Genomic DNA, 51,494 nt, shown 5'->3' on the forward strand with positions numbered 1-51,494 from the left:
GGTGGAAGCGTGGCGACACGTGCAGCTGACGAATACTAATCGATCGAGGACTTAACCATAGTTTGATTGCGTTTCACAATGTCGATTTATCCGGTTTTGAGCGAATAAGCTCAATAGGTCCAGTGACGATGGCAAAGAGGCCACACCCGTTCCCATCCCGAACACGGAAGTTAAGCTCTTTTGCGCCGATGGTAGTTGGGGGTCTCCCCCTGTGAGAGTAGGACGTCGCTGGGCACACAAAGAAAAGTCGTTACCGTTTATCGGTAGCGGCTTTTTTGTGTTGTTTTTGTAAACATGCAGGACGCCTTTTCGAAAGTCCGTTGCATTCGGTATAATGAATTATGAATAAAAATGTGAGGATGTAGGAGCTATGACGCAAAGACGTCCGATTGTGGATGCATTAGTGAAATTCCAAAAAAACTGCCCGACTTCGTTTCATGTCCCCGGCCATAAAAGCGGCTTGTTGTCCGAACTGCCGCAAGAAATGAAGTCTGCTCTTTTATATGACATGACTGAGTTGGAAGGGCTTGATGATTTGCACGCTCCGAAAGCTGCGATTAAGGAAGCCGAAAATTTACTTGCACATGCATACGGCGCCGATAAAAGTTATTTTCTTGTCAACGGCTCGACAGCAGGTAATTTGGCGATGATCCACGCTGCTTGTAAAGGCGGCGACCGGGTTATTGTACAACGCAATTCCCATCAATCTGTTTTTCATGCGCTGGAACTTGCGCAAGTAAATCCTGTCTATGTAGCACCCGAATGGGACGAAACCTCTAAAAGTGCTGCAGCGGTTTCGGTTTCTTCAGTAGCTTCGGCTTTAAAGGATTATCCAGATGTAAAGGCAGTTGTGTTGACGTATCCGAATTATTACGGAATGGGATCCACGGATCTGAAAGCAATTATTGAACTTTGCCATCAACAAAATATAGCAGTGTTGGTCGATGAAGCACATGGTGCCCACTTTATAGCGGGTGCGCCGTTTCCTTTAAGTGCTTTGGCATTGGGTGCCGATGCTGTTGTCCAGTCTGCTCATAAAACGTTGCCGGCGATGACGATGGGCTCGTACCTTCATGTACAAGGAAAGTTGTTGGATAAACAGGCAATCAGAAAGTATTTACGTATTTTTCAATCGAGCAGCCCTTCGTATCCAATTATGGCTTCTCTTGATGATGCACGATCCTATGTTCAAAACTATTCCGAGACTGATAAACACGCATTTCTTGAAAAACGCCGTCACTTTGTCTCCAGTTTAAAAAATATTTCTTTGCTGGAAGTGGTTGAATCTGATGATCCGCTGAAGTTATTGCTGAGAGTGAAAGAGCATGGCGGTTTTCAATTGAAAGAGGCGTTGGAAAAGATGGGGATCTATGCAGAGCTGGCAGATCCGTTTCAAGTGCTGTTGATTTTGCCGCTGATCAAGCGGGAACATGCATATCCATATGCTGAAATCTGCAGCAACATTGAAGAAGCGGTAAACAATGTACGTCGTCAAGACCATATAAAAATGAACTTTCAGACCCGTTCTAATCCGGTCACTGTCCCAGAGTTGCTGTTTCATGAAGTAGCAGCGGCGCCACGAGAATGGGTGCCTTATACACAAGCGGCTGGGCGAATTTCAGCTGCGATGGTCACTCCTTATCCACCCGGTATACCGCTTGTCATTGCAGGGGAGAAATGGTCTCTTGATATGGTGGAGGCATTGGAGGGTTATCTGGCATCGGGAGCCGAGATTCAGGGTGAGCACCTGTTAGCGCAAAAGATGGTCATGGTGACCCGCAGAGAGTAGAATAAACGTCCCGGTGGTATACAATAGCATATAGCAAAAGCGAGAGAGTGTGGGGGTATTCATATGGAACAAGAAAAATACGCAATCATTGATATTGGCTCAAACACCATCCGTTTGGTCATTTATACGCGCGACAAAAGCGGGCGCTTTTCAGAAAGTGAAAACGTCAAGGCAGTGGCCCGTCTGCGCAATTATTTAACGGATGATAATACGCTATCCGAGGAAGGAATCGGTGTATTGATCAATACGTTAACAAGTTTCCAGGAAGTCACACGCCATCACCAACTTCGGGCAATCAAATGCGTGGCGACAGCGGCTGTCCGCCAAGCGAGAAATCAAGAAGCCATCATCCAACGGGTTTCTGATGAAACGGATTTTACGATGCGCATTTTATCGGAATATGAAGAAGCCCATTACGGCTATTTGGCAGTGGTCAATTCGATGTCATATAAAAGCGGCATTACGGTGGATATCGGCGGGGGCAGTACGGAACTGACCTTATTCAAAGACCGTGAACTTGTCCATTTTCACAGTTTTCCATTCGGTGCATTGTCATTGAAAAAGCAATTTATCGAGGGAGATACGCCGAAAAACAGTGAACTGAAGGCACTGCGGGAGTTTCTCGAAAATCACTTCCTGACACTTGACTGGATTGAGGGGACGCAATTGCCGCTGATTGGAATCGGGGGCAGTGCGCGGAACTTGGCACAGATTCATCAGGAGAAAACCGATTATCCGCTTTCCGGTGTCCATGAGTACACGATGGAAAATGAAGAAGTCGAAGAGATAAATAAATGGTTGGTATCTATGGAGTTCGACGATTTGCAGCGCGTAGAAGGGCTGTCGCGCGATCGTGCTGATATCATCATCCCAGCAGTAGTAGTGTTCCATTGCCTCATGGGCTTGATTGATGCTGAGCTGTTTGCGTTGAGCCGAAAAGGGCTCCGGGACGGTGTGTTCTACGAAGAAATGACGAAAGATTTTGAGATGCCAGTGTTTCCGAATGTCATTGAAGAAAGCTTTTACGATTTAGCGATCGATTATGACATCAATTTGACGCATGCGATCCATGTCACCAACAGTTCGCTGATGATTGCGCGGGAATTGGAAAAACAAGGGCTTCTCGACATGACAGATAGAGATTACCAATGGGTCCGGCTTGGCAGCTCGATGTACAACCTCGGTTCGTATATCGATTCTGAATCGAGCAACCAGCATACCTTTTATTTATTGGCGAACCGTACCATCGACGGCCTGTTGCATAAAGAGCGCATTATTGTCGCGTTGCTTGCCTCCTATAAAAACAAGAATTTGTTCAAACGCAATGCGGCACTCTATGAAGACTGGTTTACGGAAGAGGAACAGGACAAATTCAACATCCTCGGAGCAGTCATCAAATTCGCCTATAGCTTGAATGCGACAAAACGCGATATTGTCGCAGACATTCAATTGAAATCCCAAAAAGAGCAACTTGTTTTCTCGATCAAGTGCCGTGAAGACTGGAAGCCCGAGCAATATCAAGTAGAGAAGCAGAAAAAACATTTGGAGAAATTGTTGAAAAAAGCCATTACCGTTGATTTCCATGAATAATACTTGAGGGGGAGTCTTCCCGTGGGAAAGAAAAAAGACGAAGCGATGCAGTTGAATAATCCTTCTTATTATAATAACCGTGAGCTCAGCTGGCTGGCATTCAACGAGCGGGTGCTGCAAGAAGCGCTCGACCCGCGCAATCCGCTGCTCGAAAAGCTCAAGTTCCTGGCGATTTTCAGTTCGAACTTGGATGAGTTTTTCATGGTGCGTGTAGCAGGGCTGCAAGACCAGGTGAAAGTGGGGTTTAATAAACCCGAGAATAAAGCTGGGATGACGCCGAAGCAGCAATTGCATGAAATCGCCTTGAAAAACCATCAATTGGTCAACTTGCAGTATGAAACACTACGTAAAGCACTGTACCCCAAGCTGCAAAAAGAAAGTGTCCATTTCCTGAAAGTCCGGGAACTGAGCGACTCGCAGCTTGAGTCGATGGAGAAGTATTTCGATGAGCATATTTTTCCGGTGCTGACCCCGATGGCGATCGATGCTTACCGGCCATTTCCGATGCTGTTGAATAAAAGCATCAATTTGGCAGTGGTGTTGGAGGATAAGACGAAAGAAGCAGATTCCGAACAGCATACGCGAACGGCGATCGTCCAATTGCCGGCGATGCTGGACCGGTTTGTGCAATTGCCGGAAAACGGCGGTTTGCACAAGTTGTTGTTGCTGGAAGACGTTATCGGCTTTTTTATCGGCAAGCTGTTTCACGGTTATGAAATCAAGTCGACGACCGCGTTCCGCATTACCCGCAATGCGGATATGACGATTCACGAAGAGGGTGCACGCGATCTGCTCAAGGAAATCGAGGAAGAGCTGAGGAAGCGCAAATGGGGGGCGGCGGTACGCCTGGAAGTACAGAAGGACGGCTTGGACCCCGGCATCCTGGATTATTTGATGGATGAACTGGAAGTGCACCCGAAAGATGTCTATGAAATTGACGGGTTTTTGGATTTGACGGTGTTTTTCAGTTTTTATAAAAAGATGGCGCCGTTATGGGAGCATCTGATTTATGAAGGAAAGGTCTCGCAATTGCCGGCCGGAATGGAAAACGGCAAAGCGATTTTTGCCAGAGTAGCTGAAGAAGATGTCTTTTTGCACCACCCTTACGAGTCGTTTGAGCCGGTTGTCGAGTTTATTTCAGAAGCCGCCGATGACCCGGATGTGTTGGCGATCAAGCAGACATTGTACCGTGTCAGCGGGGATTCACCGGTCATCAACGCGCTCAAAAGGGCGGCAGAAAATGGCAAGCAGGTAACGGTGCTGGTCGAATTGAAGGCGCGTTTTGACGAAGAAAACAATGTGCACTGGGCAAAGGAATTGGAAAAAGCAGGCTGCCACGTCATTTACGGCATGACTCATTTGAAAACACATAGCAAAATCACGCTGGTCGTCCGGAAAAGGCAAGGACGCATCGAGCGCTTTGTCCATCTCGGGACCGGCAATTACAATGATCAGACGGCAAAGATCTATACCGATATGAGTTTGTTTACGTCCCAAAAGGAAATTGGCATCGATGCGACGAATTTTTTCAACTATTTGAGCGGCTATACCGAACGGCCGGAGTTTCATTATTTATCGGTTGCGCCGTTTTCAATACGCGAAGACATCCTCCATTTGATCGATTCGGAAATCCGCTATGAAAAGAAATATGGCAATGGCCGGATCGTCGCGAAAATGAACTCCTTGACCGATAAAATCATCATCATGAAGCTTTACGAAGCATCGCGTGCCGGTGTCAAGATCGATCTGATCGTCCGTGGCATCTGTTGTTTGCGCCCGGGGATTCCGGGGATAAGCGACAATATCCGCGTACGCAGCATTGTCGGGCGATTGCTCGAACATAGCCGGGTCTACTCTTTCCATCAAAACGGCAAACAGAAAATCTATTTGTCTTCTGCGGATATGATGACGCGAAACTTGAACAACCGCATTGAAATCCTGTTTCCGTTACTCGACAAACGGATTAAAGCACAAGTCTGGGACATCCTCGACTTGGGTTTGAGAGACAATGTCAAAGCTCGCGAGCAGGACGAAGACGGCAATTACGGCTATATCCGGCGGCTGGAAGGCCAAGCCGTCATCGATAGCCAGATGGAATTGTATGAGCGCGCTTACCAAGTGGCGGAAGACGAGGAATAAGCGTCTTTGGACACCTGTAAAAAAGCTGCTGCTTACGGTATAGTGGAAAGAGTTTCAGTAAAAAGATCAGGAAAACAGGTGAGGATATGAGTTATTTTATAACGCTTGAAGGCGGCGAAGGATCCGGCAAGACGACAGTACTTGCGAAGTTGGCAGAACGATTGACGGCTAATGGGTTTGAAGTGGTGACCACGCGCGAGCCGGGCGGCATTGAAATTGCGGAGAAAATTCGCGAAGTCATACTGGACCGAGCGCATACGGCAATGGATGCGCGCACGGAAGCGCTGCTTTATGCAGCGGCGCGGCGACAGCATTTGGTGGAGCGGGTTCTGCCGGCGTTACAGCAAGGCAAAATCGTCTTGTGCGACCGCTTTGTCGATAGCAGCCTTGCGTATCAGGGACATGCACGAGGGCTTGGTATGGAAGATGTGCTATCTATCAATGAATTTGCCATTGAAGGCCATATGCCCGATTTGACTTTGTATTTTGATGTCAATCCGAAAACGGGCCTTGCGCGTATCGACCTTGACCAAGGGCGGGAATTCAATCGACTGGACGAAGAGTCTCTGGCATTTCATTATAAAGTGCGGGAAGGCTACTTGTTATTGCTTGGCCGCTACACAGAACGGATGCAGCTGATCAACGCAGAAAATGAACTGGATGAAGTAGCCGGAGATGCAATTGATGCACTAGAGCGCTTTTTGGCTGAAAAACAATAAGATGAATGCAAGCAGCCCTGCTGGTTCAGGGCTGTTTTTTTATGCGATGGAACAAATTTGCTTGTGTGCATATTGTCATGAATTTTTCGCATCGCTATAGGAAAGTTATGACGAGACGTTCTCTGTTCGTGTTATACTAATAGACAAGAAGCAAACAAAAAAGGAGTGAGTGCTGATGAAACTCGTCGTTGCAGTAGTACAGGATCAAGACAGTAACCGTTTATCCAATGCGTTGACGAAAAATGATTTTCGGGCTACCAAACTTGCCAGCACGGGAGGGTTTTTGCGCTCAGGGAATACCACCTTTTTGATCGGTGTCGATGATAGCCGTGTCCCGAAATTGATGGATTTGATCCGCGACAACTGCCGCGCACGCGAGCAGATGGTGGCGCCGGTTTCCCCGATGGGCGGAAATGCGGATTCGTATATACCGTATCCGGTCGAAGTGGAAGTGGGTGGCGCGACGATTTTCGTCTTGCCGATCGAACAATTCCAGCAATTTTAAACAACCAGCACTCGTCAATCGGCAGCTATTGTTTCGTCCGCACTACCCGTGATCCATCTGGAACACGGGATTTTTTGCAAAGTTTGAAGGTGGAATTATGCACAAAGCGATAGAAGAATTACAGGCCATGCAACCCGTCGTAATCAAACGGATGCAAGGGGCTTATGCGAAAGACCGATTGGCCCATGCCTATTTACTCGAAGGGCCATCGGGGTCTGGGAAAAAAGAATTGACGCATTTCTTTGTCAAATTATTATTATGCGAAGCACCGAACGACAATGTTCCATGTGAAACATGCCGCAGCTGCAAACTGTATGACAGTGGCAATCACCCGAATATTTTATTTATAGAACCGGACGGCCAGAACATCAAAATCGACCAGATCCGCGAGTTGATTTACACGATGAATAAAACCGCGCTCAATAGCGGACGCAAAATCTACGTGATTGAGCAGGCAGACCGGATGAATAATTCTTCTGCCAACGCTTTGCTGAAGTTTTTGGAAGAACCGGAAGCGAATGTCACGGCGATTTTGTTGACGGAACGCTTGAATGCCATCGTCAGCACCATCCGTTCGCGCTGTCAGCTGCTGTCATTCCAGCCGCTGTCACGGCCGAAGCTGATGGAGCGTCTGATGGCAGATGGCATGACGGGTTCGATGGCGGCGACGGTCAGCATGCTGACGCAAAGCGAGCAGGAAGCCAAGCGAATGAGTGAAGAAGAGCAGTTTGCCGAAGAACGTAAACTGGTGCTGAAGCTGGTGGAGACGGTCGGCAGCAATGTGCATGAGGCATTACTTTTGATCCAATCTGACTGGCTGCCCTTGTTCAAAGAGAAAGAAGATGCCGAAAGAGGGCTCGACATGTTATTATTTGCATATCGGGACATCGCGACAGTGAAAGCGGGTCTTGAAACTGCACGCACATATCCGGACATGGAAGAAACTTGGAAGCAGATGGCGCTTCAACGTTCGTTCGATGTATTGTCTAGGCAGCTGCAGGCAGTGCTACAAGCCAAACAGCAATTGCCGCGCAATATGAACCGGACACTGTTGATGGAGCAATTAATGCTGAATCTGCAGGAGGGGTAAACAATTGTATAAAGTAATAGGAGTCCGCTTCAAGAAAGCGGGTAAAATATATTATTTCGATCCAGGCGAAGCTGTGATCGAAAAAGACGATTATGTCATTGTGGAAACAGCGCGCGGCGTAGAGTATGGAAAAGTGGTCGTGCCTGTAAAAGAAGTTGGCGAGAACGATGTTGTTCTGCCGCTTAAGCAAGTGGTAAGGGTCGCAACCGAACGCGACCGCCTGCAAGTGGAAGAAAACCGTTCGGAAGCGGAACGCGCCTTTGAAGTCGGAACAGAAAAAATTGAATCGCACCGCCTTGATATGAAGCTTGTTGAAGTGGAATATACATTTGACCGCAATAAAGTCATTTTCTATTTCACAGCTGAAGGCCGCGTCGATTTTCGCAATTTGGTGAAAGATTTGGCGTCGATTTTCCGCACGCGCATTGAATTGCGCCAAATTGGAGTACGCGATGAGGCGAAAATGCTCGGCGGCATCGGGCCATGTGGACGTATGCTTTGCTGTTCCACGTTCCTCGGTGATTTCGAACCGGTGTCGATCAAGATGGCAAAAGACCAGAACCTGTCATTGAATCCGTCGAAAATCTCAGGGTTATGCGGCCGCTTGATGTGCTGCCTGAAATACGAGAACGACGAATACGAACAAGCGAAAAAAGAAATGCCGGACGTTGGCGCACGCGTCGAGACACCAGATGGCAATGGCCGCGTCGTCAGTTTGAACTTGCTCGAACGGGTATTGAAAATCCGCCTGTCAGAACAAGAGCAGACGCTGGAATATACATTGGATGAAATTATGAACCAGGGAACGAGAGCGTGAGGTGGTTTCAGTGAAGGATAAGAATTTTTTGGATACGGTCATGGATTTCGAACAGCAATTGGAATCGATGCAGGAACAGTTCCGCGACTTGAAAGTGGTCGTGGCGCGGACGATGGAAGAACATCACGCGCTGCAATTGGAAAATCACCATTTGCGTGCGCGCCTCGATGAACTGAACGCAAAAGTGCCGGAGCCTGAAAAAGTCGATCCGGTCAAATTGAAAAAAGCCGTCATGGACATCGGCGAAGGCTACGACAACTTGGCACGCCTGTATCACGAAGGCTACCACGTCTGCAACGTCCATTTCGGCAGCTCCCGAAAAGGCGACGACTGCCTGTTTTGTTTATCGTTCCTGAACAAGCAGAATTAATGAAGAAAAGCGGAAGCAGCCGAATGGAAGCTAAGCTAAGTGCGCGACGTCCTGTCGCCCTCCGACAGGCATAAGACAAGTTCCCGAAGCGGCGCTTTTTGCCGCACAGGGAAATGGGCTTATGTCCCGAGGAGCTAGGCGTTCGAGCTAGATAACAAGAAAAGCCGAAACGGCCGTTCTGGCTCGACAGGGTGAACGGCTTATGACCCGAAAGCCAGGCCGTTGAGGCTAGACATAAAGAAAAGCGGGAGCGCCGATAAAGCGTCATAGGCGTTCCCATAAATTAAAACCAACAGGCTTCCGACACTCCGTGTGGCGGCAGCCTTTTATTATGGCAGGAGTGAACGAGATGTTAACAGATGATGAACGGTTGGATTATTTATTGGCGGAGAATTTGCGCATTATTCAAAGTCCGTCGGTATTTTCATTTTCTTTGGATGCGGTGCTGTTGGCGCGCTTTGCAAATGTGCCGAAAAAGCGCGGAAAAATCGTGGATTTGTGTACCGGCAACGGGGCGATTCCACTGTTTTTGAGCGCCCGTACCGAATCACAAATCATCGGCGTCGAACTGCAGCCGCGGCTGGCGGGAATGGCGCGGCGCAGCGTGGAATTTAATGAGCTCGACTCGCAGATCGACATTGTCGAAGGGGATGTGAAAGACATCCCGACGCAACTCGGTTACGAGAAATTCGATGCGGTGACATGCAACCCGCCATATTTTCAGGCTCATGTTCGGAGCGACAAAAACTTGAGTGAGCATATGGCGATTGCACGCCATGAGCTGCATTTGACTTTGGATGAAGCGGTTCGTTCGGCGAGCCAATTATTGAAGCAAGGCGGCAAAGCGGCGTTTGTCCATCGTGCGGGCCGCTTGATCGATATCATGGCAGCAATGCGAGCCAATCGCTTAGAGCCGAAACGCATTCGGCTTGTTTATCCGAAAGCCGGCAAAGACGCGAATACCTTATTGATCGAAGCCATTAAAGATGGCAAGCCCGACTTGAAGGTGTTGCCGCCGCTCGTGGTCTACGGAAACGATGGCGAATATACCGAAGAAGTGCGAGGCTTGTTGTATGGAAGCGAACAGTGAGCATTATTTCTACGTACTCGAATGTGGGGACGGTTCGTATTATGCGGGCTATACGAATGATTTGCTGAAGCGCTTGGCCAAGCATGAAAGCGGGAAAGGTGCCAAGTATACGCGTTCGCGCGGCCCGCTAGAATTGCTCTATTCTGAGCAGTTTGGCACCAAGCCTGAAGCGATGAGGGCTGAATATGCCTTTAAGCAATTGAGCAAGGCGGACAAAATCGCCTATATCCGGAACAGAAAGGCGGAACGAACATGAAATCACAAAAAAGCTTCAGCGGCGAACAGCCGACGCTTTATTTGGTCGCGACGCCGATCGGCAATTTAGAAGACATCACAGTCCGTGCGTTGCGGTTGTTAAAAGAAGTGGACGTCATTGCGGCGGAAGATACACGCAATACACGAAAGCTATGCAATTATTTTTCCATTGAGACGCGCCTGGTCAGCTATCATGAGCATAACCAGGAAAGCGGCGGCGAGAAGATTTTGGGTTATTTGGCAGAGGGCAAATCGGTGGCGCTGGTTAGCGATGCCGGCATGCCGTGCATTTCCGATCCTGGGGAAGACATTGTCAAAAAAGCGGTGGGAGCCGGGTATCCGGTCGTGCCGATTCCAGGTGCAAATGCAGCCCTTAGCGCATTGATTGCATCCGGCATTACGCCGCAGCCATTCTTGTTTTACGGATTTCTATCGCGCAATAAGAAAGCGCGCCTTACTGAGCTCGTAACATTGAGCCAAAAACAAGAAACGCTGCTATTTTACGAGGCACCGCACCGCTTGAAAGACAGTTTGAAAAGCTTGATGTCGGTGTTTGGCGGAGCGCGGCGGGTGGTGTTGGCGAGGGAAATTACGAAGAAGTTTGAAGAGTTTCTGCGCGGTACGCTAGAAGAGGCGGTCGCTTGGGCGGAGTCGAACGATATCCGGGGCGAGTTTTGCCTAGTGGTAGAAGGCAATTTGGAGCCAGATGAGCTAGAAGTGGATGAATGGTGGAAAGAACTGACATACGAAGAGCACGTAAATCGTTTGATGAGTGAAAAGAAATTGTCATCAAAAGAGGCGATCAAAGAAGTGTCGATCGTGCGCGGCATTCCGAAGCGGGAAGTTTACCAAGCCTTCCATCAGGAGTAAAGCAAGCCAAAAAAGACAAAAAAAAGCCGGTGTGCATAAGCACTCCGGTTTTATTATTTCTTCAAATTGCCTTGGATTTCTTTTACCAGCAACTCGGCGCCTTCAGGGCTGAGGATCAATTTCCCGCCAACCAATTGCATGTTTTCATCCGAAACTTCTCCAGTTACGGCACATGTCATATTAGGCATATACTTTTTCAAGATAATTTTGTCGTCGTCGACGTAAATCTCCAATGCGTCTTTCTCTGCAATTCCAAGCGTACGACGCAATTCAATCGGAATAACTACGCGGCCCAATTCGTCTACTTTACGCACAATACCAGTTGATTTCATAATCATTAACCCCTTTCAATGTTAGCGGTAGAATTCGTCAAAATTCGACATTTACCACTTCTTGTCATAAATCATACCAAGTAATGTCAATTAGGTCAATAAAAAACTATGGATTTCATAATAAATTTTGGGTTTTCGAGGAAAATATCCATTTTTTCGTTGTTTTTTTGCCATCTAATTTCCGGTGCTTCTATTTTTGGGAGTATTCCCCAACTCTTGTTCGGTGGAGCGGATCTCCGGAAGGAAATATTGTACAAAATTCACGACTTCGTTAAAATGAAGTATATACAAAATGAACTGGAGGAATTTTTCGTGACTGCCAACAACAAGACATTTTACCTGACTACGCCGATTTATTACCCGAGCGGAAAATTCCATATTGGGACAGCTTACACGACCGTCGCTTCCGATGCGATGGCGCGCTACAAACGCCTGCGCGGCTTCGATGTCCGTTTTTTGACGGGCATGGATGAACACGGCCAAAAGATTGAAGAAAAAGCCCGCGAGGCCAGCCAAGAACCACAAGCTTATGTAGACGACATGGCAGAAGCAGCGAAAAAAGTCTGGGAAGTCATGGACATCAGCTATGATGACTTTATCCGCACAACGGAAGTCCGCCATAAACAGGGCGTCGAAAAGATTTTCCAGACATTCCTCGACAATGGAGATATTTACAAAGGCGAGTACGAGGGCTGGTATTGCACGCCGTGCGAGTCGTTTTATACAGAAGCTCAGCTTGAAGACGGCAATTGCCCGGATTGCGGACGCCCAGTCCATAAAGTGAAGGAAGAATCGTATTTCTTCAATATGAAAAAATATGCGGACCGCCTGCTTGATTATTACGACAAGCATGTCGAATTTATCGAGCCGGAATCGCGCAAAAATGAAATGGTCAATAACTTTATCAAGCCGGGCCTCGAGGACTTGTCCGTGTCCCGCACGTCCTTCGACTGGGGCATTCCGGTTCCTGGAGATCCGAAGCATGTCATCTATGTATGGGTCGATGCTTTGTCGAACTATATCACTTCACTCGGATACGGTTCGGATGACGAGTCCGATTTCAATAAATATTGGCCGGCGGATGTGCATGTTGTCGGCAAAGACATCGTGCGCTTCCATACTATCTATTGGCCAATCTTCCTCATGGCACTGGATCTGCCATTGCCGAAAAAAGTATTCGCACATGGTTTCATCATGATGAAGGATGGCAAGATGTCCAAATCGAAAGGCAATGTCGTCTATCCAGAAATGCTCGTGGAGCGTTACGGGCTGGATGCAGCGCGTTATTTCCTATTGCGCGAGCTGCCATTCGGTTCAGACGGCGTGTTCTCGCCGGAATCCTTTGTCGAACGGACGAACTATGATTTGGCGAACGACCTCGGGAATTTATTGAACCGCACCGTCTCGATGATCAATAAATACTTTGATGGCGCAGTGCCGCAAGTCGACGGCTTCAAGACCGATTTCGATGAAACTTTGCAGACGATCGCGAAAAAAACCGTCGCCGTTTACGAAGAGCATATGGAAAAGATGCAGTTCAGTCTTGTGTTGAGCGAAGTATGGGCATTGATTTCCCGCACAAACAAATACATCGACGAAACGCAGCCATGGGTGTTGGCAAAAGATGAAAGCGACCGGACGCAACTTGCTTCGGTCATGGCACATCTAGCCGAGAGCTTGCGCATGACAGCCGTTATGCTGCAGCCGTTCTTGCCGAATGCACCGAAACAAATCATTGAACAGCTCGGTTTAACCCCTGAGTTTTTGGAATGGCACACACTTGAATCATTCGGTGCGATTCCTGCCGGTACGTCGGTCGCAGCAAAAGGCACACCGATTTTCCCGCGCCTTGAAGTCGAGCCGGAAGTGGCGTATATCCGCGAACAAATGCGTGGCCCCGTCGCTCCCGAAGCGGAAGTTCAAGCACCAAGCGTCCCGGAAAAGCCGGACGTCCCGGAAATCACCATCGACCAATTCATGCAAGTGGACTTGCGCGTGGCAACGGTGACGGCGTGTGAGCCGGTAAAGAAAACGGATAAACTGTTGAAGCTTCAAGTCGATATGGGCTATGAAGAGCGCCAAGTCGTCTCCGGCATTGCAGAACATTATAAGCCGGAAGAACTCATCGGGCGAAAAGTCATCATCGTCGCCAACTTGAAGCCGGTGAAATTGCGCGGCGAATTGTCACAAGGGATGATTCTTGCCGGACAGCAGGATGGTTACTTGACCATCGCCTCTGTGGACCAGAAATTACCGAACGGCACGAAAGTTAAGTAAATGTTCACGTGACAGCCTACTCAGTCGAGTAGGCTGTTTTTTTGCATTCAAGGACTTATAGACTAGCGAAAGTGCCTTTCTAAGTGAAATGTCTTTGAATCATCATGTTTTGTAATCCAAATGTAATATTGCTGTGAAGAAAGAAATGACAGCAACCCTTACAATGGAATCTATGTGAAGGAGACTGATGAAGATGTATATCGATACCCATGTTCATTTAAACGCCGATCAATACGACGAGGATTTGCAAGACGTCATCGATCGCGCATTAAAAAGCAAGGTGGAGAAAATGGTCGTCATCGGTTTTGACCGGAAAACGATCACCCGTGCCATTGATTTGGCCGAACGCTACGATTTCATTTATGCGGTCGTCGGCTGGCATCCTGTTGATGCAGTCGATTGCACGACCGAAGATCTCGAGTGGATCGAACAACTGGCTGCCCACAAGAAAGTGGTCGGCATCGGTGAAACAGGTCTTGATTATTACTGGGACAAATCGCCGAAAGACATTCAACAAGACATATTCCGCAAACAAATACAGCTCGCCAAACGCGTCAACTTGCCAATCATCATCCATAACCGGGAAGCGACAGAAGATGTGCTAAACATTCTCCGCGAAGAAGATGCACAGCAAGTGGGCGGCGTCATGCATTGCTTCGGCGGCAGCGTCGAGACAGCACGCGAGAGCATCGATATGAATTTCATGATTTCACTTGGCGGCCCGGTGACGTTCAAAAATGCCAAAAAGCCGAAACAAGTGGCGGCTGAGATTCCGTTGGAGCATTTGATGATCGAGACGGATGCGCCGTATCTTGCGCCGCATCCTTACCGCGGCAAACGCAACGAACCGTCCTACGTACCGCTTGTAGCAGAAGAGATTGCCCGCTTAAAAGAGCTGCCTGTCGAAGCGGTGGCAGAGGCAACAACGAAAAACGCAGAGCGCTTTTATAAGTTTTCATAAATGCAGCTTAATTGAAAATACTAGCCATTGACGTAAATGATTCAGAAACATGTAGCTGTACAAGGAGGAGTTATTTTTGACGAAGCAAGCCAATACCACAAATTCCACTAAAACATTCACAGGCAAATCGGTGGCCGTCAGCATTGCGACGGTCTTGTTATTTGCAGCAGTTCTCGCGTTCGCGATCTTTGAAGGAACGAAAAACACGGTGACCATCACTGCAAACGGCGAAACAGAAGAAATCCGCACGCACGCTAAAACCGTCGCAGATGTTCTTGAAGAGCAAGCGATCGAAGTCGGACAAGATGACTTTTTGAGCCATTCAACTGATACGGCGATTGAAGAAGACGTTGCCATCGAATGGGATGAAGCAGAACAATACACAGTCACAGTTGACGGCGAAGCCCGTTCGGCTTGGACGACTGAAAACACGGTTTCGGCTATTTTGGATAAAGCGGAAGTAGAAGTGACGAAGCATGACAAAGTAAGCCCGGCACTTGATGAGACGGTCGACGAGACAACGGTCATCGATGTTGAAAAAGCATACGAAGTAACGATTGTTGATGGCGGAAAAGACAAGAAAGTCTGGTCCACTTCGACTACGGTCGCTGACTTTTTAAAACAGCACAAAGTAGAGGTAGGCAAACTCGATCGCGTGGAAAAGGACATGGATGAACTCGTTCTGCCAAACACGAAAGTCGAAGTCGTGCGCGTAAAAAAAGTCACCGATGTAGTGGAAGACGCTGTGAAATACGCGGTGGAAACGAAGAAAGACGCTTCTCTTTTGAAGGGCAGCGAAAAGCTCGTTCAAAAAGGACAGAACGGATTGGTTAAGAAAACCTACGAAGTTGTGACTGAAAACGGCAAAGAAGTAAAACGCGAATTGACGAAAGAAAAAGTCGTCAAAGAACCGAAAAAACAAATCACTGCTGTCGGAACGAAAACAGTGGTAGCGAGCGTATCACGCGGTGCGGCGAAAAAAGAAACAGCAGCGCCTGTTAAGCAAGCAACTAGTGAAAAAGCGAAAACAGCAGCAGCACCAGCGAAACAGGCTGTTGTGAAGACAGCTTCCAAGCCTGCCGAAAAAGCTCCAGCACAAGCAGCAGCAAAAGCGCCAGAGAAAACGCAAGCTGCTCCGCAGCCAGCGAAAAAAGAAGCGCCTTCTGAACCGACAGGCGGCAAAGAGTTCTACGTATCCGCAACAGCATATACGGCTAGTTGCACAGGTTGCTCCGGCATCACAGCGACTGGTATCAACTTGAAAGCCAATCCTGGACTGAAAGTGATCGCAGTAGACCCGAGCGTCATCCCACTTGGTTCTAAAGTTTGGGTGGAAGGCTACGGAAACGCAATCGCTGGCGATACAGGCGGCGCCATCAAAGGCAATAAAATCGATTTGTTCATGGCGAACCGTGCCGATGCGATTGCATTCGGGCGCCAGCAAGTAAAAATCAAAGTATTAAACTAAGCGTTATTATAATAGAAGAAAAAGCTTTCCCTTCATATTGGGGAAAGCTTTTTACATGTTTGCCGCAAGCGCGGTAAGATGGATAGTATGCGCAGAAACGAGGGAACTGAAGATGAACATGAATATAAAAGAAGTGATCGTGGTCGAAGGGAAAGACGACACCGTCGCCATCAAGCGGGCGGTTGGGGCAGACACCATCGAGACGAATGGTTCAGCGATTTCAAAAGACACACTGCGCCGTATCTTGCATGCACAAGAAAAGCGCGGCGTCATCGTCTTTACCGATCCCGATTATCCGGGCCGGAGAATTCGTGCTATTATTGAAGAGCATGTGCCGCATGCCAAGCACGCCTTTTTGCCGAAAGAAAAAACGATCGCTAAAAACGGCAAAGGCGTCGGTATCGAGCATGCCAGCGATGCTGACATCCGCGCGGCATTAACGGCCGTCTATACACCGCTAACGGAAGTACGAGCGGTGGAGATCACATTAGAGGACTTGATCGACGCCAAGCTGATCGCTCACCCATCCGCGAAAGCCCGCAGAACCGTACTCGGTGAAACGCTCAATATCGGCTATACGAACGGTAAGCAGCTACACAAGCGTTTGCATATGTTCGGCATTACCAAGCAGCAATTTATCCAAGCGGTGCAAGCGTTAACCCAGGAGGACAGAAGAATATGACCAAAGATATAGCAACACCGATTCGTACACAAGAAATCATGGCAAGACATGGCTTGACCTTCAAGAAAAGCCTAGGCCAAAACTTTTTAATCGACCCGAACATTTTGCGTAAAATCGTTTCCCAGGCAGGTTTGACGAAACAATCAGCAGCTATTGAAATCGGCCCTGGCATCGGGGCATTGACCGAGCATTTGGCGCGTGACGCGGGCAAAGTATTGGCGTTTGAAATCGACCAGCGGCTCCTGCCGGTGCTTGAAGATACCTTGTCACCTTATGACAACGTCAAAGTGATTCATTCCGATATTTTAAAAGCGGATGTTGAACGTGCGATCCGTGAAGAATTGGCGGGTTTCGACGATATTATGGTCGTCGCCAACTTACCATACTATGTAACGACGCCAATCATTTTGAAATTATTGCTCGAAAAGCTGCCGATTCGCGGTTTGGTCGTCATGCTGCAAAAAGAAGTGGCTGAGCGTATCACGGCCAAACCTGGAACAAAAGCATACGGTTCTTTGTCGATTGCTATACAGTATTATACTCAAGCCGAGTTCGCCATGACGGTGCCGAAAGCTGTGTTCATGCCGCAGCCGAACGTCGATTCTGCAGTCATCCGCATGATCAAGCGGACAGAACCGATCGTCAACGTCATCGACGAAGACTTTTTCTTCACCGTGACACGCGGTTCGTTTGTCCAGCGGCGCAAAACCATTTTGAACAATCTGCAAAGCGCATTGCCGGATGGAAAAGCCAAAAAAGAGCTCATTCTCGAAGCGTTGGAACAAGCTGGCATCGACCCAGCGCGGCGCGGCGAAACGCTCAGTATCAAGGAATTCGGCTTGTTGGCTGATAAATTATATCCTCATTTCAAACGCGAACCAAAACTGTAACAGTTTTGGCACAGTTTGATTCGGAAGTAGAATATTTCGAATAAAAAAATGTTGCAATTGTTGTGAAGCGCTGTTAAAATTTAAAATTTGATTGACTCCAAGGGTGTTTTATGCTAGACTTTAGACTATAGTGAGGTGTAGACAAAATGCCCAAAACTTTGGCGGAGATTAAAAAGTCATTAGACCTGCATTTAGGGAAAAGGTTGCTGTTAAAAGCAAACGGAGGTCGCAAGAAGACGGTCGAACGTGCCGGAATTCTGCGTGAAACCTATCACTCCGTGTTCGTGATTGAACTAGATCAAGATGAACATGCATTTGAACGCGTTTCGTACAGCTACGCGGACATCTTAACTGAAGCAGTGGAAATCACTGTCTATGAAGGAACAGAAGACGCATTAGTCGTTAAATAATTGAACTTTTTTATACTTATTGTATAGCCCGCTTTCGGTGAATATGCCGCAAGCGGGTTTTTTCTGCCGTTCACGTTCTTCCGAAAGCTTGCGACTGTGTTAAAATAGTTTTCATTAGAACAGAAAAGGAGGCAGTGGAATGCTCTATGTAAAAGCACCTGCCAAAATCAATTTGACGCTTGATGTGCTGTATAAGCGTCCGGACAATTACCACGAAATCGAAATGATCATGACCACCGTCGACTTGGCGGACCGGATTGGCTTGCAAGGAACAGCAAAAGGCATACATATCCAGTCGGCGGACCGATTTGTTCCGAACGACTCGCGCAATTTAGCGTACCAGGCAGCACAATTGATCAAAGATACATTCAACATCAGCACTGGCGTCATCATTTCGCTTGATAAACAAATTCCGGTCGCCGCTGGACTTGCCGGCGGCAGCAGTGATGCAGCAGCGACATTGAAAGGGCTCAACCAGTTATGGCAATTGAATTTATCGCTCGATGAATTGGCGGAACTGGGCGCCAAAATCGGCTCCGACGTGTCGTTTTGCGTTTACGGAGGAACGGCGCTTGCTACAGGGCGCGGGGAGGTTATCAAAGAATTGCCGGCTCCACCGCATTGTTGGGTGATCCTCGCGAAGCCGTCGATCGGTGTTTCTACAGCCGACGTCTATGGAGCGTTCGACCCGGAAAAAGCAGCTCATCCCAACACACAAGCGATGATCGATGCTTTGCATGCAGGAGACTACGATGCCATGTGTACAAATCTCGGAAATGCCTTGGAAAGCGTGACGATGAACATGCACCCCGATGTCGGGCAGATTAAAGAACATATGATTAAATTCGGCGCTGACGCCGTTCTGATGAGCGGCAGCGGCCCGACCGTCTTCGGTTTAGTCAACCAGGAAGCGCGCATTCCGCGCATCTACAATGGCCTGCGCGGCTTTTGTTCAGAAGTTTATGCTGTGCGTTTGCTTGGCGACCGGGAGCCTCTTGCCTAAAGACGTATATTTATGGTAAGTTTTCATTATAATATTCGTGTTTAGGAGAGGGTAGTAGTGAAATGGAAGCGCAGTGAACGCTTGGTCGACATGACGCATTATTTATTGGAGCATCCGCATCAATTGATTCCATTGACATATTTTTCAGATCTGTACCAATCGGCAAAGTCTTCAATCAGCGAGGACCTTGGGATTGTCAAAGAAACCTTCGAAGAAAAAGGGATAGGGTTGCTGAAGACAGTGCCTGGGGCTTCGGGTGGTGTGAAATACGTGCCTAAACTTCGGGATGCAGAAGTGCGCCAAGTCATGGAAGAATTGATTGCCGAGCTGAGCCAGTCTGACCGGCTCTTGCCTGGAGGGTATTTGTATATGACCGATGTGCTCGGCAATCCGCAAATGATGAACCGTGTCGGCAAAGTGTTCGCCAGTGCGTTTGCGGGGGAAAAAATTGATGCTATCATGACGGTGGCGACGAAGGGCATTCCGATTGCCCACGCGATTGCGCGTCATTTGAATGTGCCGGTGGTCATCGTCCGGCGCGACAGCAAAGTGACGGAGGGCTCGACTGTCAGCATCAATTACGTGTCGGGCTCCACACGGCGGATCCAGACGATGGTGTTGTCGAAACGCAGCATGAAGAGCGGCCAGCGCGTCCTCATCACCGACGACTTTATGAAAGTCGGCGGCACGATGAACGGCATGAAAAATTTGTTGGAAGAATTCGATTGTACGCTTGCTGGCGTAGCCGTGCTCGTTGAATCAGAGCATCAGGATGAAATGCTCGTCGAAAAATATTTATCGCTCGTCAAACTGGCGCAAGTCAGCGAAAAAGACCGGACCATCGCATTGAAGGCCGGAAACTATTTTGAAGAGGGAGGAAACTAATATGAAATACGTAGCGACAGACAAAGCAGCTGCGGCGATCGGGCCGTACTCACAAGGTGTTATTTCCGGGGAAATGTTTTATAGTTCCGGACAGATTCCACTGAAACCGGACGGAGAGCTCGCACAAGGCGGCATTGCCGAACAAACGCATCAAGTGTTCGCCAATTTGCAGGCAGTCTTAGAAGAAGCAGGATCGTCTTTGGCACAGGTCATTAAAACAACGGTGTTTATCAAAGATATGAATGATTTCGCCGAACTCAATTCCATCTATGCTTCTTATTTCGGCGATCACAAACCGGCCCGCTCGACAGTCGAAGTGGCGCGCCTGCCAAAAGATGTGAAAGTAGAAATTGAAGTCATTGCAAAAGTATCATAATTAAACCACCTTTTTAGGTGGTTTTTGTTTATTTTCCATATATTAAGTAAATTTTCTAATAAATTATGTAATTTTTGAAGGAATTTAGTCCTCACTCCCGAATACAAGATAACAGGGCCAAAAATTTACAGCTGGAGAAGGGGAGATTTAAGAATGGAAGTAACTGATGTAAGGTTGCGTCGCGTCCAGACCGATGGACGTATGCGTGCGATCGCCTCAATCACACTTGATAATGAATTTGTTGTTCACGACATCCGCGTCATCGATGGCAATGACGGGCTATTTGTCGCAATGCCGAGTAAACGGACGCCGGACGGAGAATTCCGTGATATTGCGCATCCAATCAATTCCGGTACGCGCAATAAATTGCAAGAAGCCGTGCTTATTGCTTACGGACAAAGTGAAGAGCAGGCTATTCTCGAAAATGCCGGCATCTGATCAGCCTGAAGAACCTTCCAATTAATAGAAGGTTCTTTTTTTATGGCGATCTATATATAGAGCTGCAGCTTTTTTTACGTGCGGCTAGCACAAGATGTAAAAAAGCGCTGAATAGCGCTCGTTTCGGGCTTTGTCATGGGATTGTCATGCTCTGAAACCTTGAAAAACAAGGGTTTTTCAGCTATAGTCAATAAGGAAACAAGAAAGTGGCATTTTTTTGTCTTGCACAAATAATACCTTTCCTAGATAACTAAAAAAATGAGTAGAAATGGAGGGATTCGACCGATGGACCATACATATGCGGTAATTCTCGCGGCCGGACAAGGAACGCGGATGAAATCGAAACTATACAAGGTGCTGCACCCCGTATGCGGCATGCCGATGGTAGAACACGTCACAGGAAACATCCAGCAGCTTGGAGTGGAAAAAATCGTGACGATTGTCGGCCACGGAGCAGAAAAAGTGAAAGACCAGCTCGGCAACATGAGTGAATATGCACTCCAGGAAGAACAGCTCGGTACAGCCCATGCCGTGCAGCAAGCGGCACCACTGATCGAAGGCAAGGCGGGGACGACATTGGTCGTCTGCGGCGACACGCCATTGATTCGCGCGGAAACCATGCAAGCGCTGATTGACCATCACAAGGAAACTGGCGCAAAAGCAACGATTTTGACAGCGATTGCAGAAGAGCCGACCGGTTATGGCCGCATTATCCGCAGTACCGCGGGAAGCGTAGAGAAGATTGTCGAACAAAAAGACGCGTCGGCAGCAGAACAGCAAGTTAAAGAAATCAACACGGGAACCTATTGCTTTGATAACGAAGCCTTATTTGAAGCCTTGAAAAATGTCTCTAACGATAATGTCCAAGGCGAATATTATTTGCCGGATGTCATTGAGATTTTACAAAAACAAGGTGAAATCGTCGCGGCGCATGCCACTGACAGCTTCGAGGAAACGCTCGGCGTCAATGACCGCGTGGCACTCAGCCAAGCGGAAACTTTCTTGCGCCGCCGCATCGCTGAACAGCATATGCGCGCTGGCGTATCGATCATCGACCCGGCGACAGCGTATATTAGCGCACAGGCGAAAATCGGGGCCGATACCATCATCCACCCGAATGTCACCATCGAAGGCGAGACGGTTATCGGGGAAGACTGCGTCATCACGTCGAATACGCGCATTGTCGCTAGCATGATCGGCGACCGCACGGAAATCCGCAGCTCCGAAGTATACGACAGCACAATCGGCAACGATACGGCTGTCGGGCCATTCGCTCATATCCGCCCGCAATCCGCGCTAGGCAATGAAGTGAAGATCGGCAATTTCGTGGAAGTGAAAAAAGCCGAGCTCGGTACAGGCAGTAAAGTGTCTCATTTAAGCTATATCGGGGATGCTGTAGTCGGAAGCGGCGTCAATATCGGCTGTGGCACGATCACGGTGAACTACGACGGCAAAAACAAGCACCTCACGACAATTGAAGACGATTCATTCATCGGCTGCAATTCCAACTTGATCGCACCGGTGACCATCGGCAAAGGTTCTTATGTAGCAGCAGGTTCGACCATCTCGAAAGATGTTCCTGATGACGCATTGGCAATTGCCAGAGCGCGCCAAGAAAATAAAGAAGGCTACGCAAGTAAACTAAACCGCAAATAATAGGAGGGTTCCCCCCAATGGGCATTCAAAATACTAACTCGAAGTTGAAAATCTTCTCGCTAAATTCGAACAAAGAACTAGCGGCGGAAATTGCAGAACAAATCGGCATGCCGCTTGGCAAAAGTTCGGTTACGCATTTCAGCGATGGCGAAATCCAGATTAATATCGAAGAAAGCATTCGCGGCTGCGACGTCTTCATCGTTCAGTCGACTTCACAGCCAGTCAACGAAAACTTGATGGAACTATTGATCATGATCGATGCGGTGAAACGTGCATCTGCGCGCACTGTCAACGTTGTTATGCCTTACTACGGCTACGCTCGCCAAGACCGCAAAGCGCGTTCACGTGAACCGATCACAGCGAAACTCGTGGCGAACTTGCTTGAGACAGCAGGCGCAACGCGTGTCATCGTCTTGGATCTTCATGCACCGCAAATTCAAGGATTCTTTGATATTTTGATTGACCATTTGGTAGCTGTCCCACTCCTATCCGATCACTTCCTGAACGATGCCAATATCGACCTTGAGAATGCCATCATTGTATCGCCGGACCACGGCGGCGTAACGCGTGCACGCAAAATGGCGGATCGCTTGAAAGCGCCGATCGCCATCATCGACAAACGCCGCCCGCGCCCGAACGTCGCGGAAGTGATGAATATTGTCGGGAACGTCGAAGGCAAAACAGCCATCATCATCGATGACATCATCGATACAGCTGGAACCATTTCCATCGCGGCCAGCGCATTGATCGAAAGCGGCGCAAAAGAAGTGTATGCATGCTGTACACACCCTGTCTTGTCCGGCCCTGCCGTTCAGCGCATCAACGACTCTGTCATCAAGGAATTGATTGTGACGAACTCGATTGCACTGGCAGATGAGAAGAAAATCAGCAAGATCAAGCAATTGACTGTCGCACCGCTATTGGCGGAAACGATCATCCGTGTCCACGAACAGAAATCCGTTAGCACACTGTTTGATTGATTTTCAGCTTCGAATCTCGAGCCTTGTAGGTTTAGTAACATTGTAAACAGGGTAGTTATAGTTTATGCTTACTAATACAACTGGAGGTTGAAATAATATGGTCAAAATGACAGCAACGAAACGTGAAACAGGGAAAGCACAATCCGCACTTACGGAATTGCGCGGAAAAGGGCATGTACCAGGTGTCGTTTACGGCTACAAAACAGAAACAACTCCGATTGCCGTATCGGAAATCGATTTGATCAAAACTTTGCGTGAATCAGGACGCAACGGTGTGATCAGCTTGGAAATCGGCGGCAAAAGCACAAACGTCGTATTGAGTGATTACCAAATGGATTCACTAAAAGGCAGTTTCAAACACGTCGATTTCTTGGCGATCAATATGTCTGAAGAAATCGAAGTTGACGCTACGGTTCACTTGATCGGCGATTCAGCAGGGGAAAAAGAAGGCGGCGTTGTAACGCAGCCGAACCGCGAAGTGCACATCCGTGTTAAACCAAGCGATATTCCGGATTCTGTTGACATCGATGTCAGCGAACTTGCTATCGGCGACTCTGTGTCAGTCAGCGACATCCGTGATAAATTCAGTTTCGAAATCTTAAATGATGACGATTTCCTGCTTGTTTCTGTAACGGCACCACGTACAGAAGCAGAATTGGAAGAGCTTGAAACAGTTGAAGAAGGCGCTGAGCCTGAAGTTATCGGCGGCGAAGAAGACGCTTCTGAAGACGCTGAAACAAAAGAATAATTTTATGCATTGCCCAAAACAGGGACTGTCCAATGGCAGTCCCTGTTTTTTTATACGGGCGTGGATTATGGTAAAATAGGAGTTAATGAAGAGGCAAGGCGGAAAAAAGGAGTTTGCTATGAAAATGATCATTGGCCTGGGAAACCCGGGCAAGACATACGAAAAAACACGCCATAATATCGGTTTTCAAGTGATTGACCGGTTGGCGAATGAGTGGAATGCACCTTTGACGCAATCCAAATTCAAAGGCATGTACGGGGTGGTTCACCGGCCGGAAGGCAAAGTGATGCTCGTCAAGCCGCTAACATATATGAATTTATCCGGTGAATGCATCGGACCGCTCATGGATTACTATAATGTCGACATCGAAGACATCGTCGTCATTTATGACGACCTCGATTTGCCGACAGGGCAGCTGCGTCTGCGCCAAAAAGGCAGTGCCGGAGGGCATAACGGCATTAAGTCGCTCATCCAGCATCTCGGCACACAGCAATTCAACCGCATGCGGATCGGCATCAGCCGGCCGCCCGTTGGCATGAAAGTACCGGATTATGTACTCGCCCGTTTCGGTGAACAAGAACAGCCGTTGATGGCAGATGCTGTGTCAAAAAGCGCAGAAGCCTGCAATTACTGGTTATCCAAGCCGTTCGTCGAAGTCATGAACGAATACAACAGAGCATAATCGCTTTGGCGCTTACGAGCGTCCAAGGCTTTTTCCCGTTTCCCATCGTTTTGAAAAGGGTAAGGTAGCCATCAAACGGCATTATTTTTAGACAGGAAGGAGGAATCTTCATGAAGCACATTTTGCAGACATTTTTAGGGGATTCCCATACACAACGATTTATCAACGACCTCGAAAGCGGCCAGGATCATCAGCTGATTTCGGGGCTTTCCGGCAGCGCGCGGCCGATTTTCTATCAAACAGTGTTTGAGGCTCAAGGCAAGCCCTTGCTCGTGGTCACACCGAACTTGTTGCACGCCCAGCGCGTCTATGACGATCTGGTGAGGCTGCTCGGTGAATCGCTCGTGCGCTTGTATCCGGCAGAAGAGACGATTGCCGCGGATGTGGCCTTTTCCGGACCGGAACTTCGCGCACACCGCATCGATACGCTAGATCATATGAAATCAAATGGAAAAGGCATCTATGTGACGCCGGTTACTGGATTGCGCAAACTATTGCCATCTCCTGAACAATGGGACGGTGCGACATTGCGCGTGGACAGCGGAGATGAAATCGATACGGAACAATGGCTGTTGAAGCTGGTGTCGATGGGCTATTCCCGCACCACGATGGTCACTTCACCGGGCGAGTTCGCATTACGCGGTGGAATTTTGGATGTTTATCCACTTCATTTTGAGCATCCGGTACGCATTGAATTATTCGACATGGAAGTCGATTCGATCCGCCTATTTTCTGCAGAAGACCAGCGCTCGCTTGAAAAAATCGACTCGCTGTGCATTTTGCCGGCTGTTGAATTGGTGCTCACGGCCGGCCAGAAGCGCTTGCTCGCAGACCGTATCGAAGAGCGGCTTGCGGTTAGCTTAAAAAAACTTAAGAGTGACGAAACGAAAGAGCTAATGCTTCAGCATATCCAACACGATATCGATACATTGCGCAGCGGCGATGAACCGGAACAACTCGCCAAATACGCGGCACTTGCCGATTCGCAATCCGCTTTTCTCGGGGATTACTTCCCTGATGACGGGCTGGTGTTTTTCGATGAGCTTGGGCGCATCCAGGAAATGACCGAAACGCTCGAGCGCGAGGAAGCCGAATGGATTGTCTCGCTTCTTGAAGAAGGCAAGTTTCTGCATGATGTGCCGCTTGCGTATCCATTCCGCGATGTGCTGTCGAAACTCCAGCAACCGGCCAATTTCCTGTCACTGTTTACACGGACATTCCCTCTGGTCAATATTAAAAAGTCGATTGCCTATTCCTGTAAACCGATGCAATCGTTCCATGGCCAGATGAATTTGCTGCAAGCCGAAATGGAACGGTGGACGCTCGGGAAATTCCGCGTGTTTATCGTCGCAAGCGGTGAAGAACGCCTGCAAAAAGTCCGTTCGGTGCTGGCTGATTACGATATGGAAGCGGAAATCATCACGGCGGACACCGAGCTGCAAGACGGCAAAGTGTATCTTGTCGACGGCGAATTATCCGGCGGCTTCGAGATGCCGTTGCAGCGTATGGCGCTCATTACGGATGCGGAATTGTTCAAAAAGCAGCCGAAGAAAAAAACACGGGCACAAAAACTGACCAATGCCGAGCGCATCAAAAGCTACTCGGAAATCAAGCCGGGCGATTACATTGTCCATATCCACCATGGGATTGGGCGTTTTGTCGGCATTGAAACACTGGAAAACAACGGCGTCCATAAAGATTATTTGCACATCGTCTATAAAGGCGACGATAAATTATTCGTGCCGGTCGACAAGATCGACCTCGTCCAGAAATACATCGCGTCAGAAGAAAAAGAGCCGAAGCTCCATAAAATGGGCGGTGCGGAATGGAAGAAAACCCGTACGAAAGTATCTGCCGCCGTCCAGGATATTGCGGATGACTTGATCAAGCTGTACGCCGAGCGGGAAGCACTTGAAGGCTTTGCATTTAGCGAAGAGCAGGACATGCAGCGCCAGTTCGAAGCGGAGTTCCCTTATGAAGAAACGCCCGATCAACTGCGTTCCATCACTGAAGTGAAAAAAGACATGGAAAACAAACGCCCGATGGACCGCTTGATTTGTGGCGATGTCGGCTACGGCAAAACCGAAGTCGCCATTCGCGCTGCCTTCAAAGCGGTGCTCGACGGCAAACAAGTGGCATTCCTTGTGCCTACGACGATCCTTGCCCAGCAGCATTACGAGACGATGAGCGAACGCTTTAAAGATTACCCGCTCGAAGTCGGCTTGATGAGCCGCTTCCGTTCGAAAAAGCAGCAGACTGAAACCGTCAAAGGCTTGAAGAACGGCTCTGTCGATATCGTCATCGGAACGCACCGCATCTTGTCGAAAGATGTGCTGTATAAAGATCTCGGCTTGCTGATCATCGATGAGGAACAGCGTTTCGGGGTGACCCATAAAGAAAAGATCAAACAACTTAAAGCGACAGTCGACGTGTTGACACTGACAGCGACACCAATTCCGCGTACTTTACACATGTCGATGATTGGCGTGCGCGATTTGTCCGTCATCGAAACGCCGCCAGCCAACCGCTTCCCGGTACAAAGCTACGTCATGGAACATAACGGTGGGCTTGTGCGCGAAGCAATCGAACGCGAAATGGCACGCGGCGGCCAAGTATTTTATTTATACAATCGGGTGAGCGACATGACCCGCAAAGTGGACGAAATCCAACAGCTCGTCCCCGAAGCGCGCGTCGGCTATGCGCACGGGCAAATGTCCGAAACCGAACTCGAATCGATCATCCTCGGGTTCCTCGACGGCGAATATGACGTCTTGGTGACGACAACGATCATCGAAACCGGCATTGATATCCCGAACGTCAATACATTGATCGTCTATGATGCCGACCGCATGGGCTTGTCGCAGCTGTATCAATTGCGCGGCCGCGTCGGTCGCTCGAGCCGCGTCGCATATGCTTACTTCATGTATCAGCGCGATAAAGTACTGACCGACGTCGCAGAAAAACGCTTGATGGCGATCAAGGAATTCACCGAACTCGGCTCGGGCTTTAAAATCGCCATGCGCGATTTGTCGATTCGCGGGGCGGGCAATCTGCTCGGTTCCCAGCAGCACGGCTTTATCGATTCGGTCGGCTTTGATTTATATTCGCAAATGCTTGAAGAAGCGATTGAAGAGCGCCGCACCGGCATGAAAAAAGAAGTGGTACCGGAAGTGGAGATTGTGCTGACGGAAGATGCTTATATTCCGGATAGCTATATTAGCGACGGTTACCAGAAGATCCAAATGTACAAACGCGTTAAAAACATGGAAACGGTCGAAGAAATGGTCGACTTGCAGGATGAATTGATCGATCGCTTCGGCGATTTGCCGATGGAAGCTGAGCAATTGCTGCGCATCGCCCGCATGAAAGTATGGGCGCGCGAAACCGGCGTTGAATCGATCAAGCAACAAGGGCACCGCGTCAGTATTAAACTGAGCGAAGCGGGCACGCAGTCGATCGATGGCGGCAAAGTAGTCGATGCATCAGGCGCATACGGGCGTGCTGTCGGCTTCACGATGGCTGGCCAGGCGCTAGTGTTGACGATCGATGGCAAAAAGACCGGCAAGCATCACCCGTTCGATGTGCTCGAAGGCATGATGGAAATCTTGTCGAACTCGCTTCGGGAAGAGGCATCTGTCGGGTGATGGTGGGCGTGATGAAGCAATGACGACGCAACACTCGATGAATAGTTTTCTAAAAGGAGCGGCCCTGCTGACGCTAGCTGGCTTTTTCGTCAAGTTGCTCAGTGCCATTTACCGCGTGCCGTTTCAAAATTTGGTCGGCGACGAAGGTTTTTATATTTACCAGCAAGTGTATCCGTTCGTGGCGATTTTCGGCATTTGGACGTCCTATGGATTTGCCGTGGCGGTATCCAAAATGTTGGCTGAACAACCGCACGGCGAACATGCGGGCATTGTACGCACGGCGTCTTGGCTTATCGCGGGCATTGCCATTGCCGCTTTTGCCACGCTTTATGCAGGCGCCGGCTTTTTTGCAAATCGGATGGGCGACCCCGAACTCTCAAGCCTGCTCAGGGCAGGGGCATTTGCAGTCGTCTTCATGGCGCCTCTCGCCATCATGAAAGGGCGCTTGCAGGCAGATGGCCAAATGGCCCCGGTCGCCAGTGCCCAAATCACCGAACAGGCGGTGCGCGTAGGGGTCATTCTGGTCGGCAGCTACGCAGTAGTCAGCTCAGGTTTATCGCTTTACGCAGCCGGCCAGGTGGCAATCGCCGCAGCAGGCGCCGGCGCATTTGCCGCAATGCTTTTATTGATCCGCTCCTACCGAAAACAAGGCACACTTGCAATAGGCGTAAAGTTTAAAGGAACTGCGAGAAAACTGTTTATGACGAGCCTCGGCGTCAGCATGAGCTCCTTGTTATTGGTGTTGTTTCAGCTGGTCGACTCGTTTACAGTCTACCGATTGCTCGCCGATCAACTGGGTGATATGCAGGCAATGATCGAAAAAGGGGTTTATGACCGCGCGCAGCCGCTCGTACAATTTGGTATCTTGCTCGCGACGTCCTTGACACTGTCGCTTGTGCCGCTCATTGCGCGTGCAAACCGTCAAAAAGCCGGGCGCTCTCCGGAACTGTACGCGAGCTTGGCATTCCGTGTGTCGTTCCTGTTCGCCTGCGCAGCTGCAGCGGGATTGACCTTAGTGATGCCGCATGTCAACGAAACCTTGTTCAAAACAGCGGACGGCTCATTGGCACTCATCATTTTCAGTTGGCAAATCATTTCGATGTCAATTGTCTTGGTGTTGACGGCCATTCTTTACGGTTTTGGGAAAATCCGTGTGCCGGCGCTTTTGTTAGTGTCGGGGCTTGTGCTCAAGCTGATCGGCAATTTACTGCTTGTGCCAATCTACGGCATCATCGGCGCGGCAATTGCCGGCAATATCGGCTTAGGGTTTATCGCACTCGTGCTTGTCTGGTATTTCAAGCGAGTGTGGCCGCTGCGTTTTGCGCCTCTCCGTTTTTACGGATGGCTCACGGTGGCCATCAGCGCGATGAGCCTCACGGTGCTCGGCTATGAAGCATTCATCATGCCGCTCGTTGCCGGTTGGCCGGAGCGTCTTGGCGCTGTGTTCATTACATTGACGGCCGTCCCGCTCGGCGGGGCTGTCTTTTTATTGGCGGCTGCGAAATCAAGGCTCATCACGGAAAAGGAATGGTATATCATTCCATTCGGCCGCCGCCTGGCCGCGTTGCAATTGGCGGTCAATCCACGAAAGAAAAGGAGCTAGACGATGCATACTATTCACATACTCGGCTTAGGAGCCGGGGATCTGTTGCAATTGCCGCTCGGCGTTTACCGTACATTGAAAGGGGCAGACCCGCTTTATTTGCGGACAGCCGACCATCCTGTGGTGGGAGAGCTTGAAACAGAAGGCTTACGTTACGAGAGTTTTGACGCTGTTTATGAAAAACACGACGATTTTGCGCCAGTGTATCGGGAAATCGCCGAAACGCTCATCGCACACGCTGAGAACGGGCCGATTTATTACGCCGTTCCGGGACATCCGCTGGTGGCGGAACAGACGGTGCAATTTTTGATCGAAGCAGAAAAACAAGGGCGCTGCGAACTGTCGATTTCCGGTGGTCAAAGTTTTCTGGATGCGATATTCGGTGCTTTGCGCATCGACCCGATTGAAGGATTCCAACTGGTCGACGGCACAGGCATCGACAGCGACCGTTTGAATATGACCGAGCATTTGTTGATCGCGCAAGTATACGACCAGTTCAGTGCATCGGAAGTGAAGCTGTCGCTGATGGAGAAATACCCGGACGATTATCCGGTGACCATCGTCACAGCAGCGGGGGCATCTTCTGAGCGCCTGCGCACGATGCCGCTCCATGAACTCGACCGCGCAGCGGAAATCGATAATTTGACGACCGTGTACGTGCCGCCTTCCTCAGATCAAGGCGAGCGCTTGAAAGAATGGCAGACATTCCGCGACATCATCGCGAAACTGCGCAGTCCGGAAGGCTGTCCGTGGGACCGCGAGCAGACGCATGAATCGCTGCGCCCTTATTTACTGGAAGAAGCGCATGAACTCTTGCAGGCGATCGAAGAAGAAGATGACGAAGCCATCGCTGAAGAACTGGGCGATGTGTTGCTGCAAGTGTTTTTACATGCGCAAATCGGCCAGGACAGCGGCTATTTCCAGCTCGAAGATATTTTGCAAGCCATCAGCGATAAAATGATCCGCCGCCATCCGCATGTGTTCGGCGACGTGGACGTATCATCTGCTGAAGACGTCGTCAGCAATTGGCAGCAAATCAAGCAGCAGGAAAAACCGCCGGGCACATCACTCTTGGATGGCCAGGACCGCCATAGCTCGTCTTTGCTGACCTCTTATAATTACCAGAAGAAAGCGGCAAAAGTCGGCTTTACATGGAAAGACGCGGACGGTGCCTGGGCGAAGTTCGAAGAGGAATTGCAGGAGTTCAAGGTCGAAGTGGCGAAAGGTTCCAAAGCCCAGCAGCTCGATGAATTTGGCGATCTGTTGTTCACGCTCGTCAACATCGCGCGCTTTTACGGCTTGTCGCCGGAGCAGGCGATGGTCCAGGCGAACCGCAAATTCCGCACGCGCTTTGCCCACGTTGAACAACGTGCTGCAGAAGGCGGCCGCACGTTTGCAGATTATACATTAGACCAGCTCGATAGCTTCTGGAACGAAGCGAAAGCTGGACACGGAGAGGACGAAGACGATGAGACTCGATAAATTCTTGAAAGTATCCCGTTTGATCAAGCGCCGCACATTGGCGAAACAAGTTGCCGACCAAGGGCGTATCCTAGTGAACGGCAATAAAGCAAAAGCGAGCAGCGTCGTCAAAGAAGGCGATGAATTGCAGATCCGCTTTGGCCAGAAAGTGGTCACTGCACGCATCGACCAATTGCGCGAAAACGTCCGCAAAGAACAAACCGCGGAAATGTACACGATCATCAATGAAGAAAAGCTCGATAAAGTGGACCCGAGCTTTGTGGACGACGAATCATAAGAATGAATAAGAGCCCAGCCGGTTAACGGTTGGGCTCTTATTTTGTTGGTGAGAAATTTTGAGGGAAGCAACATTTGGCGTGAAATAGTGAAGAAGGCGATTGGGACAGGCTTGCCGAGGGGGGTGGGCGTCGGCCTCTTTCACTCCATCTCTAAGTTTAGAGGAGGATTTAATTGCATCATCCTCTCGATTATTTCAACCAATCAATTCGCTCAATTATCTCGGCACGCGCCCCCCCAATTAAGCGACATATCCAAAGGCGGATGAACCATACAGAACTGGTACCATCTCACTCGACCGCATCAAAGAAATCTCAAAGCCCCTCGCGCATACGGGTGAGCCGAAGCAATAAGACAGCGGGTTTCTGGCTTATTGCGAGAGGCCGACCCAAAGCGAGGCGGCGCATAGCTAAGCGATAAAAAAACAAGGCTTTCCGATACTTCACACCAAAACTCCAGCGCACTTCAAATTCAGAGACCAAAAAAGAGCCTTGCCATTTGCAGGCAAGGCTCTTCATCCGTATTAATAAGTTCAATCTCCCATCAAAGTCACGAGCACCGCTTTTTGAGCGTGCAGGCGATTTTCGGCTTCCTGGAAAATGACCGAATGCGGTCCTTCCAAAATATCGGTCGTCACTTCTTCCTCGCGGTGCGCAGGGAGACAATGCATAAAGATGTAATCAGGTTTCGCATGCTGCACCAGTTCCGCATTCACTTGGAATCCTGCAAAATCGTTCAAGCGTTTGATGGCTTCCGCTTCCTGGCCCATGCTCGCCCAAACATCTGTGTAGATGGCGTCGCTTCCTGTTACGGCTTCAGCGGGATCATTAGTGATCGTTACAAGCGCGCCGGTTTCTGTGGCGATGGCTTGTGCGAGTTCGACCATTTCCGCTTTCGGCTCATAGCCTTTTGGAGCGGCGATCGCGATGTCGAGCCCGACTTTCGCAGCGCCGACCATCAAGGAGTTGGCCATATTATTGCCGTCGCCGATATACGCCAGCTTACGGCCCTTGAGTTCGCCGAAATGTTCGATGAGCGTCATCAGGTCAGCGAGCACTTGGCACGGGTGGTAATCGTCCGTTAAGCCGTTGATGACAGGAATGGAACTGAACTCCGCTAGTTCTTCGACAGCGGACTGGTGGAACGTGCGGATCATCAATCCATCCAAATAACCCGACAACACGCGTGCCGTATCGGCGATGGTTTCGCCGCGGCCCAGCTGTGTGTCTTGTGAACTTAAGAACATCGCGTGGCCGCCGAGCTGCAGCATGCCCGCTTCAAACGATACGCGTGTACGGGTCGAGGATTTCTCGAAGATCATGCCGAGCACTTTGCCTTTCAACAGCGGCAAATATTTATTTTCCGGTTTTTTCAGTTCAATCGCCAAATGGAGCAGGTCGAGAATCTCCTCGGTGCTATAGTCTTTCAAAGACAGGAAATCTTCCTGGGCAACGGTCGGGGCAAGCGGCATTATGGTAGTCATTGGGCAAGCACTCCTTTCAAGCGTTCAGATTGTATTTGTAAGCTCATGGCAAAGGCAGCGGCCGTTTCAGGGCGTGACCAGGCGTGGAGGCGGTGGATCGCCGCTTGTGCCATGCGCTTGGCATCGGGCGTTTCTGAGAAGTCGATGTAGGCGACGGCTGTTGTCGAGACGAGCCACTCGTCAAAAGAAAGCTGATCGTCCGTCAAAATGGAAAATCCTTGCGCCTGCCAAGCAGCGAGCTCGCCTGAATGGGCACTTTCTTTGGAAGCAAACAGCGTGGCGCCTGTTGTAAACTGGGCGAGTTGGACAGACGAGCCGGTCAATGCTTTTTCGAGCGCTTCTTCGAACACGGCTGCTGTACCGATGACTTCGCCTGTCGACATCATTTCGGGCGACAGGATTGGAGACAATCCCGGCAATTTAATATGGGAGAACACCGGGGCTTTGACAGTGAAATCCGTCTGTCCGTTATACATCTCTTCAATGCCGAGTTCTGCATACGGCACACCGAGTAACAGAGCGGTGGCATGCTGAACGAGCGGAACGTTCGTCACTTTCGAGCTGATCGGCGCTGTGCGCGATGCACGCGGATTGATTTCCATGACGAATAATTGCTCGCCTTCGTAGACGAATTGGATATTGAACAAGCCGGTGTAATCCAGTTGTCTCGCGATGTGTTTGGCGGTGTCCACCAATTTTTGCTGTTGGGAAGCTGTCAGCGTTGCAGGCGGCGTGCTGGCGATGCTGTCGCCCGAATGGACCCCGGTGCCTTCGATGTGCTCGAAGATTGCCGACACCCAGACATTATCGCCGTCCGTTAAAATATCGGCTTCCGCTTCTTTGCCGATAACGAAATGATCCACCAAGAGCGGAAACGCAGGTTCGACGCTTGAGAGCCATTCGTTGAGTTCTGCTGCATCGTGGAGCACGATCATGCCGCGTCCGCCGATCACATAAGAAGGGCGAAGTAAGACTGGGAAGCCAAGTATTTCCGCTGCCGGCAGCACTTCTTCTGGCGCATTCGCCGTCGTCCCGGGAATGGTCGGCAAGCCGATCGACTCGAGAAACGCATAAAAGCGGTCGCGGTCTTCCATTTGATCGAGCAAATCCACGGACGAACCGAGCACCGTGATGCCGGCTTCTTCCAAGGCTTTCGCCATATTGAGCGAAGTCTGGCCGCCGAATTGCAAAATGACTTGATGGATGCCTTCAAATTCCAGTACGTTCAGTACGTCTTCTGCGGTGATGGGCTCGAAATACAATGCATCGGCCACTTCGTAATCCGTGCTGACGGTTTCCGGGTTGTTATTGATCATGATGGCTTCATAGCCGAGCTTTTGGGCGGCCATGACGCTGTGTACGCAGCAATAATCAAATTCGATGCCTTGCCCGATGCGAATCGGGCCGGATCCGACTACGGCTACTTTTTTTGTGCCTGTTGAGCGGTCAACATCCGGTGCTGTGCCCCATGTCGAATAGAAATAATTCGTATGCGAGCGGAATTCTGCAGCACACGTGTCGATCATCCGATAAGAAGGGGTGATGTTATAGCTTCTGCGCTGTCCCCAAATTTCAGCGCGCGGTACATGCCAAATGTCGGCTAGCTGCTGATCGCTGAAGCCGAGTTTCTTTGCCTGCAGCAAACGGCTTGGCGTGACGTCGTTCCAACTTATTTTTCCGAGGTCTTGCCATTCCATTACGATATTCGATAAAGCATATAAGAAATAAGGCGTAATGCCGGTTATGGCATGCAATTCCTCGATAGTTTTCCCGCGGATGAGCAATTCGAACAAGACAAACAAACGGCGGTCATCGGGATTCATCGCGAGTTCCTGCAAATCGCTTGTTGAAAGAGAGGCGACGCTCGGAAGCCGGAAGCCGTCCGTTGGCAGCTCGAGTGAGCGAATCGCTTTTTGCATGGCCGCTTCCATGCGCCGTTCGATTGCCATCACTTCGCCGGTCGCTTTCATTTGAGTGCCGAGCAAACGGTTCGCCCCTTGGAATTGATCGAACGGCCAGCGCGGAATTTTCAAAGCGACATAATCGAGTGCCGGTTCAAAGCTGGCATAAGTTGTGCCGGTCACCGGGTTCTTCAATTCATCAAGCGTGTAGCCAATGGCCAGCTTGGCCGCGATTTTCGCGATCGGGTAACCGGTCGCTTTGGAGGCGAGCGCGGATGAGCGGCTGACACGCGGATTAACTTCAATCAAGTAATAGTCGGAGGTTTCCGGATGGAGAGCGAACTGCACGTTGCAAGCGCCGATGATGCCAAGTGCTTCGATGATGTTGATGCAAGAGGAACGCAGCATGTGGAAATCCGGATCGTTCAAAGTTTGGCTCGGAGCGACAACGATGGAATCGCCGGTATGGACGCCGACCGGATCTAGGTTCTCCATATTGCATATCGTAATGCATGTGCCCGAAGCGTCGCGCATCACTTCGTATTCAATTTCTTTGTATCCAGCGATGCTTGTCTCAACCAGGCATTGCGTAATCGGGCTCGCCGACAAACCTTGTGCGACCAAGCTTCTATAAGCCGCTTCGTCGGCCGCGATGCCTCCGCCGAAACCGCCTAAGGTATAAGCTGGACGGACGATGACGGGGTAGCCGATGCGTTGTGAAAAAGCAAGCGCTCCGTCGATCGACTGGATGATGTCGGAATCCGGAACCGGTTCGCCGAGCTTGTTCATAAGCGAACGGAACTGGTCGCGGTCTTCGGCTTTTTTAATTGCAGTCATGTCAGTACCGAGCAGCTGGACGCCGTATTGCTCGAGTATGCCGGCATCTGCGAGTGCCATCGCCAAATTCAAGCCAGTCTGGCCGCCGACAGTCGCAAGCAAGCCGTCGGGGCGTTCTTTTTGGATGATTTTAGTGGCAGCTTCGAGCGTCATCGGTTCGAAATATACTTTATCCGATACGCTTTCGTCGGTCATGATCGTCGCCGGGTTGTTATTGATGAGCACCACTTCGATGCCTTCTTCTTTCAGCGCGAGGCATGCTTGGGTGCCGGAATAATCGAACTCAGCGGCTTGGCCGATGACGATGGCGCCGGAGCCGATAACGAGTACTTTTTCGATGGATTCTAATTTAGGCATGCATTTTCACCTTCTTCATATCATTTACAGTTTCTAGGAACTGATGGAACAATGCGACATGATCCGCAGGTCCTGGAGCGGCTTCCGGATGGAACTGAACCGTCGTAATCGGCAAGTGCGGATGATTCAAGCCTTCGATGCTGCCGTCGTTGACGTTTTCATATAGTACATCGAATGGAGTATCTAATAAGCTATCCGCCTCCACGACATAGCTATGGTTTTGGGAGCTCATGCTGACACGTCCCGTCTTTTTGTTTTTCACCGGATGATTAGCGCCGCGGTGGCCGTATGCGAGCTTCGTTGTTTTCGCGCCGAAAGCGGCAGCAATCACTTGATGGCCCAGGCAAATGCCGAATGACGGATAGCGTTCAGCCCAAGTGCGGTAAACCGGCAATCGGCTGTTTAATGCTTGCGGGTCTCCTGGTCCATTCGAAAACAGCAATCCGTCGACTTCGAGAGACTCGGGAAGTTCGGCCGGTGCGTTATAAGGGATGACGCTCACCGTGCAGCCCAGCGCGAGCAGTTCTTTTAAAATGGAAGATTTGTAATGGAAATCAACCAAACCGATATGCAGTGGGCCGTCGCCGAGCTGCTTGCTTTCTGCATTTTCACCAGCTGGGAAAAAATCGGTTTTCAGCGCTTTCCACGGTTGCTCGGTCAATTCCGCATGGAGCAGCTGTGCTGGCATGGTTCCGGTTTCCCGTACGGTTTGGATAACCGAGCGTGTATCGATGCCGCTTAGGAGAGGAACGCCTTGCGATTCGGCGAACTGTGCCAACGATGTTGCGTGTTTCGGAAGCGGCCCGTCGTATAATTCAGCCACGATGATGCCGTTTACTTGGATTTTTTCGGATTGTGCATAAAGCGTCTCGATGCCGTACTGGCCGATTAATGGATAAGAGAAAACAATGACTTGTCCTTTATAAGAAGGATCGGTGATGACTTCCTCATAGCCGGTCATGCCGGTGAAAAAAACAACTTCGCCTTGCATAGAAGCGGGTATGCCGTGCCAGTGCCCATTATATGATTCGCCATTCGCCAAAATTAGTTTTCCTGTCATTCTCCACACTCCTTATTTTGAATATATATGCATGTTCATTAATTTTTATAACAAGCGATGTGTCCTGTATTATAAAGTTGCATAAAAATTAAGTCAATAGTATTTTTATTAATCATCGGGTAATCAGGATAAATTCCGGTAAAGTACCGAAAAAAGAGAAAGGGCTTACAGAAAATCTTTTTATAGTGAATGTTTTTCATGTATAATAATGACAAAATCAATTAGGAAGGGGCGCGAGCGAATGAAGAGAGAAAAAAAGCAGGAGCAGCGGGGAGTAACACCGCTCCAAAATGACTTTACAAGAGCAGCCGAAATTGAAGGCGCGCGAAAAAAAGCGCATCATACCCGTCTTTACCGGAGACTTGCTGTGTTTGGACTGGTAGTGCTGCTGACGAGCATTTGGCTCGGCTCCACCATTTACGCACAATCCCAGACGATAGCAGGCAAAGAGCAGCAGTACGAAGAAAAACTTGTGCAGTTGGAAGAAGTGGAAAAGCAGCAGGCTAAACTTGAAGAGCAGATTCGTCTTTTGAACGATGATGATTATCTATCGAAGCTCGCACGCAAAGATTACTTCCTGTCAGATGATGGCGAGATCATTTTTACCTTGCCGAATGAAGATGAAAAATCTACAGAGGATGGCGAGGAATAAGAGTCGTCAGTTGACACCCTTTCATTCATCGCTATAATTGAGGGTGGGTATAGTCCCGCAATCTGTCAATTTGGCCCGAACGTGGAGTCATCTTAAATTTTAAGGAGGAGCATTTTTTTTATGTCGATTGAAGTAGGCAGCAAGTTAGAAGGAAAAGTCACAGGTATTACAAACTTTGGAGCGTTCGTACAGCTTCCAACTGGTGCAACAGGCCTCGTGCATATTAGTGAAGTCGCCGACAACTACGTGAAAGATATCAACGATCACTTGAAAGTTGGCGAAATGGTAGAAGTGAAAGTGATGAATGTAGAAGCAGACGGGAAAATCGGTTTGTCGATCCGCAAAGCGAAGCCGCAACCGGAAGGCGCACCTAGCCGTCCGAGCCGTCCGCGTCCGAACAATCGTTCTTTTGACCGCGCCCCTAAGGAAACCTTCGAAACGAAGATGGCAAAATTCCTGAAAGACAGTGAGGATAACCTGTCGACGTTAAAACGTGCCACAGAATCTAAGCGTGGCGGTCGTGGAGCAAAAAGAGGCTAACTTGCTAGCTGTTTTAATAGCATAGAGAAACTGCTTCAATGTAGTTGAAAACTAAACATGGAACGCTTCTCCCTCATCGGGAGGGCGTTTTTTTATCGACTTAAAAAGCATCATCCGGTAGGAAAAGGCGGTGCGTTTGTCTAAGTAACACATACTATGCATATGCAGAAAGGTGTGAAAAAGATGGAACAACAGCAAATCCTCCAAGCGTTCAAAGAGTACGAAATTTATATGGAGTCGCTCGTGAAAACTTTGTCCGAGTCCGATGATGCACATAAACCGATTGCAGACGGCAAGTGGTCGATTGCGCAGATGGTCAAGCATTTGGCGGAATGGGACCGGTTTATCCGCAGTGAGCGCTTGCCCCACATGAATGCAGGTGCTCATCTCGACGGGTTACCGGACGTCGATGCGTTCAACCGACAAGCAATCGACAAAGCAAATACATTGAGCTTTCCTGATATTATCAGCGAGGCTATTGAGGAGCGCCGAATATTAGGGCGGGAACTCGCGGCGTTTTCGCAGGAACAATGGCATGCTGTTTTTTACGTCAGCCAAAAACCGATGACACTGGGGCAGTATTTTGCCGGAATCATCCAACACGATGCGCATCATTTCAAACAGATCGATGATTTTTTGACATAAAAAAACAGCGCACTCCATGATGGAGTGCGCTGTAAATAAGATGGCGGCAGAGGGGATCGAACCCCCGACCTCACGGGTATGAACCGTACGCTCTAGCCAGCTGAGCTACGCCGCCTTGTTCAAGCGAACAGTTAATAGCATACTACCAGCCAGCGCGTGTGTCAATTGGCTTTTTGTATTTTTGTTAATTTATTTTTCAATAGACGGGCAATCGACAGAACAGGGGGACAAGGCGTGAAACACTATGAACAGGCGATGCTCGCATATTTCGCTGAGCATGAGCTATTCGAAAACGGGGACCGCTTGGTTATCGGTGTATCAGGCGGTATTGATTCAATGGTGCTGCTGCATTTTTTGGCAAGCAGGCGCCAACAACTCGGCGTCACCATCATTGCCGTACATATCGACCATATGCTAAGAGGCGAACAGTCGGCGCAAGATCGGAAGTTCGTCGAACAGCAGTGCAGGTTGTGGAACGTTCCGTATGAAAGTTTCGCGGTTCCCGTGCCGGCGATTTTAAAACAGCAAGGCGGCAACACCCAGCAGGTTTGCCGAACAGAGCGATACCGCTTGTTTGAGCGGGTGATGATAGAGACAGACTCGACCATTGTCGTCACGGCGCATCACGCAGACGACCAGCTCGAGACGATTTTGATGGCCGGCATTCGCGGCAGTCTGAAAAACGGGTCTTTCGGCATGCGCATCAAACGGCCTTTTGGCGGCGGCTCGCTCGTACGCCCACAGCTTGCCGTCACCAAAGCGGAAATAACTCATTATGCCCAGTTGCATCAAGTGCCGCACCGGGAGGATCCAAGTAACTCAAGCGCAACATACACACGCAACCGCATCCGCCAAACGATTGTGCCAGCAATAGTAGAGGAAAACCCTCGCGCTGCGTTACACTTTGCCCAACTCGCGGAACATGTGAATGAAGACGAGGCTTTCCTTCAAGAGCTTGCCGAGAAAGCGCTTCGGAATCTAATGGCTGCATCGGAGGAATGGGTGATTTCTGCCGAAAGTTTCAGAAACCATGCCGTTGCTTTACAAAAAAGGATGGTTCTACTACTATTAAACTATCTGTATAATGAGAAGCAAGTGTTGATAACGAGCCAATTGGCGGAACAAGTGCGCGAGCTGCTACAAAGTTCCTCGGGCACTGTTTTTTTACATTTGCCGAACAATTATATGATGAGACGCCAATATGACCGGGTTTTCTTCGAACAAGCCCCGCAGCAGCAGGAATACGCGCAGTCGGATATCGGCCTTTCATGGTCGCCGCCTGTAAAAGGATTCCGCTATTGTGTTGCGGCTATCGGTGAAGAACCGGAAGCGGCAGAAGCCGCCTTGTGGTATTTCCAGTCTGCAGAGACGAATTTTTATCTGCGCGGGCGAAAGCCTGGCGACCGGATCCAATTGGCTGGCATGAGCCAGGCGAAAAAACTGGCGCGGCTGATGATCGATGAAAAGGTTCCTGTCCAAGAGCGGCAAAACTGGCCCATCATTGTCGCCGGAGAAAATCGAGTATTACTAGTGCCCGGTTTGCGCACCGCTGCGTGTTTGAGCCGAACAAAACGCCCAGGGGACAACCGAGTGCTAGTTGAACAATGCATAGACTATGCAAAATGAGGAAGAAACTAGGAGGCCCACCATGCTACAAAAGGACATTAAAGAAGTATTGATCAGTGAAGAACAGCTACAATTGAAAGCACGTGAACTTGGAGAAACTTTGACACGCGACTATGAAGGAAAATACCCATTGGCAATCGGCGTATTAAAAGGTGCCATGCCATTTATGGGAGACCTCATGAAACGTTTCGACGGCTATGTGGAAATGGACTTTATGGACGTCTCAAGCTACGGAAACGCAACAGTGTCTTCCGGTGAAGTCAAGATCGTCAAAGACTTGAACGCAAGCGTCGAAGGGCGCGACTTGCTGATCATCGAAGATATCATCGACAGCGGGCTGACGCTTAGCTATTTGGTGGACTTGTTCAAATACCGCAAAGCGAATTCCATTAAAATCGTCACATTGCTCGACAAGCCGACTGGGCGCAAAGTGGATTTGAAAGCGGATTACATCGGCTTTGAAGTGCCGGATGCATTTGTTGTCGGATATGGCCTAGACTACGCGGAAAAATACCGCAACCTTCCATATATTGGTATTCTAAAACCCGCTGTTTACAACGGTGAAGAGGAATAGTCAAGAAACGTTCAAAGAGCCGATGATTTAACTATGCCGTAAAGGCTTTTCATTGTATGCATTTTTGTCCCTGTGTTAGTATTTAGTATAGTTTTGGGAAACTTTGTGAGGAGGCGCGGGATGAATCGAATATTCCGATACACCATATTTTATCTACTGATATTCCTAGTCATCATCGGTATTCTAGGGACTTTCAATAATAGCAACCAACCGACGCAAGAAATTAACTACAACCAATTCTTGGAAGCACTGAATGCTGGTGAGATTTCGGAAGTGACTATACAGCCGGATGCGCAAGTGTATGAAGTGACCGGCCGGATGGCGGATTACGAAGAAGGCGAATCGTTCGTGACCAACATTCCGATTGAGAATGAAGCATTGGTGACACAGATTGATGAAGTCGCGACAGCGCAAGATGGTGTAACCGTTGAGTTTTTGAAAGCTCCGCAAACGAGCGGCTGGGTTCAATTCTTTACAGGCATCATTCCATTCATCATTATCTTCATCTTGTTCTTCTTCTTGCTTAACCAATCACAAGGCGGCGGTGGCGGCCGAGTGATGAACTTCGGTAAGAGTAAAGCAAAACTGTACGATGATCAGAAACAGAAAGTTCGCTTCGACGACGTAGCAGGAGCGGACGAAGAGAAACAGGAACTTGTTGAAGTTGTTGATTTCTTGAAAGATCCACGTCGCTTCGGCGAAATCGGCGCACGCATTCCGAAGGGTATCTTGCTCGTAGGTCCTCCAGGTACTGGTAAAACCTTGCTTGCCCGTGCGGTAGCCGGTGAAGCCGGTACACCGTTCTTCTCTATCAGTGGTTCGGATTTCGTTGAAATGTTCGTCGGTGTCGGTGCTTCGCGTGTTCGTGATTTGTTCGAGAATGCGAAGAAAAACGCACCATGTATTATCTTCATCGATGAAATCGATGCAGTTGGACGTCAGCGAGGCGCTGGTTTAGGCGGCGGGCATGATGAGCGCGAACAAACGCTCAACCAATTGCTCGTTGAAATGGATGGCTTCGGTGCGAACGAAGGCATTATCATCATCGCTGCTACCAACCGTCCGGATATCCTGGATCCGGCACTTCTGCGTCCTGGCCGTTTTGACCGCCAGATTACAGTCGGCCGCCCGGATGTTAAAGGACGTGAAGAAGTGTTGAAAGTCCATGCGCGCAACAAGCCGCTTGACGACACTGTCGACATGAAGGCGATCGCACAGCGGACGCCTGGCTTCTCCGGTGCAGACCTTGAGAACTTATTGAATGAAGCAGCTCTTGTAGCCGCTCGCCGCAATAAAAAGAAAATCGACATGTCCGATATCGACGAAGCGACCGACCGCGTCATTGCCGGCCCAGCGAAGAAGAATCGCGTCATTTCGAAAAAAGAACGCAATATCGTCGCATACCACGAGTCCGGGCATACCGTTATCGGCCTCGTTCTGGATGATGCAGATATCGTCCACAAAGTAACCATCGTGCCACGCGGACAAGCTGGCGGTTATGCCGTCATGCTGCCGAGGGAAGACCGTTACTTTATGACGAAACCGGAATTGCTCGATAAGATTTCTGGTTTGCTCGGCGGCCGCGTTGCAGAGGATATCGTCTTCGGCGAAGTATCCACCGGGGCACACAATGACTTCCAACGTGCAACGGCAATCGCCCGCAGCATGGTTACCGAATACGGAATGAGCGATAAGATCGGCCCAATCCAATTCGGCCAATCCCAAGGCGGCAATGTCTTCCTTGGTCGCGATTTCAATTCGGACCAAAACTATTCCGATGCGATCGCATTCGAGATCGATCAGGAAATCCAGCGCATCATCAAAGAGCAATACGTGCGGACGAAAGAGATTCTCACAGAAAAACGTGAGCTTCTTGAACTACTCGCCAACACATTGCTCGAAGTGGAAACACTGGATGCTGCTCAAATCCAGCACCTGAAAGAACACGGCACATTGCCGGAACGTTCGTATGAAGCCCTAAACGGCGATTACGGAAATGATGCAGCAAGCGAAACGGATTCAGATGCCGTCAACCCGGATGTTACGGGCGCGCCAAATGATCCATCAGCAGGCGATTTGCCGCAAGAAGGCTCATCAACTGATTCGCAAGGACCAATCCGAGAAGATCGCAAATAATCAAAAGCCGGTGCCGAGCCCTGTAAAGGGGCTTGGCACCGGCTTTTTGGTTTCGTGAAATTATGGTATGATGTGTTGGAAATTCAGCACGTAAATGGGGAGAAACTATGATCTTAGTAATGGACACCGGCAACACCAATATCGTCCTTGGGATATATGACGAAGACGAGCTTTTACACCACTGGCGAATGGAAACCGACCGCCACAAAACCGAAGATGAATACGCGATGCAGATCAAAGCGTTTTTGAATCATGTCGGCCTCGATTTTGAGGCAATCGATGGGATCATCATGTCGTCAGTCGTCCCGCCGATTATGTTCGCATTAGAGCGCATGGCTCAAAAATATTTTCATACGAAAGCATTGATTGTCGGGCCGGGGATCAAAACTGGTCTCAATATCAAATACGAAAATCCGCGTGAAGTCGGTGCGGATCGCATCGTCAATGCGGTCGCTGCCATTCAACAATACGGGGGGCCTTTGATCATCGTTGATTTCGGCACCGCCAATACGTTTTGTTATATCGATGAGCACAATCATTACCAGGGTGGCGCGATTGCTCCGGGCATTCAAAGTTCGACCGAAGCACTTTATACGCGCGCATCGAAATTGCCGCGCATCGAGATCGCGCGCCCGGATTCAGTCGTCGGGAAAAACACCATTTCAGCGATGCAGGCAGGGATCGTCTATGGCTATGTCGGCCAAGCGGAAGGCATCATCGCGCGAATGAAAAAGTTGAGCAAAAAGCCCCCGAAGGTCATTGCAACAGGCGGCCTTGCACCACTTATTGCAGACGAGTCGGACCTGATCGACCTGGTGGATCCGTTTTTAACATTGAAAGGCCTGCACTTCATATATAAACGCAATCAAGCGTAAGGAAAGGGAGAACTTTATGGCAGACTATTTAGTACGCGGCCTCGGCTTTGACGGCCATGTCCGTGCATTTGCAGTGAATACAACAGAAACAGTCGGCGAAGCACAGCGCCGCCACCAAACATGGCCTGCTGCAACTGCAGCACTCGGTCGTTTAATGACAGGGGGTGTCATGTTCGGCGCAATGCTAAAAGGGGACGACCGCGTCACATTGAAAATTGAAGCAGGTGGCCCAATCGGCCATCTGCTTGTCGATAGCGATGCCAAAGGCAATGTGCGCGGCTATGTCTCAAACCCGCAAACCCATGTCGACAGCAAAGGCGGCAAACTCGATGTCAAAGGCGTCGTCGGCACCGACGGCATGCTATCGGTCGTCAAAGACCTCGGCATGCGCGATTACTTCACCGGCCAGTCGCCGATCGTCTCCGGGGAAATCGCGGAAGATTTGACCTATTATTTTGTTGTCTCTGAACAAGTGCCGTCGTCAGTCGGCCTTGGCGTGCTCGTCGATACCGACAATTCGGTCCTCGCCGCGGGAGGCTTTATCATCCAGCTGATGCCGGATACGGACGATGAGACCATCACTGCCATCGAAAAACGCTTAGCTAAAATAGAACCTGTCTCTTCCATGATCAAGCGCGGGCTTTCCCCGGAAGAAATTCTGGAAGAAGTGCTTGGACAGGGAAATGTCCAAATTCTCGGAAAAACACCTGTGCAATTCAGCTGTGATTGCTCTAAAGAGAAGTTCGCTGAAGGGCTCATCGGCTTAGGTGCCGCAGAAATCCGTGAAATGATCGAAACGGATGGTCAAGCAGAAGCGGAATGCCATTTCTGCCACGAACAGTACCACTACAACAAAGAAGAATTGGAAGCGTTGCTCAATGAAATCGAATCGAATTAATACCGCACCTCCGGCAAAAAAGCGCCATTTGAAAACGAAACCGGTCCTTTTGGTAATCGGCATCTTGCTACTGGCCAATTTATTTTGGTTTATCGCCTGGCTCATCCCGAACGGCAGCAGTGCAGCGAATGAAGAAGTCGCAGCAGTCGACGGCGAAGAAATCACCCGCGCCGAATGGATGGCGGCGATGGAAGAACAGCACGGCCGCGGCGCCTTGCTTGAGTTAGTCAATGAAAAAGTCATGGCCGCAGCAGCAGCCGATTATGATATTGAGGTATCCGATAAGGAAATCGACCTCGAACTTGCGATGATACGGACTGCACAAGACGGAACAGAAGAGCTGCTCTACGCCAGCGACACGGAGCGCCAGCGCGAAAAAGTGAAAGCGCAATTGATCTTAGAGAAAGTATTGACGAAAGATGTTCTGATCGAAGAACAGGCTATCAAAGATTTCTACGAAGACAACCGTGCGATTTATGAAGTCAAAGATTCCTACCGGACGAGCATGATTGTCCTCAATTCCAAAGCAGAAGCGGAAGAAGCAATAAAAGAACTTGATAACGGTTCGAGCTTTGAAGCGCTCGCGCGTGAACGTTCGATTGATAACGCTACTGGCAACCTTGGTGGAGACATTGGTTTTGTGTCGCCGAATCAACCGTCAATTGACCAGCAAATTACAGCAGCGGTAGCGGATATCGATCCCGGTACTTGGTCGCAGCCGCTTGCGCTCGATGATGGGCGCACAGCCATTATCATGGTCAAAGAAAAAATCGAAGGTCGAACATTCAGCTACGACGAAGTAAAAGAACATATCAGCCGCGAACTGGCACTTGAACAATTGCCTCAATCCGTATCTCCTGAAGCATTTTGGCAGGAATTCAATGCTGAATGGTTCTACGGTGAATAAAGGGCGCATACATACGCCCTTTTCCTAAGGATTGACAGTTCCTAAGACAGTTGATAGGATAAAAGAAATAATGTCGACAAAAATACTAGGGATTAGGAGTGGTAAGCATGGCACGAGTAGGAAATTCGATTACTGATTTGATTGGGCATACACCAATTGTGAAATTAAACCGGTTGACAGGTCCTGAGGATGCAGAAGTGTACGTGAAATTGGAATACTACAACCCAGGCTCTAGCGTTAAAGACCGGATCGCATTGGCGATGATTGAAGCAGCTGAAAAATCCGGTGACTTGAAATCCGGTGATACTTTGATCGAGCCGACAAGCGGCAACACGGGAATCGGCCTCGCCATGATTGCTGCAGCAAAAGGCTACCGTTCTGTTTTGGTTATGCCGGAAACAATGAGCATGGAACGTCGCAACCTTTTGCGCGCATACGGAGCAGAATTAGTGTTGACGCCAGGTCCGGACGGAATGAACGGGCCGAACGGCGCCATCAAGACAGCCGAAAAACTCGCAGCTGAAAACTCCTGGTTCATGCCGCAGCAATTCAACAATCCGGCAAACCCAGAAGTGCATCGTTTAACGACTGGCCCTGAAATCGTGGAAGCGATGGATCAATTGGATGGATTTATTTCCGGCATTGGGACAGGCGGCACCATTACAGGCGCTGGGCAAGTGTTGAAAGAACATTTTCCGAACATCCATATTGTAGCTGTCGAGCCGACCGATTCCCCGGTCTTGTCCGGAGGTAAACCTGGTCCCCATAAAATTCAGGGCATCGGCGCTGGATTTGTTCCGGCCGTATTGAACACAGAAATCTACGATGAAATCATGCAAGTAAGCAACGAGCAATCCTACGAGTTCGCCCGCAGAACTGCCCGCGAAGAAGGCATTCTCGGTGGCGTTTCATCAGGGGCTGCTATCTATGCAGCGCTCCAACTCGCAAAGCGTCTCGGAAAAGGCAAGAAAGTATTAGCGATCTTGCCGTCGAACGGCGAGCGCTATTTGAGCACTCCGCTATATCAATTCGATGAAAATTAATAAATGACAAAAGAGCCTGCTGATTCAGCGGGCTCTTTTATTGTGGCAAAAAGGCATGCATTCACGATAAGATGAAAGTAGTTTGAAGACTTTTATTTCCTAGGAAATAACCAATTTCTTTATTTCATAGATGGACGGTGAATTTGGATGAACCTAAACTTAAACGAAAAAACACACGTGATGGGAATTCTTAACGTCACGCCGGATTCCTTTTCCGACGGCGGACAATTCGATAATGTCGAAAAAGCAGTCTCTCGCGCCAAGCAAATGATCGGAGACGGTGCGGCAATTATCGATGTTGGCGGTGAATCGACGCGCCCAGGACACACGCAAATTTCAGATGAAGAGGAAATCGCGCGAGTCGTTCCAGTTATTAAGGCGCTCAAAGAGCAGACGCATGCACTCATTTCCATCGATACCTACAAATCGGCCGTCGCCAAAGCAGCTGTCGAGGCGGGCGCAGACATTATCAACGACATCTGGGGCGCGAAATACGACCCTGAAATCGCTAAAGTCGCAGCTGATAAGCAAGTGCCGATCATCCTTATGCACAACCGGTCAAAAGCTGTTTACGATGATTTTTGGTCGGACGTCCGGGAAGATTTAACGGAAAGCATCCTTATCGCACGAAATGCAGGGGTGCCGAACGATCATATTTGGCTGGATCCTGGCATCGGATTCGCCAAAACGCTCGCGCAAAACGTTGAAATGATGCAACATCTCGATCAACTTGTAGCGATGGGTTATCCGGTGCTGCTCGGCACTTCGCGCAAATCGTTTATTGGAAAACTGCTCGATGTACCGGTTGATGAGCGTCTGGAAGGCTCTCTCTCGACCGTCGCATTTGGTGTAATGAGAGGCTGTCAACTTGTCCGTGTACATGACGTAAAAGAAACGGTACGCACAGTTAAGATGATGGATTTCTTGACTGGAATGACCGAGGTGGAGGGAAATTGATGGATTATATTCATTTGAATGAAATGGAGTTTTACGGTTACCATGGTGTATTTCCGGAGGAAACAAAGCTCGGTCAACGCTACAGGGCTACGGTGACATTGGCGGTCGACTTGAAGCGCGCCGGAGAAACTGATGAACTAGAGTATACAGTCCATTACGGTGAAGCATACGAAACGTGTCGTGAGATTATTGAAGGGACACCAAAAAAACTGGTAGAGGCCGTGGCTGAGACTGTAGCAGCCGAACTCTTGAGCCGGTTTCCGCTTGTCCAAGGCGTGCGCGTTCAGTTGATTAAACCCGATCCGCCGATCCCGGGCCATTACAAATCAGTTGCCATCGATATCACGCGGGGGAATTTCTAATGAACATCGCTTATTTGTCACTCGGTTCGAATTTAGGAGACCGTAAAGCGCAACTTCAAGAAGCGGTTCGGTTGCTTCAAGCACACACAGGAATTTCTAATGTGAAAATATCTTCCATCTATGAGACGGCTCCTGTTGGCTTCATTGAGCAGTCCGCTTTTTTGAACCTAGCCGTTCGTTTGGAGACAGAGCTTTCTGCGCTCGACTTGTTGGATGTCTGTCAGGAGATTGAACAGGCGTTGCACCGAGAGCGTCTTGTCCATTGGGGCCCGCGTACGGTAGACCTTGACATTTTGCTATATAATCACGACAATATGAAAACGGAGAGGCTGGTTATCCCACACCCTCATATGCAGGAGCGGGCTTTTGTTCTCGTTCCGCTCCGAGAGCTCATACCTAAGCTGATTCTTCCGGCGGATGTGGAAGCACAAGAGTTAAGGTTATGGAAAACCTATAGTGACACAAATGCTTTTATATATGATCACGAGTGATCACAGAAACTTTAAAAGCTGAAAAGGAATTTAGAACAGCCTGAAAACAAGTGGTAAAAGAGAACCTGTTTCAAGAAAAGCTGACGATACCTTAAGCAGTGTAAGTGAGATGAAAAGCTGCCGCCGAACATTGGCAGCTTTTTCTTATGTAGCGGCATGAGAAATTGTGTACAATGGATAAATACACGAAAGCACGTGGTTTTAACATAAAAGGAGTGTAGGACATGTCAGAAGAATTGAATGACCAATTATTGGTGCGGCGCCAGAAAATGCAAACTTTCCGTGATCACGGACTCGATCCGTTCGGCAAGCGTTTCGAACGCACGCATCTTTCGAAAGAGATCGTGGAACAATACGATCAGTTCTCTAAAGAAGAGCTAGAAGAAAAATCGGTTGAAGTGATTATCGCAGGGCGTATCATGACAAAGCGCGGTAAAGGGAAAGCTGGTTTTGCACACTTACAAGACTTAAAAGGCCAACTTCAAATCTATGTCCGCAAAGATGCAATCGGCGAAGAATCATACGAATTCTTTAATACAGCAGATCTCGGCGATATTATCGGGGTTCGCGGGACTGTATTCAAAACAAATGTCGGCGAACTTTCTGTTAAAGCCCAAGAAGTGGAGTACTTAACGAAAGCCCTTCGCCCGCTGCCAGAAAAATTCCACGGCCTAAAAGATGTTGAACAGCGTTACCGCCAGCGTTATCTCGATTTAATTGTAAGTGAAGAAAGTAAAGAGACGTTTATCCTTCGCAGCCGTATCATTCAATCGATGCGCCGTTACCTGGATAACGAAGGCTTCTTGGAAGTTGAAACGCCAATGCTTCATTCAATAGCGGGTGGAGCGACAGCGCGCCCGTTTGTAACTCACCATAATGCGTTGGATATGGAATTGTATATCCGTATCGCCATCGAGCTTCACTTGAAGCGTCTTATTGTCGGTGGGTTGGAAAAAGTCTACGAGATTGGCCGTGTTTTCCGCAACGAAGGAATCTCAACACGCCATAACCCAGAGTTCACGATGTTGGAGCTCTATGAAGCATACGCTGACTATAATGACATAATGGAACTGACGGAAAACTTGATCGCTCATACAGCACAAGAGGTTCTTGGTAACACCACTGTCCGATATGGCGAAGAAGAAATCAACCTGGCTCCAGGTTGGACGCGTCTACATATGGCAGACGCTGTTAAAGAGTACACAGGTGTGGACTTCTGGAAACAAATGTCGAAAGAAGAAGCTCAAGCGCTTGCTAATGAGCACGGCATCGAAATTAAACCGACGATGGAAGTTGGGCACATCCTAAATGAATTCTTCGAACAAAAAGTCGAGGAGCAGTTAGTGCAACCAACATTTATCTATGGACATCCAGTCGAAATTTCTCCTTTGGCTAAGAAAAATCCTGAAGATGAGCGTTTCACGGACCGCTTCGAATTATTCATTGTACGTAGAGAACATGCGAATGCTTTTACTGAATTAAACGATCCAATTGACCAGCGCGAACGTTTCGAAGCTCAATTAGTAGAGAAAGAAGAAGGAAACGATGAAGCGCATGAAATGGATGATGATTTTATCGAAGCACTTGAATATGGTCTACCGCCGACAGGAGGCTTGGGCATCGGAATCGATCGCCTAGTCATGTTGCTGACTAATTCTGCCTCGATCCGAGATGTATTATTGTTCCCGCAGATGCGTCCAAAAGAATAGTAAAAAAATAAAGCCAAATAAGCCGAATAGCTTGTTTGGTTTTATTTTTAAAATACTCTTGCGCTAAAGTTGAATAGGTGGTAAGATACTTCTTGTCGCGTTTTTAGAAAATGCGTGGTACAAAAAAGCGAGAAAATAACTATTGACTCTTAAAGGAGAGTTTGATAGTATATAAAAGTCGCTGTCATATAAGCGCCTATGAACCTTGAAAACTGAACAGCAAAACGTCAACAATACAGCCGCGAGTGATCGCGGCGAACTTACTGATCAGCGCAAGCAGATCAAAGCGAATCGCGCGTCTACGGACGGCGATACGCCAGCAACGATTGAGCAATCAACACTACTCTATAATGGAGAGTTTGATCCTGGCTCAGGACGAACGCTGGCGGCGTGCCTAATACATGCAAGTCGAGC

At 49.2% G+C, this 51,494-nt stretch carries 47 protein-coding genes, 1 tRNA gene and 2 rRNA genes; 45 read left to right on the forward strand and 5 right to left on the reverse strand.

What is annotated here, in order from left to right; genetic code table 11:
• Nucleotides 1-118: 118 nt before the first annotated feature.
• From rrf to rsmI, 12 genes are all read left to right on the forward strand, one after another.
• Nucleotides 119-234, forward strand: a 5S ribosomal RNA gene (rrf, locus tag ACFO5U_RS13145).
• A 157-nt stretch (nucleotides 235-391) separates the two neighbouring features.
• Nucleotides 392-1,789 (forward strand): aminotransferase class I/II-fold pyridoxal phosphate-dependent enzyme, encoded by a 1,398-nt coding sequence (locus ACFO5U_RS13150; protein WP_377279572.1) that lies wholly within the window; start codon nucleotides 392-394, stop codon nucleotides 1,787-1,789.
• 63 nt (nucleotides 1,790-1,852) lie between these two features.
• Entirely contained in the window at nucleotides 1,853-3,379 is a 1,527-nt protein-coding gene (ppx, locus tag ACFO5U_RS13155) for an exopolyphosphatase (RefSeq protein WP_377279573.1), read from the forward strand.
• Nucleotides 3,380-3,400: 21 nt separating this feature from the next.
• Entirely contained in the window at nucleotides 3,401-5,518 is a 2,118-nt protein-coding gene (locus ACFO5U_RS13160; protein ID WP_377279574.1) for an RNA degradosome polyphosphate kinase, read from the forward strand.
• A gap of 86 nt (nucleotides 5,519-5,604) precedes the next feature.
• The gene (tmk, locus tag ACFO5U_RS13165) at nucleotides 5,605-6,237 is read left to right on the forward strand and encodes a dTMP kinase (protein WP_377279575.1); all 633 of its coding nucleotides are present in this window, start codon (nucleotides 5,605-5,607) and stop codon (nucleotides 6,235-6,237) included.
• A 175-nt stretch (nucleotides 6,238-6,412) separates the two neighbouring features.
• A complete protein-coding gene (locus ACFO5U_RS13170; RefSeq protein ID WP_058382245.1) occupies nucleotides 6,413-6,742 on the forward strand; it encodes a cyclic-di-AMP receptor in 330 nt (109 codons plus the stop codon).
• A gap of 97 nt (nucleotides 6,743-6,839) precedes the next feature.
• Complete coding sequence (gene holB, locus ACFO5U_RS13175) at nucleotides 6,840-7,832, forward strand: DNA polymerase III subunit delta' (RefSeq protein ID WP_377279576.1); 993 nt, start codon at nucleotides 6,840-6,842, stop codon at nucleotides 7,830-7,832.
• Nucleotides 7,833-7,836: 4 nt separating this feature from the next.
• Nucleotides 7,837-8,649, forward strand: coding sequence for a PSP1 domain-containing protein (locus ACFO5U_RS13180; RefSeq protein WP_215108718.1), 813 nt, complete (start codon nucleotides 7,837-7,839; stop codon nucleotides 8,647-8,649).
• 10 nt (nucleotides 8,650-8,659) lie between these two features.
• Complete coding sequence (gene yabA / locus ACFO5U_RS13185) at nucleotides 8,660-9,019, forward strand: DNA replication initiation control protein YabA (RefSeq protein ID WP_215108720.1); 360 nt, start codon at nucleotides 8,660-8,662, stop codon at nucleotides 9,017-9,019.
• 349 nt (nucleotides 9,020-9,368) lie between these two features.
• Entirely contained in the window at nucleotides 9,369-10,109 is a 741-nt protein-coding gene (locus tag ACFO5U_RS13190; RefSeq protein WP_377279577.1) for a tRNA1(Val) (adenine(37)-N6)-methyltransferase, read from the forward strand.
• A complete protein-coding gene (locus ACFO5U_RS13195) occupies nucleotides 10,093-10,365 on the forward strand; it encodes a GIY-YIG nuclease family protein (protein WP_377279578.1) in 273 nt (90 codons plus the stop codon). The genes ACFO5U_RS13190 and ACFO5U_RS13195 overlap by 17 nt, the downstream gene beginning before the upstream one ends.
• Nucleotides 10,362-11,234, forward strand: coding sequence for a 16S rRNA (cytidine(1402)-2'-O)-methyltransferase (gene rsmI, locus ACFO5U_RS13200; protein ID WP_377279579.1), 873 nt, complete (start codon nucleotides 10,362-10,364; stop codon nucleotides 11,232-11,234). Before ACFO5U_RS13195 ends, rsmI begins: the two co-directional genes overlap by 4 nt.
• Before the next feature lie 53 nt (nucleotides 11,235-11,287).
• Here the strand turns inward: rsmI and ACFO5U_RS13205 are convergent, their stop codons facing one another.
• Entirely contained in the window at nucleotides 11,288-11,566 is a 279-nt protein-coding gene (locus ACFO5U_RS13205; RefSeq protein WP_377279580.1) for an AbrB/MazE/SpoVT family DNA-binding domain-containing protein, read from the reverse strand.
• A gap of 276 nt (nucleotides 11,567-11,842) precedes the next feature.
• Between ACFO5U_RS13205 and metG the strand changes: the two genes are divergently transcribed.
• The 18 genes from metG to ACFO5U_RS13295 all read left to right on the forward strand — a co-directional run bounded on the left by metG (nucleotide 11,843) and on the right by ACFO5U_RS13295 (nucleotide 32,028).
• A complete protein-coding gene (metG, locus tag ACFO5U_RS13210; RefSeq protein ID WP_377279581.1) occupies nucleotides 11,843-13,843 on the forward strand; it encodes a methionine--tRNA ligase in 2,001 nt (666 codons plus the stop codon).
• Between the two features lie 193 nt (nucleotides 13,844-14,036).
• On the forward strand, nucleotides 14,037-14,804 hold the full coding sequence (locus ACFO5U_RS13215; protein ID WP_377279582.1) for a TatD family hydrolase: 768 nt from the start codon (nucleotides 14,037-14,039) through the stop codon (nucleotides 14,802-14,804).
• Nucleotides 14,805-14,880: 76 nt separating this feature from the next.
• Entirely contained in the window at nucleotides 14,881-16,272 is a 1,392-nt protein-coding gene (locus ACFO5U_RS13220) for a ubiquitin-like domain-containing protein (RefSeq protein ID WP_377279583.1), read from the forward strand.
• Between the two features lie 118 nt (nucleotides 16,273-16,390).
• Complete coding sequence (rnmV, locus tag ACFO5U_RS13225) at nucleotides 16,391-16,954, forward strand: ribonuclease M5 (protein WP_377279613.1); 564 nt, start codon at nucleotides 16,391-16,393, stop codon at nucleotides 16,952-16,954.
• Nucleotides 16,951-17,844 carry a 16S rRNA (adenine(1518)-N(6)/adenine(1519)-N(6))-dimethyltransferase RsmA gene (rsmA, locus tag ACFO5U_RS13230; RefSeq protein WP_377279584.1) on the forward strand — a complete coding sequence of 298 codons (894 nt, stop codon included), beginning with the start codon at nucleotides 16,951-16,953 and terminating at the stop codon, nucleotides 17,842-17,844. The genes rnmV and rsmA overlap by 4 nt, the downstream gene beginning before the upstream one ends.
• A gap of 146 nt (nucleotides 17,845-17,990) precedes the next feature.
• The gene (gene veg, locus ACFO5U_RS13235) at nucleotides 17,991-18,254 is read left to right on the forward strand and encodes a biofilm formation stimulator Veg (RefSeq protein ID WP_215108734.1); all 264 of its coding nucleotides are present in this window, start codon (nucleotides 17,991-17,993) and stop codon (nucleotides 18,252-18,254) included.
• A 139-nt stretch (nucleotides 18,255-18,393) separates the two neighbouring features.
• Entirely contained in the window at nucleotides 18,394-19,257 is an 864-nt protein-coding gene (ispE, locus tag ACFO5U_RS13240; protein WP_377279585.1) for a 4-(cytidine 5'-diphospho)-2-C-methyl-D-erythritol kinase, read from the forward strand.
• A gap of 57 nt (nucleotides 19,258-19,314) precedes the next feature.
• Nucleotides 19,315-20,142: a pur operon repressor gene (gene purR, locus ACFO5U_RS13245; RefSeq protein ID WP_377279586.1), complete on the forward strand. Its 828-nt coding sequence runs from the start codon at nucleotides 19,315-19,317 to the stop codon at nucleotides 20,140-20,142.
• A 1-nt stretch (nucleotide 20,143) separates the two neighbouring features.
• A complete protein-coding gene (locus ACFO5U_RS13250; RefSeq protein ID WP_377279587.1) occupies nucleotides 20,144-20,518 on the forward strand; it encodes a RidA family protein in 375 nt (124 codons plus the stop codon).
• A gap of 153 nt (nucleotides 20,519-20,671) precedes the next feature.
• Nucleotides 20,672-20,956, forward strand: coding sequence for a septation regulator SpoVG (gene spoVG, locus ACFO5U_RS13255; protein ID WP_377279588.1), 285 nt, complete (start codon nucleotides 20,672-20,674; stop codon nucleotides 20,954-20,956).
• 285 nt (nucleotides 20,957-21,241) lie between these two features.
• Entirely contained in the window at nucleotides 21,242-22,612 is a 1,371-nt protein-coding gene (gene glmU, locus ACFO5U_RS13260; RefSeq protein ID WP_377279589.1) for a bifunctional UDP-N-acetylglucosamine diphosphorylase/glucosamine-1-phosphate N-acetyltransferase GlmU, read from the forward strand.
• A gap of 17 nt (nucleotides 22,613-22,629) precedes the next feature.
• Nucleotides 22,630-23,592: a ribose-phosphate diphosphokinase gene (locus ACFO5U_RS13265; protein WP_377279590.1), complete on the forward strand. Its 963-nt coding sequence runs from the start codon at nucleotides 22,630-22,632 to the stop codon at nucleotides 23,590-23,592.
• 97 nt (nucleotides 23,593-23,689) lie between these two features.
• Nucleotides 23,690-24,340: a 50S ribosomal protein L25/general stress protein Ctc gene (locus ACFO5U_RS13270; RefSeq protein ID WP_377279591.1), complete on the forward strand. Its 651-nt coding sequence runs from the start codon at nucleotides 23,690-23,692 to the stop codon at nucleotides 24,338-24,340.
• 118 nt (nucleotides 24,341-24,458) lie between these two features.
• Nucleotides 24,459-25,022 carry an aminoacyl-tRNA hydrolase gene (gene pth, locus ACFO5U_RS13275; protein WP_377279592.1) on the forward strand — a complete coding sequence of 188 codons (564 nt, stop codon included), beginning with the start codon at nucleotides 24,459-24,461 and terminating at the stop codon, nucleotides 25,020-25,022.
• Between the two features lie 110 nt (nucleotides 25,023-25,132).
• Complete coding sequence (gene mfd, locus ACFO5U_RS13280) at nucleotides 25,133-28,666, forward strand: transcription-repair coupling factor (protein WP_377279593.1); 3,534 nt, start codon at nucleotides 25,133-25,135, stop codon at nucleotides 28,664-28,666.
• 19 nt (nucleotides 28,667-28,685) lie between these two features.
• Nucleotides 28,686-30,269 (forward strand): putative polysaccharide biosynthesis protein, encoded by a 1,584-nt coding sequence (locus ACFO5U_RS13285; RefSeq protein WP_377279594.1) that lies wholly within the window; start codon nucleotides 28,686-28,688, stop codon nucleotides 30,267-30,269.
• Nucleotides 30,270-30,272: 3 nt separating this feature from the next.
• On the forward strand, nucleotides 30,273-31,751 hold the full coding sequence (gene yabN / locus ACFO5U_RS13290) for a bifunctional methyltransferase/pyrophosphohydrolase YabN (RefSeq protein WP_377279595.1): 1,479 nt from the start codon (nucleotides 30,273-30,275) through the stop codon (nucleotides 31,749-31,751).
• Nucleotides 31,738-32,028 (forward strand): RNA-binding S4 domain-containing protein, encoded by a 291-nt coding sequence (locus ACFO5U_RS13295; protein WP_377279596.1) that lies wholly within the window; start codon nucleotides 31,738-31,740, stop codon nucleotides 32,026-32,028. The genes yabN and ACFO5U_RS13295 overlap by 14 nt, the downstream gene beginning before the upstream one ends.
• A 531-nt stretch (nucleotides 32,029-32,559) precedes the next feature.
• On the opposite strand, the gene argF is transcribed toward ACFO5U_RS13295, so the two are convergent.
• From argF to ACFO5U_RS13310, 3 genes are read right to left on the reverse strand one after another with little or no spacing between them, the layout of a single operon-like run.
• Nucleotides 32,560-33,510: an ornithine carbamoyltransferase gene (gene argF / locus ACFO5U_RS13300; protein WP_377279597.1), complete on the reverse strand. Its 951-nt coding sequence runs from the start codon at nucleotides 33,508-33,510 to the stop codon at nucleotides 32,560-32,562.
• Complete coding sequence (locus ACFO5U_RS13305; protein WP_377279598.1) at nucleotides 33,507-36,605, reverse strand: carbamoyl phosphate synthase large subunit; 3,099 nt, start codon at nucleotides 36,603-36,605, stop codon at nucleotides 33,507-33,509. Before ACFO5U_RS13305 ends, argF begins: the two co-directional genes overlap by 4 nt.
• Nucleotides 36,598-37,665, reverse strand: a complete 1,068-nt coding sequence (locus tag ACFO5U_RS13310; protein ID WP_377279599.1) for a carbamoyl phosphate synthase small subunit — start codon at nucleotides 37,663-37,665, stop codon at nucleotides 36,598-36,600. The genes ACFO5U_RS13305 and ACFO5U_RS13310 overlap by 8 nt, the downstream gene beginning before the upstream one ends.
• A gap of 241 nt (nucleotides 37,666-37,906) precedes the next feature.
• Here ACFO5U_RS13310 and ACFO5U_RS13315 point away from each other — a divergent pair, with 241 nt between their 5' ends.
• From ACFO5U_RS13315 to ACFO5U_RS13325, 3 genes are all read left to right on the forward strand, one after another.
• On the forward strand, nucleotides 37,907-38,317 hold the full coding sequence (locus tag ACFO5U_RS13315; RefSeq protein ID WP_377279600.1) for an FtsB family cell division protein: 411 nt from the start codon (nucleotides 37,907-37,909) through the stop codon (nucleotides 38,315-38,317).
• A 120-nt stretch (nucleotides 38,318-38,437) separates the two neighbouring features.
• Nucleotides 38,438-38,857, forward strand: coding sequence for a S1 domain-containing RNA-binding protein (locus ACFO5U_RS13320; RefSeq protein WP_274842754.1), 420 nt, complete (start codon nucleotides 38,438-38,440; stop codon nucleotides 38,855-38,857).
• A gap of 183 nt (nucleotides 38,858-39,040) precedes the next feature.
• On the forward strand, nucleotides 39,041-39,502 hold the full coding sequence (locus ACFO5U_RS13325) for a DinB family protein (RefSeq protein WP_377279601.1): 462 nt from the start codon (nucleotides 39,041-39,043) through the stop codon (nucleotides 39,500-39,502).
• A gap of 41 nt (nucleotides 39,503-39,543) precedes the next feature.
• Here ACFO5U_RS13325 and ACFO5U_RS13330 read toward each other — a convergent pair.
• Nucleotides 39,544-39,617 (reverse strand) — tRNA-Met (locus tag ACFO5U_RS13330).
• Nucleotides 39,618-39,736: 119 nt separating this feature from the next.
• Between ACFO5U_RS13330 and tilS the strand changes: the two genes are divergently transcribed.
• From tilS to ACFO5U_RS13390, 12 genes are all read left to right on the forward strand, one after another.
• A complete protein-coding gene (gene tilS / locus ACFO5U_RS13335) occupies nucleotides 39,737-41,128 on the forward strand; it encodes a tRNA lysidine(34) synthetase TilS (RefSeq protein WP_377279602.1) in 1,392 nt (463 codons plus the stop codon).
• Nucleotides 41,129-41,150: 22 nt separating this feature from the next.
• On the forward strand, nucleotides 41,151-41,702 hold the full coding sequence (hpt, locus tag ACFO5U_RS13340; protein WP_377279603.1) for a hypoxanthine phosphoribosyltransferase: 552 nt from the start codon (nucleotides 41,151-41,153) through the stop codon (nucleotides 41,700-41,702).
• A 120-nt stretch (nucleotides 41,703-41,822) separates the two neighbouring features.
• Nucleotides 41,823-43,838 carry an ATP-dependent zinc metalloprotease FtsH gene (gene ftsH, locus ACFO5U_RS13345; protein WP_377279604.1) on the forward strand — a complete coding sequence of 672 codons (2,016 nt, stop codon included), beginning with the start codon at nucleotides 41,823-41,825 and terminating at the stop codon, nucleotides 43,836-43,838.
• Nucleotides 43,839-43,945: 107 nt separating this feature from the next.
• Nucleotides 43,946-44,713 carry a type III pantothenate kinase gene (locus ACFO5U_RS13350; RefSeq protein WP_377279605.1) on the forward strand — a complete coding sequence of 256 codons (768 nt, stop codon included), beginning with the start codon at nucleotides 43,946-43,948 and terminating at the stop codon, nucleotides 44,711-44,713.
• Nucleotides 44,714-44,729: 16 nt separating this feature from the next.
• A complete protein-coding gene (hslO, locus tag ACFO5U_RS13355) occupies nucleotides 44,730-45,611 on the forward strand; it encodes an Hsp33 family molecular chaperone HslO (RefSeq protein WP_377279606.1) in 882 nt (293 codons plus the stop codon).
• Nucleotides 45,592-46,518 (forward strand): peptidyl-prolyl cis-trans isomerase, encoded by a 927-nt coding sequence (locus ACFO5U_RS13360; protein WP_377279607.1) that lies wholly within the window; start codon nucleotides 45,592-45,594, stop codon nucleotides 46,516-46,518. The genes hslO and ACFO5U_RS13360 overlap by 20 nt, the downstream gene beginning before the upstream one ends.
• Before the next feature lie 107 nt (nucleotides 46,519-46,625).
• The gene (cysK, locus tag ACFO5U_RS13365; RefSeq protein ID WP_377279608.1) at nucleotides 46,626-47,561 is read left to right on the forward strand and encodes a cysteine synthase A; all 936 of its coding nucleotides are present in this window, start codon (nucleotides 46,626-46,628) and stop codon (nucleotides 47,559-47,561) included.
• Nucleotides 47,562-47,708: 147 nt separating this feature from the next.
• A complete protein-coding gene (folP, locus tag ACFO5U_RS13370; protein ID WP_377279609.1) occupies nucleotides 47,709-48,518 on the forward strand; it encodes a dihydropteroate synthase in 810 nt (269 codons plus the stop codon).
• Nucleotides 48,518-48,880: a dihydroneopterin aldolase gene (folB, locus tag ACFO5U_RS13375; RefSeq protein WP_377279610.1), complete on the forward strand. Its 363-nt coding sequence runs from the start codon at nucleotides 48,518-48,520 to the stop codon at nucleotides 48,878-48,880. Before folP ends, folB begins: the two co-directional genes overlap by 1 nt.
• Entirely contained in the window at nucleotides 48,880-49,371 is a 492-nt protein-coding gene (gene folK, locus ACFO5U_RS13380) for a 2-amino-4-hydroxy-6-hydroxymethyldihydropteridine diphosphokinase (RefSeq protein WP_377279611.1), read from the forward strand. The genes folB and folK overlap by 1 nt, the downstream gene beginning before the upstream one ends.
• Nucleotides 49,372-49,595: 224 nt before the next feature.
• A complete protein-coding gene (gene lysS / locus ACFO5U_RS13385) occupies nucleotides 49,596-51,080 on the forward strand; it encodes a lysine--tRNA ligase (RefSeq protein ID WP_377279612.1) in 1,485 nt (494 codons plus the stop codon).
• A 347-nt stretch (nucleotides 51,081-51,427) separates the two neighbouring features.
• Nucleotides 51,428-51,494, forward strand: a 16S ribosomal RNA gene (locus ACFO5U_RS13390); the annotation flags it as partial.

The organism is Planococcus dechangensis (assembly GCF_042654465.1).
GTDB classification, from domain to species: Bacteria; Bacillota; Bacilli; order Bacillales_A; family Planococcaceae; genus Planococcus; species Planococcus dechangensis.

Excerpts from the sequence above, each read along its gene's own strand:
- ppx (WP_377279573.1), top strand. The coding sequence starts at position 1,853 with ATGGAACAAGAAAAATACGCAATCATTGATATTGGCTCAAACACCATC.
- tmk (WP_377279575.1), top strand. The coding sequence starts at position 5,605 with ATGAGTTATTTTATAACGCTTGAAGGCGGCGAAGGATCCGGCAAGACG.
- ACFO5U_RS13170 (WP_058382245.1), top strand. The coding sequence starts at position 6,413 with ATGAAACTCGTCGTTGCAGTAGTACAGGATCAAGACAGTAACCGTTTA.
- holB (WP_377279576.1), top strand. The coding sequence starts at position 6,840 with ATGCACAAAGCGATAGAAGAATTACAGGCCATGCAACCCGTCGTAATC.
- ACFO5U_RS13190 (WP_377279577.1), top strand. The coding sequence starts at position 9,369 with ATGTTAACAGATGATGAACGGTTGGATTATTTATTGGCGGAGAATTTG.
- ACFO5U_RS13195 (WP_377279578.1), top strand. The coding sequence starts at position 10,093 with ATGGAAGCGAACAGTGAGCATTATTTCTACGTACTCGAATGTGGGGAC.
- rsmI (WP_377279579.1), top strand. The coding sequence starts at position 10,362 with ATGAAATCACAAAAAAGCTTCAGCGGCGAACAGCCGACGCTTTATTTG.
- ACFO5U_RS13205 (WP_377279580.1), bottom strand. The coding sequence starts at position 11,566 with ATGAAATCAACTGGTATTGTGCGTAAAGTAGACGAATTGGGCCGCGTA.
- metG (WP_377279581.1), top strand. The coding sequence starts at position 11,843 with ATGAAGTATATACAAAATGAACTGGAGGAATTTTTCGTGACTGCCAAC.
- ACFO5U_RS13215 (WP_377279582.1), top strand. The coding sequence starts at position 14,037 with ATGTATATCGATACCCATGTTCATTTAAACGCCGATCAATACGACGAG.
- rnmV (WP_377279613.1), top strand. The coding sequence starts at position 16,391 with ATGAATATAAAAGAAGTGATCGTGGTCGAAGGGAAAGACGACACCGTC.
- rsmA (WP_377279584.1), top strand. The coding sequence starts at position 16,951 with ATGACCAAAGATATAGCAACACCGATTCGTACACAAGAAATCATGGCA.
- veg (WP_215108734.1), top strand. The coding sequence starts at position 17,991 with ATGCCCAAAACTTTGGCGGAGATTAAAAAGTCATTAGACCTGCATTTA.
- ispE (WP_377279585.1), top strand. The coding sequence starts at position 18,394 with ATGCTCTATGTAAAAGCACCTGCCAAAATCAATTTGACGCTTGATGTG.
- ACFO5U_RS13250 (WP_377279587.1), top strand. The coding sequence starts at position 20,144 with ATGAAATACGTAGCGACAGACAAAGCAGCTGCGGCGATCGGGCCGTAC.
- spoVG (WP_377279588.1), top strand. The coding sequence starts at position 20,672 with ATGGAAGTAACTGATGTAAGGTTGCGTCGCGTCCAGACCGATGGACGT.
- glmU (WP_377279589.1), top strand. The coding sequence starts at position 21,242 with ATGGACCATACATATGCGGTAATTCTCGCGGCCGGACAAGGAACGCGG.
- ACFO5U_RS13265 (WP_377279590.1), top strand. The coding sequence starts at position 22,630 with ATGGGCATTCAAAATACTAACTCGAAGTTGAAAATCTTCTCGCTAAAT.
- ACFO5U_RS13270 (WP_377279591.1), top strand. The coding sequence starts at position 23,690 with ATGGTCAAAATGACAGCAACGAAACGTGAAACAGGGAAAGCACAATCC.
- pth (WP_377279592.1), top strand. The coding sequence starts at position 24,459 with ATGAAAATGATCATTGGCCTGGGAAACCCGGGCAAGACATACGAAAAA.
- mfd (WP_377279593.1), top strand. The coding sequence starts at position 25,133 with ATGAAGCACATTTTGCAGACATTTTTAGGGGATTCCCATACACAACGA.
- ACFO5U_RS13285 (WP_377279594.1), top strand. The coding sequence starts at position 28,686 with ATGACGACGCAACACTCGATGAATAGTTTTCTAAAAGGAGCGGCCCTG.
- yabN (WP_377279595.1), top strand. The coding sequence starts at position 30,273 with ATGCATACTATTCACATACTCGGCTTAGGAGCCGGGGATCTGTTGCAA.
- ACFO5U_RS13295 (WP_377279596.1), top strand. The coding sequence starts at position 31,738 with ATGAGACTCGATAAATTCTTGAAAGTATCCCGTTTGATCAAGCGCCGC.
- argF (WP_377279597.1), bottom strand. The coding sequence starts at position 33,510 with ATGACTACCATAATGCCGCTTGCCCCGACCGTTGCCCAGGAAGATTTC.
- ACFO5U_RS13305 (WP_377279598.1), bottom strand. The coding sequence starts at position 36,605 with ATGCCTAAATTAGAATCCATCGAAAAAGTACTCGTTATCGGCTCCGGC.
- ACFO5U_RS13310 (WP_377279599.1), bottom strand. The coding sequence starts at position 37,665 with ATGACAGGAAAACTAATTTTGGCGAATGGCGAATCATATAATGGGCAC.
- ACFO5U_RS13315 (WP_377279600.1), top strand. The coding sequence starts at position 37,907 with ATGAAGAGAGAAAAAAAGCAGGAGCAGCGGGGAGTAACACCGCTCCAA.
- ACFO5U_RS13320 (WP_274842754.1), top strand. The coding sequence starts at position 38,438 with ATGTCGATTGAAGTAGGCAGCAAGTTAGAAGGAAAAGTCACAGGTATT.
- ACFO5U_RS13325 (WP_377279601.1), top strand. The coding sequence starts at position 39,041 with ATGGAACAACAGCAAATCCTCCAAGCGTTCAAAGAGTACGAAATTTAT.
- hpt (WP_377279603.1), top strand. The coding sequence starts at position 41,151 with ATGCTACAAAAGGACATTAAAGAAGTATTGATCAGTGAAGAACAGCTA.
- ftsH (WP_377279604.1), top strand. The coding sequence starts at position 41,823 with ATGAATCGAATATTCCGATACACCATATTTTATCTACTGATATTCCTA.
- ACFO5U_RS13350 (WP_377279605.1), top strand. The coding sequence starts at position 43,946 with ATGATCTTAGTAATGGACACCGGCAACACCAATATCGTCCTTGGGATA.
- hslO (WP_377279606.1), top strand. The coding sequence starts at position 44,730 with ATGGCAGACTATTTAGTACGCGGCCTCGGCTTTGACGGCCATGTCCGT.
- ACFO5U_RS13360 (WP_377279607.1), top strand. The coding sequence starts at position 45,592 with ATGAAATCGAATCGAATTAATACCGCACCTCCGGCAAAAAAGCGCCAT.
- cysK (WP_377279608.1), top strand. The coding sequence starts at position 46,626 with ATGGCACGAGTAGGAAATTCGATTACTGATTTGATTGGGCATACACCA.
- folP (WP_377279609.1), top strand. The coding sequence starts at position 47,709 with ATGAACCTAAACTTAAACGAAAAAACACACGTGATGGGAATTCTTAAC.
- folB (WP_377279610.1), top strand. The coding sequence starts at position 48,518 with ATGGATTATATTCATTTGAATGAAATGGAGTTTTACGGTTACCATGGT.
- folK (WP_377279611.1), top strand. The coding sequence starts at position 48,880 with ATGAACATCGCTTATTTGTCACTCGGTTCGAATTTAGGAGACCGTAAA.
- lysS (WP_377279612.1), top strand. The coding sequence starts at position 49,596 with ATGTCAGAAGAATTGAATGACCAATTATTGGTGCGGCGCCAGAAAATG.